The organism is Radiobacillus sp. PE A8.2 (assembly GCF_045635475.1).
Lineage (GTDB): Bacteria > Bacillota > Bacilli > Bacillales > Amphibacillaceae > JBJGXI01.
Map to the genome: position 1 here is coordinate 1 of NZ_JBJGXI010000039.1, position 52,262 is coordinate 52,262.

General features: G+C 38.6%; 54 protein-coding genes and 12 tRNA genes. 55 read left to right on the forward strand and 11 right to left on the reverse strand.

Annotated elements, in window-relative coordinates; all coding sequences use genetic code 11:
* The 14 genes from ACI6MV_RS18105 to ACI6MV_RS18170 all read left to right on the forward strand — a co-directional run.
* Positions 1-261: RNA polymerase sigma factor (locus ACI6MV_RS18105; RefSeq protein ID WP_407271742.1), on the forward strand; the 261-nt coding region annotated here is incomplete at its 5' end.
* Positions 254-1,546: a DUF4179 domain-containing protein gene (locus ACI6MV_RS18110; RefSeq protein WP_407271743.1), complete on the forward strand. Its 1,293-nt coding sequence runs from the start codon at positions 254-256 to the stop codon at positions 1,544-1,546. The genes ACI6MV_RS18105 and ACI6MV_RS18110, both read left to right, overlap by 8 nt.
* A 347-nt stretch (positions 1,547-1,893) precedes the next feature.
* Positions 1,894-5,130 (forward strand): AfsR/SARP family transcriptional regulator, encoded by a 3,237-nt coding sequence (locus ACI6MV_RS18115; protein WP_407271744.1) that lies wholly within the window; start codon positions 1,894-1,896, stop codon positions 5,128-5,130.
* A gap of 286 nt (positions 5,131-5,416) precedes the next feature.
* Positions 5,417-6,706 carry a substrate-binding domain-containing protein gene (locus ACI6MV_RS18120; RefSeq protein ID WP_407271745.1) on the forward strand — a complete coding sequence of 430 codons (1,290 nt, stop codon included), beginning with the start codon at positions 5,417-5,419 and terminating at the stop codon, positions 6,704-6,706.
* 97 nt (positions 6,707-6,803) lie between these two features.
* Entirely contained in the window at positions 6,804-7,571 is a 768-nt protein-coding gene (locus ACI6MV_RS18125; RefSeq protein ID WP_407271746.1) for an ABC transporter ATP-binding protein, read from the forward strand.
* Entirely contained in the window at positions 7,555-8,262 is a 708-nt protein-coding gene (locus ACI6MV_RS18130) for an ABC transporter ATP-binding protein (RefSeq protein WP_407271747.1), read from the forward strand. Before ACI6MV_RS18125 ends, ACI6MV_RS18130 begins: the two co-directional genes overlap by 17 nt.
* A gap of 11 nt (positions 8,263-8,273) precedes the next feature.
* Positions 8,274-9,137, forward strand: a complete 864-nt coding sequence (locus ACI6MV_RS18135; protein WP_407271748.1) for a branched-chain amino acid ABC transporter permease — start codon at positions 8,274-8,276, stop codon at positions 9,135-9,137.
* 4 nt (positions 9,138-9,141) lie between these two features.
* Positions 9,142-10,152 (forward strand): branched-chain amino acid ABC transporter permease, encoded by a 1,011-nt coding sequence (locus ACI6MV_RS18140; protein ID WP_407271749.1) that lies wholly within the window; start codon positions 9,142-9,144, stop codon positions 10,150-10,152.
* A 12-nt stretch (positions 10,153-10,164) separates the two neighbouring features.
* Complete coding sequence (locus ACI6MV_RS18145) at positions 10,165-10,344, forward strand: hypothetical protein (protein WP_407271750.1); 180 nt, start codon at positions 10,165-10,167, stop codon at positions 10,342-10,344.
* 14 nt (positions 10,345-10,358) lie between these two features.
* The gene (locus ACI6MV_RS18150; RefSeq protein ID WP_407271751.1) at positions 10,359-11,363 is read left to right on the forward strand and encodes a 3-oxoacyl-ACP synthase; all 1,005 of its coding nucleotides are present in this window, start codon (positions 10,359-10,361) and stop codon (positions 11,361-11,363) included.
* A gap of 18 nt (positions 11,364-11,381) precedes the next feature.
* Positions 11,382-12,290 (forward strand): intracellular short-chain-length polyhydroxyalkanoate depolymerase, encoded by a 909-nt coding sequence (gene phaZ / locus ACI6MV_RS18155; RefSeq protein WP_407271752.1) that lies wholly within the window; start codon positions 11,382-11,384, stop codon positions 12,288-12,290.
* The gene (gene fabG, locus ACI6MV_RS18160; protein ID WP_407271753.1) at positions 12,287-13,030 is read left to right on the forward strand and encodes a 3-oxoacyl-ACP reductase FabG; all 744 of its coding nucleotides are present in this window, start codon (positions 12,287-12,289) and stop codon (positions 13,028-13,030) included. The genes phaZ and fabG overlap by 4 nt, the downstream gene beginning before the upstream one ends.
* A gap of 12 nt (positions 13,031-13,042) precedes the next feature.
* Entirely contained in the window at positions 13,043-14,215 is a 1,173-nt protein-coding gene (locus ACI6MV_RS18165) for a thiolase family protein (RefSeq protein WP_407271754.1), read from the forward strand.
* A gap of 37 nt (positions 14,216-14,252) precedes the next feature.
* A complete protein-coding gene (locus tag ACI6MV_RS18170) occupies positions 14,253-15,770 on the forward strand; it encodes an acyl-CoA synthetase (RefSeq protein WP_407271755.1) in 1,518 nt (505 codons plus the stop codon).
* A gap of 192 nt (positions 15,771-15,962) precedes the next feature.
* On the opposite strand, the gene ACI6MV_RS18175 is transcribed toward ACI6MV_RS18170, so the two are convergent.
* From ACI6MV_RS18175 to ACI6MV_RS18185, 3 genes are all read right to left on the reverse strand, one after another.
* On the reverse strand, positions 15,963-16,418 hold the full coding sequence (locus ACI6MV_RS18175; protein WP_407271756.1) for a DUF3278 domain-containing protein: 456 nt from the start codon (positions 16,416-16,418) through the stop codon (positions 15,963-15,965).
* A complete protein-coding gene (locus tag ACI6MV_RS18180; protein ID WP_407271757.1) occupies positions 16,418-16,615 on the reverse strand; it encodes a helix-turn-helix transcriptional regulator in 198 nt (65 codons plus the stop codon). The genes ACI6MV_RS18175 and ACI6MV_RS18180 overlap by 1 nt, the downstream gene beginning before the upstream one ends.
* 391 nt (positions 16,616-17,006) lie before the next feature.
* The gene (locus tag ACI6MV_RS18185; protein WP_407271758.1) at positions 17,007-17,363 is read right to left on the reverse strand and encodes a hypothetical protein; all 357 of its coding nucleotides are present in this window, start codon (positions 17,361-17,363) and stop codon (positions 17,007-17,009) included.
* Positions 17,364-17,660: 297 nt separating this feature from the next.
* Between ACI6MV_RS18185 and ACI6MV_RS18190 the strand changes: the two genes are divergently transcribed.
* The 3 genes from ACI6MV_RS18190 to ACI6MV_RS18200 are packed head-to-tail and all read left to right on the forward strand — an operon-like array spanning position 17,661 to position 20,171.
* On the forward strand, positions 17,661-18,032 hold the full coding sequence (locus tag ACI6MV_RS18190) for a cupredoxin domain-containing protein (protein ID WP_407271759.1): 372 nt from the start codon (positions 17,661-17,663) through the stop codon (positions 18,030-18,032).
* A 31-nt stretch (positions 18,033-18,063) separates the two neighbouring features.
* On the forward strand, positions 18,064-18,753 hold the full coding sequence (locus tag ACI6MV_RS18195; protein WP_407271760.1) for an ABC transporter ATP-binding protein: 690 nt from the start codon (positions 18,064-18,066) through the stop codon (positions 18,751-18,753).
* A complete protein-coding gene (locus ACI6MV_RS18200) occupies positions 18,753-20,171 on the forward strand; it encodes a hypothetical protein (protein WP_407271761.1) in 1,419 nt (472 codons plus the stop codon). Before ACI6MV_RS18195 ends, ACI6MV_RS18200 begins: the two co-directional genes overlap by 1 nt.
* Before the next feature lie 512 nt (positions 20,172-20,683).
* On the opposite strand, the gene ACI6MV_RS18205 is transcribed toward ACI6MV_RS18200, so the two are convergent.
* Positions 20,684-21,307 carry a class I SAM-dependent methyltransferase gene (locus ACI6MV_RS18205; protein ID WP_407271762.1) on the reverse strand — a complete coding sequence of 208 codons (624 nt, stop codon included), beginning with the start codon at positions 21,305-21,307 and terminating at the stop codon, positions 20,684-20,686.
* 138 nt (positions 21,308-21,445) lie between these two features.
* Here ACI6MV_RS18205 and ACI6MV_RS18210 point away from each other — a divergent pair, with 138 nt between their 5' ends.
* From ACI6MV_RS18210 to abc-f, 3 genes are all read left to right on the forward strand, one after another.
* Positions 21,446-21,919 (forward strand): MarR family winged helix-turn-helix transcriptional regulator, encoded by a 474-nt coding sequence (locus tag ACI6MV_RS18210; RefSeq protein WP_407271763.1) that lies wholly within the window; start codon positions 21,446-21,448, stop codon positions 21,917-21,919.
* 47 nt (positions 21,920-21,966) lie between these two features.
* Entirely contained in the window at positions 21,967-22,077 is a 111-nt protein-coding gene (locus ACI6MV_RS18215) for an RAxF-45 family protein (RefSeq protein ID WP_407271764.1), read from the forward strand.
* Between the two features lie 179 nt (positions 22,078-22,256).
* Positions 22,257-24,098, forward strand: coding sequence for a ribosomal protection-like ABC-F family protein (gene abc-f / locus ACI6MV_RS18220; protein WP_407271765.1), 1,842 nt, complete (start codon positions 22,257-22,259; stop codon positions 24,096-24,098).
* A gap of 150 nt (positions 24,099-24,248) precedes the next feature.
* Here the strand turns inward: abc-f and ACI6MV_RS18225 are convergent, their stop codons facing one another.
* Both ACI6MV_RS18225 and ACI6MV_RS18230 read right to left on the reverse strand, forming a co-directional pair.
* A complete protein-coding gene (locus ACI6MV_RS18225) occupies positions 24,249-24,458 on the reverse strand; it encodes a hypothetical protein (RefSeq protein ID WP_407271766.1) in 210 nt (69 codons plus the stop codon).
* A 156-nt stretch (positions 24,459-24,614) separates the two neighbouring features.
* On the reverse strand, positions 24,615-25,088 hold the full coding sequence (locus tag ACI6MV_RS18230; protein ID WP_407271793.1) for a GNAT family N-acetyltransferase: 474 nt from the start codon (positions 25,086-25,088) through the stop codon (positions 24,615-24,617).
* Positions 25,089-25,321: 233 nt separating this feature from the next.
* Between ACI6MV_RS18230 and ACI6MV_RS18235 the strand changes: the two genes are divergently transcribed.
* From ACI6MV_RS18235 to ACI6MV_RS18245, 3 genes are all read left to right on the forward strand, one after another.
* Complete coding sequence (locus ACI6MV_RS18235) at positions 25,322-25,582, forward strand: glutaredoxin family protein (RefSeq protein WP_407271767.1); 261 nt, start codon at positions 25,322-25,324, stop codon at positions 25,580-25,582.
* Positions 25,583-25,701: 119 nt separating this feature from the next.
* The gene (locus ACI6MV_RS18240; protein WP_407271768.1) at positions 25,702-26,094 is read left to right on the forward strand and encodes a YppG family protein; all 393 of its coding nucleotides are present in this window, start codon (positions 25,702-25,704) and stop codon (positions 26,092-26,094) included.
* Positions 26,095-26,329: 235 nt separating this feature from the next.
* Positions 26,330-27,031, forward strand: coding sequence for an alpha/beta hydrolase (locus tag ACI6MV_RS18245; RefSeq protein ID WP_407271769.1), 702 nt, complete (start codon positions 26,330-26,332; stop codon positions 27,029-27,031).
* A 41-nt stretch (positions 27,032-27,072) separates the two neighbouring features.
* On the opposite strand, the gene ACI6MV_RS18250 is transcribed toward ACI6MV_RS18245, so the two are convergent.
* Together ACI6MV_RS18250 and ACI6MV_RS18255 are read right to left on the reverse strand one after the other, a co-directional pair.
* On the reverse strand, positions 27,073-27,945 hold the full coding sequence (locus ACI6MV_RS18250; protein ID WP_407271770.1) for a DegV family protein: 873 nt from the start codon (positions 27,943-27,945) through the stop codon (positions 27,073-27,075).
* A 67-nt stretch (positions 27,946-28,012) separates the two neighbouring features.
* Entirely contained in the window at positions 28,013-28,918 is a 906-nt protein-coding gene (locus ACI6MV_RS18255) for a DMT family transporter (protein ID WP_407271771.1), read from the reverse strand.
* Between the two features lie 318 nt (positions 28,919-29,236).
* Here ACI6MV_RS18255 and cshA point away from each other — a divergent pair, with 318 nt between their 5' ends.
* Positions 29,237-30,715 carry a degradosome RNA helicase CshA gene (cshA, locus tag ACI6MV_RS18260; protein ID WP_407271772.1) on the forward strand — a complete coding sequence of 493 codons (1,479 nt, stop codon included), beginning with the start codon at positions 29,237-29,239 and terminating at the stop codon, positions 30,713-30,715.
* A gap of 516 nt (positions 30,716-31,231) precedes the next feature.
* Here the strand turns inward: cshA and ACI6MV_RS18265 are convergent.
* Positions 31,232-32,293 carry a YkvI family membrane protein gene (locus tag ACI6MV_RS18265; RefSeq protein ID WP_407271773.1) on the reverse strand — a complete coding sequence of 354 codons (1,062 nt, stop codon included), beginning with the start codon at positions 32,291-32,293 and terminating at the stop codon, positions 31,232-31,234.
* 219 nt (positions 32,294-32,512) lie between these two features.
* Here ACI6MV_RS18265 and ACI6MV_RS18270 point away from each other — a divergent pair, with 219 nt between their 5' ends.
* The 3 genes from ACI6MV_RS18270 to ACI6MV_RS18280 all read left to right on the forward strand — a co-directional run bounded on the left by ACI6MV_RS18270 (position 32,513) and on the right by ACI6MV_RS18280 (position 35,684).
* Complete coding sequence (locus ACI6MV_RS18270; protein ID WP_407271794.1) at positions 32,513-32,992, forward strand: PH domain-containing protein; 480 nt, start codon at positions 32,513-32,515, stop codon at positions 32,990-32,992.
* Positions 32,985-34,439 (forward strand): PH domain-containing protein, encoded by a 1,455-nt coding sequence (locus ACI6MV_RS18275; protein WP_407271774.1) that lies wholly within the window; start codon positions 32,985-32,987, stop codon positions 34,437-34,439. The genes ACI6MV_RS18270 and ACI6MV_RS18275 overlap by 8 nt, the downstream gene beginning before the upstream one ends.
* Before the next feature lie 342 nt (positions 34,440-34,781).
* Complete coding sequence (locus ACI6MV_RS18280; protein ID WP_407271775.1) at positions 34,782-35,684, forward strand: ROK family protein; 903 nt, start codon at positions 34,782-34,784, stop codon at positions 35,682-35,684.
* Positions 35,685-35,763: 79 nt separating this feature from the next.
* On the opposite strand, the gene ACI6MV_RS18285 is transcribed toward ACI6MV_RS18280, so the two are convergent.
* Positions 35,764-36,537, reverse strand: coding sequence for a rhomboid family intramembrane serine protease (locus ACI6MV_RS18285; RefSeq protein ID WP_407271776.1), 774 nt, complete (start codon positions 36,535-36,537; stop codon positions 35,764-35,766).
* Between the two features lie 140 nt (positions 36,538-36,677).
* Here ACI6MV_RS18285 and acpS point away from each other — a divergent pair, with 140 nt between their 5' ends.
* From acpS to ACI6MV_RS18360, 15 genes are all read left to right on the forward strand, one after another.
* Positions 36,678-37,040, forward strand: coding sequence for a holo-ACP synthase (acpS, locus tag ACI6MV_RS18290; protein ID WP_407271795.1), 363 nt, complete (start codon positions 36,678-36,680; stop codon positions 37,038-37,040).
* Between the two features lie 80 nt (positions 37,041-37,120).
* The gene (locus ACI6MV_RS18295; RefSeq protein ID WP_407271777.1) at positions 37,121-38,638 is read left to right on the forward strand and encodes an NAD(P)H-hydrate dehydratase; all 1,518 of its coding nucleotides are present in this window, start codon (positions 37,121-37,123) and stop codon (positions 38,636-38,638) included.
* Between the two features lie 52 nt (positions 38,639-38,690).
* Positions 38,691-39,707: a LolA family protein gene (locus ACI6MV_RS18300; RefSeq protein ID WP_407271778.1), complete on the forward strand. Its 1,017-nt coding sequence runs from the start codon at positions 38,691-38,693 to the stop codon at positions 39,705-39,707.
* Positions 39,708-39,867: 160 nt separating this feature from the next.
* Complete coding sequence (gene alr / locus ACI6MV_RS18305; protein WP_407271779.1) at positions 39,868-40,989, forward strand: alanine racemase; 1,122 nt, start codon at positions 39,868-39,870, stop codon at positions 40,987-40,989.
* Positions 40,990-41,163: 174 nt separating this feature from the next.
* Complete coding sequence (locus ACI6MV_RS18310) at positions 41,164-41,445, forward strand: antitoxin (RefSeq protein WP_407271780.1); 282 nt, start codon at positions 41,164-41,166, stop codon at positions 41,443-41,445.
* A 4-nt stretch (positions 41,446-41,449) separates the two neighbouring features.
* Positions 41,450-41,800 (forward strand): type II toxin-antitoxin system PemK/MazF family toxin, encoded by a 351-nt coding sequence (locus tag ACI6MV_RS18315; RefSeq protein WP_407271781.1) that lies wholly within the window; start codon positions 41,450-41,452, stop codon positions 41,798-41,800.
* A 463-nt stretch (positions 41,801-42,263) separates the two neighbouring features.
* On the forward strand, positions 42,264-43,133 hold the full coding sequence (locus ACI6MV_RS18320; protein ID WP_407271782.1) for an RsbT co-antagonist protein RsbRA: 870 nt from the start codon (positions 42,264-42,266) through the stop codon (positions 43,131-43,133).
* Between the two features lie 5 nt (positions 43,134-43,138).
* The gene (locus tag ACI6MV_RS18325; protein ID WP_407271783.1) at positions 43,139-43,495 is read left to right on the forward strand and encodes an STAS domain-containing protein; all 357 of its coding nucleotides are present in this window, start codon (positions 43,139-43,141) and stop codon (positions 43,493-43,495) included.
* A gap of 2 nt (positions 43,496-43,497) precedes the next feature.
* On the forward strand, positions 43,498-43,905 hold the full coding sequence (locus ACI6MV_RS18330; RefSeq protein WP_407271784.1) for an anti-sigma regulatory factor: 408 nt from the start codon (positions 43,498-43,500) through the stop codon (positions 43,903-43,905).
* A gap of 171 nt (positions 43,906-44,076) precedes the next feature.
* Complete coding sequence (locus tag ACI6MV_RS18335; protein ID WP_407271785.1) at positions 44,077-45,081, forward strand: PP2C family protein-serine/threonine phosphatase; 1,005 nt, start codon at positions 44,077-44,079, stop codon at positions 45,079-45,081.
* A gap of 60 nt (positions 45,082-45,141) precedes the next feature.
* The gene (locus ACI6MV_RS18340) at positions 45,142-45,471 is read left to right on the forward strand and encodes an STAS domain-containing protein (RefSeq protein WP_407271786.1); all 330 of its coding nucleotides are present in this window, start codon (positions 45,142-45,144) and stop codon (positions 45,469-45,471) included.
* Position 45,472: 1 nt separating this feature from the next.
* The gene (gene rsbW, locus ACI6MV_RS18345; protein WP_407271787.1) at positions 45,473-45,949 is read left to right on the forward strand and encodes an anti-sigma B factor RsbW; all 477 of its coding nucleotides are present in this window, start codon (positions 45,473-45,475) and stop codon (positions 45,947-45,949) included.
* Positions 45,921-46,712: an RNA polymerase sigma factor SigB gene (gene sigB, locus ACI6MV_RS18350; RefSeq protein WP_407271788.1), complete on the forward strand. Its 792-nt coding sequence runs from the start codon at positions 45,921-45,923 to the stop codon at positions 46,710-46,712. The genes rsbW and sigB overlap by 29 nt, the downstream gene beginning before the upstream one ends.
* A complete protein-coding gene (locus tag ACI6MV_RS18355) occupies positions 46,712-47,302 on the forward strand; it encodes a PP2C family serine/threonine-protein phosphatase (RefSeq protein WP_407271789.1) in 591 nt (196 codons plus the stop codon). The genes sigB and ACI6MV_RS18355 overlap by 1 nt, the downstream gene beginning before the upstream one ends.
* Before the next feature lie 146 nt (positions 47,303-47,448).
* A complete protein-coding gene (locus ACI6MV_RS18360; RefSeq protein ID WP_407271790.1) occupies positions 47,449-49,614 on the forward strand; it encodes a Tex family protein in 2,166 nt (721 codons plus the stop codon).
* Between the two features lie 166 nt (positions 49,615-49,780).
* On the opposite strand, the gene cmpA is transcribed toward ACI6MV_RS18360, so the two are convergent.
* A complete protein-coding gene (cmpA, locus tag ACI6MV_RS18365; protein ID WP_407271791.1) occupies positions 49,781-49,891 on the reverse strand; it encodes a cortex morphogenetic protein CmpA in 111 nt (36 codons plus the stop codon).
* A gap of 98 nt (positions 49,892-49,989) precedes the next feature.
* Here cmpA and ACI6MV_RS18370 point away from each other — a divergent pair, with 98 nt between their 5' ends.
* From ACI6MV_RS18370 to ACI6MV_RS18430, 13 genes are all read left to right on the forward strand, one after another.
* Positions 49,990-50,436 (forward strand): SprT family protein, encoded by a 447-nt coding sequence (locus ACI6MV_RS18370; RefSeq protein WP_407271792.1) that lies wholly within the window; start codon positions 49,990-49,992, stop codon positions 50,434-50,436.
* Positions 50,437-50,722: 286 nt separating this feature from the next.
* Positions 50,723-50,797: transfer RNA gene (locus ACI6MV_RS18375), tRNA-Asn, on the forward strand.
* 2 nt (positions 50,798-50,799) lie between these two features.
* A tRNA-Ser gene (locus ACI6MV_RS18380) sits at positions 50,800-50,890 on the forward strand.
* Between the two features lie 10 nt (positions 50,891-50,900).
* Positions 50,901-50,972: transfer RNA gene (locus tag ACI6MV_RS18385), tRNA-Glu, on the forward strand.
* Between the two features lie 145 nt (positions 50,973-51,117).
* A tRNA-Asp gene (locus tag ACI6MV_RS18390) sits at positions 51,118-51,194 on the forward strand.
* Between the two features lie 7 nt (positions 51,195-51,201).
* A tRNA-Gln gene (locus tag ACI6MV_RS18395) sits at positions 51,202-51,276 on the forward strand.
* Positions 51,277-51,324: 48 nt separating this feature from the next.
* Positions 51,325-51,397, forward strand: a tRNA-Lys gene (locus ACI6MV_RS18400).
* A gap of 158 nt (positions 51,398-51,555) precedes the next feature.
* A tRNA-Leu gene (locus ACI6MV_RS18405) sits at positions 51,556-51,637 on the forward strand.
* A gap of 62 nt (positions 51,638-51,699) precedes the next feature.
* A tRNA-Leu gene (locus tag ACI6MV_RS18410) sits at positions 51,700-51,786 on the forward strand.
* 69 nt (positions 51,787-51,855) lie between these two features.
* Positions 51,856-51,932, forward strand: a tRNA-Arg gene (locus tag ACI6MV_RS18415).
* Position 51,933: 1 nt separating this feature from the next.
* Positions 51,934-52,010 (forward strand) — tRNA-Pro (locus ACI6MV_RS18420).
* A gap of 28 nt (positions 52,011-52,038) precedes the next feature.
* A tRNA-Gly gene (locus ACI6MV_RS18425) sits at positions 52,039-52,112 on the forward strand.
* A gap of 7 nt (positions 52,113-52,119) precedes the next feature.
* Positions 52,120-52,196: transfer RNA gene (locus tag ACI6MV_RS18430), tRNA-Ile, on the forward strand.
* The last annotated feature ends 66 nt before the right edge of the window (positions 52,197-52,262 follow it).

Genomic DNA, 52,262 nt, shown 5'->3' on the forward strand with positions numbered 1-52,262 from the left:
GAGCGATTCATCCCACATCTGAAGAAGTGGGATGAATCGCTCTTAAGTTTTGTAATAAGTGAGCAACAAATCGACCTTAATCAACTATTAGCGAAATTAAATAAACAACAAGCGGAGACGATCCGTTTACGATATTTTCATGATTTGGATTATCAAACGATCGCGGAGGTTACTAATGTATCGCTGGGCACAGTGAAATCACGAATTCATCAAGGTCTAAATAAGCTGAATGAATTATATGGAGGTGAATATCATGAGTAACGTTGAACGCTTGCTAGAAGAAGAAAAAAATCGTATTGATCAAAATAATGCACCACCCGAATTGGAATCTAAATTGCGCAACGCCTTAGCGATGAAAAAAGCACCTCGAAAAAACAGAAAATCAATTTGGATTGCAGTTGCTTCGATTGTAATTGCCTGTGTATTTGTAAGCTACAATTATAGTGCCTTCGCTTATTACGGTAAAAAGATCTTCGGTTTTGACGACATTATGACAGGGACACTAAGTGATTTAAATGAAGCAGGCATGGGTCAAGTGTTAGAAGATGCAAATTATACATTTGAAAACGGAACGAGTCTGACGTTGAATGGCGTAATGTCAGATGAGAATAAAATAATTGTCTTTTATACAATGACAGCAGCTGATGGCCTCGATGAAGATACTTTTACAGATATCAGCTTTCCTCACCTTACGGGCTTTTTATTGTGGGGAAGTTCGGGAAGTGGTCATGCCCGGTTCAACGAGGAGCGTACTGAATTAAAAGGGGAATGGACGTATGATTCTGTACCTAACGCATTTGCCAAGCATCTTACTTTAGAGTTTGCTATGCATCACAAGGACGGAACAATCGAGAATGGGGAGATTACATTTGAATATGATGCAGCACAAGCGATGCAAACAAAAGTTAAACAAACGTTTGATCAACGATTTGAAGTTGATCACGGAACAATTAGCATTAAATCGATCACTGCTTCCCCGATGTCCACAGTCATTAAAGGACGGACTAATGTAGATAGTATTGACCGTGTTCAACAAGCCTTCGATGAGATTCGTCTGATTGCCAATGGTGAACAAGTTCGACGTGTAGGAGGATCAATTAGTTCCAATCTCACCGGTGGATCGACCTTTGAATTAGAATTTGATGCACTGCCATATCAATTAAATACAATGGAGCTTAAATTGGATAAATTCGTTGGGTATGAATATGTGAACGCAACTATCGCTCTTAATGATGAAGACAATAGGATTGCTGGAGAACCTTTAGAGATTAAACAAGTTGCTGTTGAGGACGGACAAACGAAAATTACTATTGCAACTGAAGAAACGGTGTTACTAGATAATGTTTCTATTGGTGATGAGCAAACGAAAACAGCTTTAACTACGACTGTTGGTCAAACACTAGAAAAAACGAGCACAGATGTGATACTTAAGGAGCGTACACTATTATTTGACACCATTGATCCAGCCAAAAACATGTATGTTGGCGGCTTCTATTATATGAAAAATTACGATTTGACGATGAAGCTAATCTCTGAAGAAAACTAACCTAATCATACCCACATTTCAGTTGTAAAAGAAATGTGGGTATTTAATCTTTAAATAAGAAAGTGATTTTTGTTTCATTATCCGCTATAATGGAAGCGCTAACAATATTGCGCGTGATTATTGGTTTCGAATATTTCTATTTGAAGCTATGGAGTCAGAAGTCAACATAAGCCTAAACGGTAGCTGCATATATATAGTTAAGTAGTCAATTTCACCATACTGATTTTTAACTATCCATATCCATAAAGTTGGATTAAACCGTCTCCCAACTATAATACGGATGCAGACAGAGAGCTGTATAAGGTAATTAAGTAATTGGACTGTGGATACAATGAAGGAGAGAGAATATGGAACAAATACCAGTTATACAAAGCCAAATTATTCCTCCATCAGTAAAGGAGCTTCATTTAAGACGTGCATCTTTACATAAAAAATTAGCTGCTATTTCTCGTTATCCATTAACGATTGTACATGCCGGCGCAGGCTATGGAAAAACGACAGCACTAACGTTATTTGTCCATGATATTTGTCCCACCGCATGTTGGTATACTGTTTCTCCTAACGATGATACACTAGCACAGTTTTTAACTAAAATAGTTTATGCGATTCGTAGAGAATGTCCGACGTTTGGAAAAGGATTACTATCGGAATTATCGCCAATGCCTAATAAAGAAAAAAGAAGTGTACTCGTTTCTTTATTTATTAACGATCTCATCAAACAGGAACAAGATATCATGCTAGTACTAGACGAGTTTCATCATATACAATCAGCCGATATAGATTCTTGGCTGACACATGTACTAGAGTATATCCCTGAAAACTTTCGCCTCATTTTATCATGTAGAACTAAACCAAAATGGAGTTTGTTAACTTCTTTCAAGGTTAAAGGTGAGCTAAATATTATAGGACAAGAGAGTCTAGTGTTGTCTAAAGATGATATGGAGCACCTGCTTGTAGATATGATGGAATTTCCAATTGAAACTGACCAATTAGAAGCTCTCTATCGTTTGACTGAAGGTTGGCCAATTGCATTTGGAATGCTGGCAGATCATATGTATCAAGGTTCTGAAGTTGCTACTATCTTAGAAAATCGTCATGATAATCTTCAGGAATTATATGACTTTGTCAAATTAGAGATATTCTCTAAGCAATCAGTAGATGTCCAACAATTTTTATTGCAAACGAGTATAGTAGATAGGTTGTCTCCGATGATTTGTAATGCACTGCTTGGAATGGACGATGCAGAAGCAAAACTAGACGATCTATTTAATCAAAATATGTTTATTGAAAAATTAGCAGACAATTATTATCGATACCATACTCTTTTTCATGAATTTCTCGTAGAGCAGTTAAGATCTTCAGACCTGGCAAGATTCTATTCGTTACACGGACGTGCTGCCAAGCTTTATGAACAGCAAGATGTAGAGAAGGCAGTGTATCACTATGCCAAGCTTAATCAATATGAGCCGGTGGCGAGAATAATTAGTGATTATGGTAGCTCAATGCTCAAATCTGGAAAGCTACAAGCACTGTCGAAATATGTATCGCTTTTACCCGCGACTTTAAAAGACCAATATACAATTTTATGGTTTTATGAAGGAGAGGTGAATCGCTTCCGCTCTGCTTACGATGAAGCGGAACATTGTTATAACCGTGCGATTCGAATTGGGGAACAGAAGGATGATACGTATCTTACAAGTCTGGCGTTAGAAGGCGTTGCACGTATATACTTAGATACGATTCAGCCTGATCGAGCAGAGTGGGTGTTGCAGCGTGCCATCCATCTAAAAGAAAACACGAATACGTCGAAGCAAGAAGAAGCAGGATTATATCAATTACTAGCAGAAAATCTATTAAACAATGGTCAAGCTGGTCGAGCCGAAAAATGGTATAAACGGGCCGAAGCACTTCATTTACCTGTAGAAGATGGAAATTTACAAGCAAGGATTTATTTGCGTACAGGAAGGTTAGAAAAATCAAGAGATGTATTGTTGCGACGTAAAAATAGTCAAACACACGACAATACAAAGCATTTAGCGGAGGCGCATCGGGAAACAGATATCTTACTTGCGCTTATAGAAGTGATTCGTGGAAACGCTGAGGAAAGTAAAGCATATGCACAAACAGGTATTAACTTAGGAATGAATATGGAATCTCCTTTCGTGGAGGCATGTGGTTGGATGAGAATGGGGCACGCGGTTCAACTTATCGACCGCTACGAATCGATTTTAGCAGAGAAGTGCTACCACACGGCCTTAAGTATTATGGAAAAAATACACGTATCAAGAGGTAAGGCAGAACCTTACATGGGTTTATGTCTTTTATATGGAGCGAACCGTCAGTATGAAAAGGCAATAGAAGCAGGTCAAAAAGGGTTATATGAAACAGAAAAAGTAAAGGATCTATGGCTTTCTTCTCTTATCCAATTATGTATGGCGATTGCATCTATTTATAACGAAAAATATGATCTTGCAATTGAAACCTTACTTCAAGTGAAAAAGCAATTAGAGCAATGCGGAGATAGGTATAGCAGGATGGTAACTGCATTTTGGTTAGCTTACGTCGCTTATGAAACGGATGATGAATCTACTTTTGAGAAGGAGATGCGGGATTGTATAAAAGAAATACAAGCCGGTAATTATGAGTTCTTCCTCAAGCAACGAACGATATTCGGTCCACAAGATTTACAAAATTTTGCACCTATGCTACTGAAAGCACAAAACATTAATATACATCGTCCGTTTGTGACAAAGATTATTTCTGAGTTGGAACTAGAAAATGTCGAAAATCATCCAGGTTATACGTTAAAAATACAAACGCTCGGAAGACTCAGATTATGGCTAGGCAATCAAATTATTGAAGAAGGAAACTGGCAGCGAGAGAAAGCGAAAGAACTTTTCGAATTCTTTATTACTAACCGAAACAAAATGATTCTAAAGGAAGAAATATATCAAGAATTATGGCCGGATCAAGACGTGACAGCTGCAAATCAAAGCTTTAAGGTAGCATTAAATGCTTTGTTAAAAACGTTGGAGCCGAATAGAAAAGCCCGCAGTGAATCATTTTTTATTAGGCGAAGTGGAAGTCTGTATGGTATAAACGATTCCTCTGCCTATCAACTAGATACGATTACGTTTGAAGAATGGATCATGGAAGGGTTGCAAGAGCAGGAGCCCTCCCAAGCGAAGGAGCTGCTTGAAAGAGGCTTGCTATTGTATAAAGGAAATTACTTACCAAATAGAAGATTTGATAACTGGTGTATTAATGAGCGGGAGCGATTACACGTTATTTATCTTCGCGCCGCAGAAAAAATGGCTCAAGTATCCGTACGACTATATGAGTTCGACAATTGCATTCATTGGTGTCACAAAATATTAAGGGAAGATGATACGTGGGAAGAAGCTTACCGGTTGCTTATGTACAGTTATTATCAAAAAAACAATCGTCCGCAGTCGATCAAATGGTATCGAAAGTGTAAAGAAGTGTTAAATAAAGAGTTAGGTGTAAAGCCTATGGGTCCAACGAATGATATGTACCATATGATTGTCGATTCCGATGATGATTATAATCGATTTAAAGCCTGAGAATCCTTGCTTATACAACAGCAAGGATTTTTTTAATGTCCCTAATCCCCTTGATATACGCATCTACTGTGCAAGATTTCTATTTTTGTAACTCCATTGTAACTCCCATCTTTTACTATATGTGCAAGCAATACTTCACCTGAGTCAATTTCATAATTACCTTACACAGCTATTTGCATTCGCATATCGTTCGAGGACGGTTTAATCCGACTATACGTGGATGCGAATTGCTAAGAATCAGTATTATGAATTTGACTTACCTAATAAAACAAAGGGGGAAAATCAATTGTTAAAGCGAATTTTAAGTTTGTTATTTTTAGTTTTTGTTTTATTGTTAACGGCAGCTTGTGGGGAAGATGGGGAGACTGCTAATCCAGGAGAAGATTCAAACGATAACACCGAACAGCAAGACAATGAGCCAGCAGACAATGCAAACAATAACACAGATACAGAAACGGAAGAACCAGCAGAACCGATTAAAATTGGTGTTTTAGCTTCATTATCAGGTGCATTGGAAGCTTATGGATTACAAACGAAACAAGGCTTTGAGATCGGGCTTGATTATGCAACGGACGGTACACGAGAAGTTGCAGGTAGAAAAATTGAAATCATTTATGAAGATACAGAAACAGATCCGAAAGTTGCAAGACAAAAAGCGTTACAGTTATTAGAAGATGAACAAGTTGATTTCTTGGTAGGATCGTCTAGTTCTGGTGATACGTTAGCGGTGACACCGCTAGCAGAAGAATATGAAACCGTTATGGTTGTAGAACCAGCTGTTGCAGATAGTATTACGGGCTCAGAATTTAACGAGTACATTTTCAGAACTTCACGTAACTCTTCACAGGATGCAGTGGCAGCGGCCGCAGCTATTGCAGGAGATGGTGTGAAAATTGCCACATTAGGACAGGAAAGCTCTTTTGGACGTGACGGTATAGCGGCGTTTGTTAAAGCGGCTGAGGATTTAGGTGCTGAAATTGTTCACGAAGAATATGCAGATCCTGCAGCAACAGACTTCACAGCCAACATTCAAAAAATTATTAATGCAGACCCTGATTATGTATTTGTAACATGGGCAGGTGCAAACTCACCTTGGAATCAAATTGCTGACATGAAACTACAAGAGCAAGGAATAAAAATCTCTACTGGTGCACCGGATATTGCTGCATTATCAACAATGATGCCATTAGTAGGTATGGAAGGTTTTACCGTTTACTATCATGATTTACCTGACAATGAAGTGAATGACTATTTAGTAGAAGAGCACAAAAAACGTTTTGATGGAGCTGTTCCTGACTTGTTTGCTCCAGGTGGAATGAGTGCAGCAATAGCGATTGTCGAGGCACTTACAAAAACAGAAGGTAACGCTGATGCTACTACGTTAATTGACACAATGGAAGGAATGAGCTTCGAAACACCAAAAGGTACGATGACATTCCGTCCTGAAGATCACCAAGCGTTGCAATCATTGTATGCGATTACATTGAAAGAGGTTGAGGGTGTTGATTATCCTGTGCCAGTGTTAAACAGAGTCTTAACACCAGAGGAGACAGAACCACCAATTCAAAATCAGTAAATGACTACATGGGACCCATGCCCTAACCAACTGGTGTGGGTTCCATTGTCATATAAGAATAATAGTCCAATTTATTAAGAACAAGAGGTGATGAACGATGGCAATGTTTTTGGAGACAGAAGATTTAACAATTAATTTTGGTGGGCATACAGCCGTAGACCATGTATCGGTTTCTTTCCTAGAAAAAAAATTCACTTCGGTGATTGGACCGAACGGAGCAGGAAAAACGACTTTATTCAACTTGTTAAGTGGTCAGTTATCCCCAACGAATGGTCGTATCGTATATAAAGGCCAAGACATTTCGAAGCTTTCTCCTACGGAACGAGTTAGACGCGGAATTGGTCGCTCTTTTCAAATTACAAACGTATTTCCAAACTTGACTGTGTTAGAGAATGTCCGACTAGCAGTACAGTCACAAGCCAAAGTGCGCTATCAGATGTTTGCCCATTTTAAGCATTATAAGCAATTTGAAGAAAAGGCGATGGAGCTATTAAAAGTCGTATTGCTAGATAGTAAGCATGAAATGATTGCTAGTAATCTTGCTCACGGTGAAAAACGAAAACTTGAAATTGCGATGTTACTAGCTTTAGATACAGAAGTGCTGCTTCTCGATGAACCAACAGCAGGAATGTCGATTGAAGAAGTGCCTGCGATTCTAGATGTAATCAAGCGAATTAAAGAAGAAGAAAATCGCACGATCGTGTTAATTGAGCACAAGATGGATATGATTTTGGACCTGTCTGATGAAGTGATGGTCTTGTTCCACGGGCAATTGCTCGCGAAAGGAACGCCAGAGGACATCATGAATAATGAACAGGTGCAATCGGCTTATCTAGGGGGATCATACAATGACGAGTCTGCTTAAATTAGATAAAGTACAAACCCATATTGAACAGTTTCATATTTTACATGATATTTCCTTTGACGTACCAAAAGGAGAAGTAACTGTTCTTCTCGGTAGAAACGGTGCCGGAAAAACAACGACATTACGAACGATTATGGGGCTGAATCCTGCGACGAAAGGCTCGGTTACATTTCACGATAATGAAATAAGTGCGTGGAAGCCGTACAAGATTGCCCAAAGTGGTATCGGTTATGTACCGGAAGAACAAGGTATTTTTGGTGGTCTTTCGGTCGGAGAAAATATGCGAGTTGCGATGATGAAAGAGGATGAATCAACGACCAATCGAATGGAATGGGTGTTAGATCTTTTTCCTGATTTAAAGAAATTTTGGAAGAAGCCTGGAGGACAATTGAGTGGTGGTCAAAAGCAAATGCTTGCCATTGCACGCGCGTATGTCAATAATAACGAACTTCTCTTAATTGATGAACCAAGTAAGGGGCTTGCTCCAATTATTGTGGAAAAAGTGATGGAGTCCATCCAGCAAATGAAAGAAAAAACAACGATTGTACTCGTAGAACAGAATTTTATGATGGCAAGTAAAATTGGTGATCGCTTCTATATCATTGATGAGGGGCAGACGGTTTATGATGGTGAAATGAAGCGGTTAAAAGAAGATAAAGCATTAATGAAAAAATATCTTGGTATTGCATAGGGGGTGGCAACATGGATTTAATCGTTAGTTTAACGATAAACGGTTTGGCGACAGGTATGCTGATATTTTTAGTAGCAGCAGGTCTTACGATTATTTTTGGCTTAATGGATGTGTTGAACTTTGCACACGGTGGTCTGTTTGTCTGGGGAGCATTTAGTGGTGTGTGGGCGTACAATCTTACCGGCAATTTTTGGTTGGGAATTGTTGCGGCGATCGTAACCGGGTTAATTTTAGGGGCAATAACGGAATATTTAATTATTCGTCCGGTTTATGGCAATCATGTGCAACAAATCTTAATTACATTAGGCTTAATGCTCGTGTTATCTGAGTTAATAAAAGTTGTTTTTGGTCCAGAACAAAGGGCTGCGAATCCGCCTAGTATGCTTGAAGGTAGTTTTATGGTAGGTGACGTTATCTTTATTAAGTATCGATTGTTTTTGATCGTCGTAGGATTTCTCGTCTATGCAATTACCTTCTTCATCTTAAAGTATACAAAAATTGGCCTAATTGTTCGTGCCGGTGTAATGAATAAGGAAATGGTACAAACACTGGGAATTAATATTCGTTTCGTATTTATGCTTGTTTTTATGGTTGGTGCAGCGATGGCCGCTTTCGGTGGCATGTTAATGGCTCCATACTCTGGTGTAATCTATGCCGAAATGGGTTTGGAATTTGGGATTCTCGCCTTCATCGTCGTCGTGATCGGCGGTATGGGAAGTTTTTCAGGTTCGCTCATGGCTGCCATATTAGTTGGGCTCGCACAAGCATACATGGCATATTACGTCCCAGCACTTTCATTGGCTGTAAATATGTTGTTAATGACAGCTGTACTGATTTTTAGACCGCAGGGATTATTTAAGGCAAAGGGGGCGTGATTACATGCAACGCATACGATTAGAAACAAGTACATGGATATATTTAGCTGCAGCAGTCCTATTATGTATTTTGCCTTTTATATTTACCGGTAGAAGTATTCAGTTTTTGATTATGCAAATTTTCATTTTTGGTATTTTTGCGATGAGTTATGATCTACTACTCGGCTACACAGGTATTGTTTCGTTCGGTCATACGATGTTTTTTGGTATAGGTGCTTATTCAGTTGCCGTTATGATGGACCGTTATGAGCCGACAATTTTTTATCTGATAATCGGAGTGGTCGTAGCGGTTATCATCGCAGCGATTGTAAGTTTTATTGTTGGCATTCTTACCCTCCGGCTCAAAAGCCACTTTTATGCGATGCTCACACTAGCATTGGCAGGTCTGTTTTTAGTTGCTGCAGAAAAGTGGCGCGGATTAACTGGGGGAACGGAAGGATTTACGTTACAAATTCCAGAGTTTTTAAAAGAGCGGGTTAACCTTTATCTGCTTTGTCTAGTTACATTAGTCTTGCTATTCTTCGGTCTTCGTAGGTTTACGAACTCACCGCTAGGAAGGGTGTTAATGGCAATCCGTGAAAATGAGGGACGTACAGAATCACTAGGGTATCACGTACTTCATTACCGCGTCATTGTCAGTGTTGTATCAGGTGTTGTTGCTAGTATTGCAGGTGCACTTTATATCTTATCGCTCCGGTTCATTGATACGAGTGTATTTGCTACTGATGTAACGTTAGATGCATTGCTGATGACGATTATTGGTGGGGTAGGCACATTAATTGGACCAATCATTGGAGCGGCACTTATTGAGTTCGCCCATCACTTTTTATCAGATCTAGCGGAAGTGCACTGGATATTTGAACGTTGGATTATATTATTTGGCTCGATCTATATTTTGGTTGTTATCTTTTTTCCAAAAGGAATTGTCGGTTCCTTGCACATGTTCTTCACAAAAAAGCGTACTAAAAAACAGAAGCAAGATTCTAAAGATACAAGTAAGCGGATGGCTGGCTGAAGGGGTATGTAAATGAATCAACCAATAACGTCATTTATAGTGCGGTTTCACAAAGTTGAGTCAAACGACGATTTAGAAAATAACTACCGAATCAAGATCACACATGTACAACGTGATCGTGAAATTAGTTTTGATACGTTTGAAGAGGCTATGAAGTATATGAAACAAGAAGTGGATGATACAGACGATTAGCTAGGGGGGATATCATGCAGGTTGGTATTCGAAGTACAGGGTTGTACATTCCAGATAATAAAATGACAGCTGCTGATTTAGCAGAACAAACAGGCTTGCCACAAGAGGTTATACAGCAAAAGTTAGGAATCAAACAAAAGCCTATTCCTAGTGAGTCAGACCACACAGCTGAAATGGGGATCAAGGCAGCAAAGCAGGCGATTGCTAAAGCGAACATAGATCCCGGTGCGATTGATTTAGTAATCTACATTGGCGAAGAGCATAAGGAGTATCCTTTGTGGACCGCGGCCATTAAAACACAAAAAGAAGTTGGGGCAGTGCATGCATGGGCATTCGATGCCGCACTTCGATGTGGTACGACAATAATGGCAATAAAAATCGCAAAGGATATGATGCTCGCTGATGATCATATACAGACGGTTTTACTCGCTGGCGGATATCGTAACGTAGATTTTATCAATTACCAAAACCCCCGCACTCGTTTTATGTATAACTTAGGAGCTGGCGGTGGCGCAATAATTTTAGAAAAAAATTACAACAAGAATATCGTGTTACAAAGTCATCTAATTACTGATGGATCTTTTTCCGAAGATGTTGTCGTAACAACGGGTGGAACGAAAAATCCGATTAGCGCGGAAAACCTAGAAGCGGGACTATATCAATTGGACGTATTAGATCCAGAAGGAATGAAACAACGCTTAGAGCAAAAGTCAATGGTTAACTTTCTCACATGTATCAGGGAAGCATTAGCGAAAAGTGGTTATGCACAAGAAGATATCGATTATGTAGCAATGCTGCATATGAAACGATCTGCACACCATTACGTGCTCCAAGAGCTGGGGTTAACTGAGGAGCATTCTATTTATCTAGAAGACTATGGACATATCGGACAAATTGATCAAATCTTATCGCTGCAGCTAGCAGAAGAACAAGGCAAGCTAAAAAAAGGTGATCTCGTTGTATTAGTCAGCGCGGGTATTGGCTATGCCTGGGGGGCAAATGTGATTCGCTGGGGCTAGAAAAGGAGGAATACAATCGTGAATATCACGTGGAAAAAGGTAGAGCTTCCTAATGGGGAAACGATGGGCTATCAAGAACGAGATGGTGGAGAAGACATAGTCATTCTCATTCATGGAAATATGACATCCTCTGTTCATTGGGATCTTGTACTAGAAAACATGGATGAGCGGTTCAAGTTATATGCAGTAGATTTAAGAGGGTTTGGTACCTCCACCTATCATCAGAAAATTACTGCAATAAAGGACTTTTCTAATGATGTAAAGGCTTTTGTGGACACCTTAGAAATAAGCGATTTTTCCTTAGTAGGGTGGTCTTTAGGTGGAGCGGTTTGTCAGCAATTTTGTGCGGATTATCCAGATCTCTGCAAGAAGTTAGTGCTACTAGCTTCTGGGTCTACGAAGGGGTTTCCGTTCTTTGGAACAGATGAAAAAGGACTTCCAGATACAACTAAACGTCTACAAACGATAGAGGAAGTAAGGCATGATAAAGGTAAGACAGCTGTCGTCCAAGGAGCATATGACCAAGGGAATCGTGAAGTTTTGAAGATGATTTGGGATTTATCTATTTATACAAATAAGAAACCAGAAGCAGATCGATATGAAAAATACGTAGATGATATGATGACGCAGCGAAATTTGGCGGAAACGTATCAAGCATTAAACATATTTAATATTAGCGGCCAATCAAATGGGCTGACCGATGGAAATAATCAAGTTCGGAATATAAATTTGCCTGTTCTGATTTTAAGAGGTGAAAATGATTTGGTCGTATCAAAACAAATGACCGATGAAATCATCGAGGATTTTGAGGGGAAAGCGGAATTTGTCGAATTAAAAAATTGTGGTCACTCCCCACTGGTAGATGATCTTGCAACATTATTGTCACATATGGAACGGTTTCTCACACGAAAGGAGTCTCATGCATGAAACGACTACAAGATAAAGTAGCGATTATTACTGGTGCTGTTAACGGAATCGGCTATGAAGCAGCCAAGACTTTTGCTAGGGAAGGTGCGAGGGTTGTGCTTGCTGATTTTGATCAGGAATCTGGTGAAACTAGCCAAGCGCAATTAGCTGGCATGGGCTACAATACGATGTTCTGTCAGGTTGATGTGTCTAGTCGAGAAAGTGTTGATCAGATGACGCGTAACGTGCTTGATAACTTTGGTCAAATTGACATTCTCATAAATAATGCTGGAATTACAAGAGACGCGATGCTTCGGAAAATGACAGCAGAGCAATTTCAGCAAGTAATTAATGTGAATCTAACGGGTGTATTCAACTGCACGCAATCGGTAATAGAGCAGATGATCGCACAAGGAAAAGGTAAGATTGTTAACACTTCCTCCGTAACTGGAGTCTATGGCAATATTGGCCAAACAAATTATGCAGCCGCCAAAGCTGGCGTCATTGGGATGACGAAAACGTGGGCAAAGGAATTAGGAAGAAAAGGTATTAACGTTAATGCGGTTGTACCTGGATTCACAGAAACCAATATGGTAGCGAATATGCCAGCGGAAATTATTGAAAAAATGAAAGCACAAGTACCTTTGGGGCGTCTAGGAAAGCCAGCAGATATTGCCAATGCTTATCTATTCTTATCCTCAGACGAATCAGATTATATTAGCGGACACGTACTTCACGTTGATGGCGCTATTATCATGTAAGGAGGATTCCATATGAGAGACGTAGTCATTGTAGCGGCAAAACGGACACCAGTCGGCGTGTTTGGTGGAGCGTTTAAGGACTTGCTGCCAACAGATTTAATCGTACCAGTCATCCAAGATGTATTAACAGATAGTAAATTAAACAACACAGAAGTTAATGAAGTGATACTAGGACATTGTATTCAACGAACGGATCAACCGAATACAGCGAGAACAGCAGCACTACTTGCAGGATTAAGTGATACGACAACAGGTTATACCGTGCAAAGGCAATGTGCCTCTGGAATGCAGGCGATCATATCGGGTGCGTTGCAGGTACAGGCAGGGCTGTCTGATATTGTTGTTGCCGGTGGTGTTGAAAATATGAGCTCGAGCCCTTATATAGTAAACGATCATCGTTTTGGAAAGAGGTTACAGCATTCACAAATAAGAGATAGTGTCTGGGAAATTCTCGAAGACCCCATCCATCACATGATGATGGGTGAAACAGCGGAAAACTTAGCTGAACTCCATGGTATTTCTCGTCAACAACAAGATGAACTAGCTTTGTTAAGCCATGAAAGAGCACTTCAGGCAATGGAGACAGGCAAATTCGATTCACAGATTACTCCAATTACCGTGAAAACAAGAAAACAAGAAACCCTAGTGACGAAAGACGAAAATCCAAGACCAGGTTTAACGATGGCAAAATTAGCAAAGTTAAAACCAGCATTCAGAGAAAATGGAACGGTAACAGCGGCTAATTCATCAAGTTTAAATGATGGAGCAGCGGCAGTCGTGCTAATGACTGCAAAAGAAGCGGAACGAAGAGGTTTACAACCGCTTGCCAAAATATCGGGTTACGCTATTGCTGGTGTTGATCCAAAAGTAATGGGGCGTGGGCCAGTACCGACAATTCAACAAGGACTCGTGGGTGTTAATTGGAGTCTTGAAGATGCAGATGTCATAGAAATCAACGAGGCATTTGCAGCTCAGTATTTAGCGGTGGAAAAGGAACTTGGTCTAAATCGGGATATCACAAATGTAAATGGTAGTGGTATTAGTCTTGGCCATCCGGTTGGATGTACTGGAGCTAGAATTACGGTATCACTAATCCATGAATTAGTGCGCCAAGATAAGCACCGTGGTATAGCCTCCCTCTGTGTCGGTGGTGGCATGGGTGCTGCCTTGTTTTTAGAAAGATAAATTAGCATATCACTAACAGATAAAGGGGGATAGAATTATGGTGAGTTATGATGTAGATTGGTTGAAAAGTAGATCAATATTGTTTCCCGAAAAACGTGCAGTCATTGATGCCGTTACTGATGAATCATGGACATTTAAAGAGATTGATCATCGTGCAGATGTTTTAGCACATGTTTTTCTTGCAAATGGAATCCAGAAAGGTGACCGTGTTGCTTTACTTTCAAAAAATCATATAAGCTATTTTGACTTTTTGTTCGCTTGTGTCAAAATTGGAGCGGTATTTGTTCCATTAAATTGGCGTTTAACTTCAAGTGAACTGGATTATATCATTGGCGATGCAGCTCCTAAAATAATAGGCATACAATCTAATTTTAATAGTGAATTAAATCGATTGAAAAATAGAAATCATGTTATTGAAATTGATTCAAATAGTTATATAACGAATTTACCTATAGCTTACGATGATCTGAAACCTGATCAAACTATTTCAGAATCTGATCCATTAGCTATCATTTATACAGGTGGAACAACAGGGGATCCCAAAGGGGCAGTACTAACGCATCGCTCTATTCTGTGGAATAGTATGAATACGATTGTAAGCTGGAATCTTACAAACGAGGATACAACATTAACCTGTTTGCCAATGTTTCATACAGGGGGATTAAATTCATTAACATTGCCGGTAATAATGGCAGGTGGAACAGTAATTTTGTCACCAGGGTTTCAACCAGAGCAAGCTGTGGTAGATTTAATTCGTTTTGATTGTACGATTGTACTCTTTGTCCCAACAATGTATCATTTGTTAATTAAAACTGAGGAATTTAAGCAAGCAAACTTCCCGCAAATGAAGGTGTTTCTATCTGGTGGTGCACCCTGTCCGCTTAGAATTTATGAGGCTTTTCAGGGCAAAGGACTAGCATTTAAAGAGGGGTATGGGTTAACCGAGGCAGGACCAAATAACTTTTATATCGACCCTGAAGATGCGGTTAAGCATAGAGGGTCTGTAGGTAAGCCAATGATTCTCAATGATATAAAAATACAAGCTGAACATGGATCGGAAGCAGCCGCCAATGAAGTTGGAGAACTGCTCGTCCGTGGAAATCACGTATTTGAATTCTACTGGAACAAACAAGAAGCGACAAAAGCGGCGATTATTAATGGTTGGCTTCATACAGGTGATTTAGCGAAAAAGGATTCAGACGGATATGTGTATATAGTCGGGAGGAAGAAGGATATGATTCTTTCTGGTGGTGAAAATGTATATCCATTAGAAATTGAAAACTGGTTAGAATCACACGAAGCAATAGACGAAATAGCCGTTATTGGGGTATCAGATGATAAATGGGGAGAAAAGGTTATTGCTTTTGTTACTACCCACCAGCCGGAAATAGTTACAGATCAAGCATTAACCAATTATTGCAAACAGAAGTTAGCGGCATATAAAATACCCAAACAGTTCCACATTGTCGATGAATTGCCAAAAACACATGTAGGGAAAATAAATAAAAGTATGCTAAAATCACAGATTGAAAATACAAAAAGCGAGTTAAGTTAATAGTAATGCCATTGTGTAGGGAAGTGGATATAGGTACAGTTTCAAAAATTTCAGCATCGAATTGCAAAGCAATTTGGTGCTATTTCTTTGAGGGATAAGGAAAACAAATGAATTAACGTTTTACATTAGATTTATAGGATAATTGCGTTAATCCCTGCATGGATCAACGCAATTAATTTTATCAACTTCTGATTATAACAATTCCTTATTTCTTATATAGGAACGCTTTAAAGAAATGTAGCTAGGTATAAAAAAAGTTAAGCAAATACTTGATAATAATCCTATAGCTCCAATCCATTCGTTTGGATTGCTCGGTATACCTTCAAAAATCAAATAAAACAGCATATACATAACAACAAAACTACAGGTTCTAGTAAAAATGCTTTTTATCTCTTTCTTATAAGAATGTTCTGTTGTAATTTCTGTATATTCAATTCCAGATATTATATATCTTCCTGCAACATAAAAAAGGAAGATAGCAATGGATAGCAATAGAGCAATTTCTCCACTTATAATAAAAAACTTCGTACAGATTAGCATTATAACAAGGGAAAGCAGAAGGATGACCGCCCCTTCGGAGAAAAAATACAGCATTCTTCTTTCCTTATATTCATCAGTTGGTAATAAAAAAGATATCCAAGATTTCATTACAACTCCACCTCCCAAAATAATTCGTCCAACGTTCTATTAAGTGCTATTGCTATTGCAACACAAAGTTGAAGGCTAGGGTTATATTCTCCTTTTTCAATCAGTCCTATTGTCTGTCTAGTAACTCCTACTCTTTTAGCTAATTGTTGTTGTGTTATTGACAATTTTATTCGTGTAATTTTCACATTGTTTTTCATGAATTCACCTACGATTTGCAATATATATATAACATATGCAACTTATATATTACATTGTGTATAAAAAAAGTCAACTGTATTGTTACCGACGTCTAAAAAACTGCCAATGACTATTACTTAACCTTTCGGCGCAATAGCAAAAGAAGCGACAACTTCTTAGTATTTATCTACAAAAAGTACCTGTTCAAAAAGTTCCGTATTTAGCACCGAGATGATTGGATCAAGCTAGAAAAAAAGATAGGAGCGTAGACAGAACCTGCGTGAGGACAGGATTTTTCGGTTGAATCCAATATTCGATGTCGATAGGCTACTTGAGTAATCATTGTGATTAATTGGGGCTTTTTGAACAACTTCATAAAGGGTGCCATATAGTTTAAGAAGATTTGCTTGTTCATAACTCACTTCTAGTTTCTATGCTTCGGGCAAACATCGCAATGATCCCTATTGTAACCCCGAAAATAATGTACAAAGCTAAAACGGGAAGTATTCCTTCGATTGTCATCGTGTTATTTAAAATGATAACAGTAAGCATAAATAAAGTGATGAAAGTAAAGAACAAGCCTAATCTCGTGCTATTTCTACGAAAAGCTAATATTGCATCCACTAACGAATTTGCTGTTACTAATCCCAAAATTAATTGTACGAACGGAAGTAAAAGGAATTCATGATTTTGTGTAATTAAAGCATAGCTTGAAAAAAGTGTTGCGATAACTCCAACAATAATAGAGAATGTTTTTTTGTTAAACATAGAAATCTCCCCTTATTTTCAGTTATTTGCTTATTACACCGTTATACGTCTGAACCATTAAAAATGTTTCAACCTTGCAAGAATCATGCCCACAGACTTTTCTAAGGTGACCTACTAGGAAGAATACCATTCTCCTAGAATTCCATTTGATCCGTTAAGATAGAATATATTAGTTTTCAATATAATCAGAGCCAATTCACACTTACCATAAGAAACTATTTGTTTTATAGTTGTTTAAAAACGATCGTCCTTTATAATTAAAATAGATCTTTTTAAAAGAAGGGGAGCAATATTACGATGAGAAAAATACCATTAACTATACTTGCGATATGCATTACTATCTTTTTAGCTGCTTGTGGTCAAGAACAAGGTGGCGGAAATGCTAGTCAAAATGAAGTGGATGAAAATGCGACATTACTAGAAATTCATGCTACTAACTTTGAATTTGATCAAGCGGAGTATGTGGTTAAAGCAGGTGAACCGGTAACGATTCAATTAAGTAGTGATGAGGGCATGCACGGCATTAACATTCAAGGACTGGATGTCAATATTGACGGAAATGGATCGAAGACGATTACACCGAGTGAACCAGGAGAGTATACAATTTTTTGTAGTATTCTTTGTGGTACAGGCCATGGAAATATGATTTCAAAACTTATAGTGCAGTAATATTCTCTGTAGTTAGGGGTGCTATAGAAAAATGACTAGACTGACGATCGAAAATTTAACAGTTGCAATTAGAGATACCGTATTACTAGATAATATAAACATCGAGATTTTACCGGGAAAAGTAACAGCTCTCGTCGGTCATAATGGAGCAGGGAAATCGACGTTGATGAAGACAATACTTGGCTGGCAGGATAAGAAGGCTGGTGAAGTATTTATAAATGGTATATCACAGGAAAAGGATTTTTTGTTATTCAAGCAACAGCTTTCTTATATTCCTGAGGAACCGTTATTAATCTCTGAGTTAACAACCATGCAGCACTTTCAGCTTTATGCCAAAAGCTATCAGCTTGACCAGCAAGCATTTTTAGAAAAAGCCAAATATTATACAAATGCACTAGAAATTGACGATAAGCTTGATGAATATCCAGAATCATTGTCAAAGGGTATGCGGCAGAAGGTTCAAATGATTTGTTCGCTATTACCAGATGTACCTTTGCTTTTAATTGACGAACCGTTTATGGGGCTAGATATATACGCCTCAGAATTATTGGAGAAGATCATAGCTGAAAAGGCGAGTAATGGAACAACGATTCTAATTACTACCCATCAGCTCGAGCGTTTGGCTAATTTAGCAGATGATTATATTATGCTACAGCAAGGTAAGATTACCGAGCAAGGATCGATAAGTGAATTCAGGCAACTGAAAAGGAGATTTGACTGATGGACAAAACTCCTTCTGCAATCAGCGCTTTTCTCGATATAAAGCGAAATAGAACCAAGAAAAAACAAAAGCTTTATAAGCTTGCCTTCGATGTTAGCATCGACATCACCACCTCCATCTATTCAGTGGCATTTTTAATCATGTGTGGCTTTCTTATTTACGGTATGATGATCGAATACCGGCATGTGTTTTTGGAAATCGAACAATTTATAGCTAGCCAATATACATTGTTGTTGTTTATTTTAGTCATGAGATCACTAGTTTCATCGTTTACTAGACCGGGTGTCTTATTTTCCAGTGCAGAATTGCAGCTAAGTCTCCTGCCGTATTCTATGAAAAGGCTTTGGATGTACTGTGCATATGAAAAGTGGATAAAAAGTATCCTTACGTGGACAGTTTTTGCGACAATCCTAACGATTATTACACCGTTTCACGCAAGTACCTTGTTTCCGGTAGCGATAGTAATGATCGTTATCCAAATCCTGACGACGACGCTACAGTGGAAGCTTTTTCAAGTTAATACGCTGAATAAGTTTATTGTTATATTTTCTGTCGGTTTTTTATACGGATTAACGAGATTAGTATATGCCTTCATGTCCCTAAACAACTGGTATCTAGTGGTGACAGTATTAATTCCTTTAGTTATTGTCAACATGCTATTAATCAAACGTTTGTTTAAAAAAATCGATTGGATGAAAGTAGTCCAAACAAATGATTTAGTAATATGGAATATATGGTTTGTCAATCAGATGTCTAAAGTAGAAATAAAGCCTCCAAAGAGGCAAGGACTATTACAAGCAATCGTTCATCGGACAAGGAGTAAGAAGCCTTTTACATATAATTTATCAACTATGTATGCCCGTCTATGGAGACGTCACTTTGCCCAGGAAAAAGAGCAATTAATAAAAGTATTTGGCGGTATTATTATTCTGTTAGCAGTCCTAAGTTTCAAAGGTCCATGGATGTTTGGAATTGCAATAACACTCAGTATTTTTCTGTTTGCAAATATAGGTAGTTTCTTCTTTAGTAGTATGTTTATCGATCGATTGGTCAGCAGTATGCCGTGGGATATGGAGATTTGGAAGCAATCATTTCTGCGCTGGGCATATGGAGGTGGCGGCGTAGTATTACTGCTTTTGTCAATTCTACTATTAGCTCGAACCGGGATAAGTCTATGGATCCCAGTTCAATTGCTAAGTTATTTAGCGATAGCTTCGTATTATTTAAAGCACCAGATGCGTGAAAAAGCTTATGTAATTAGTAGAGTTGAATACGTAAACAAATTGGTGGAGAGTACTCTTATCATAGGGATGTTTATACTAACTGCAATTAGTATTGTGTATCCATATGTAAGTTTCATAACTATTGCATGTTATTTTGTATTAACACGTGGAAAGTTATGGCCTGCAATGCTTTAGTAGGCGATAACTTATTTCTTAAGCTCTTTTCGATTTTAAACTTCATAATTGAATGAAAATCTGACGTAGTGCTAGTGATTTCCGCACCAGGCTGTCGCTTTCTGTGAAGAACGCCGGGTGCCAGCAATAAAATAGCAAATCAAGATGCTATAAACTTTTAGTGGCCAGAGGGGACCTTATTTCGCGTAATATACCAGTTTTTTATGATTTGACGGCCATCAGAGCCCTTATTTACTCAAAATGGCATACTATAGCAAGGTTTTATTCAAATAAGCGTACCGGTGGCCGCACAATTCTTAAAATGTCCATCCTGTCACAAATAAGGTCCAAGGTGGCCGTTAAGAAGCAACTCATTTCGCCCACCATGCGTGATTTTCACTGAGCTCAGCTCTTCAGCACCGAGGAAAGCAAAGTGTAGTGACGGGAGCGGTGCACATGTAAGATGTGAGCACATATGCACTACGTCGGGGGCTAGCTATTTTCCGCAATAACAACAACCATCTAGATAACAATCATTTCTTACATACTGCAATGCCTAGCGGATATTGTATATCTCTTCCGAGCGGTTCAATTAACACCCCTTTTTGAAAATAAAATTGCTTCTCGGTGTAAGGTTCAAATAGTGCCTGAAATTCCTCAGGTTTTAATTGATGTATATGAAAAGGTGATCCACACTCGACACCTCTTCCTTCTCCAAACGGAGTTGATACAATCAGTTTGCCGCCAGGCTTTAGTAACCGGTAGTAGTTATCTAGTAATGCTTGCTCCTCTTCGATATGTTCAAGTGTCTCAAAACTTGTAATGCAATCAAACTGTCCAAACTGATCAACTAGTGAAATATCTGTTGCATTTGCTATATGGAAGTTTGATTGTGGGTGATAATAGGTTGCTTTAGCATAAGTGATGATCTCTGGATCAATATCAATACCAACGACTTCGTAAATAACATCTTTCTTTTCTTTCGCAATCATATGCGTACCATACCCAGCGCCGCACGATAAGTCCAATACACGCCCTTCATTAATATAATATAAGGCAAATTGATAACGAGCAATATGCTCCAATAATAGTTTGTTCATCGGTTTCATCTTTGCAGGAATAACACGTTCTCCAGTATCCTCAATCAATAATGACACCGCTTTCCTTAGTGTTGTGTTAATCTAATTATGACACAGATAGAGTATGCTGCCAAAATTTGTTACGTATTCTCGTCATGGAAATAGATAAATGAATATGATACGTTTATAAGAAGTTAGAGTAGAGAAGGGGATTGTATGGATAAGAAACATCTATATCGTGAAAAAAAACAAGATCCATCCCTTAAATTATTTGTAGTCTTGTCGAAGGCTTATCGGTCAATTTCCGATCAAGTCGCTGCAGATATAAGAAAACGAGGGCTGAACACGACAGAATTTGGCGTTTTAGAATTATTATATCATCAAGGTGAACAACCTTTGCAAAAAATAGGAGATAAGATCTTACTCGCAAGCGGGAGTATTACGTACGTCGTTGATAAATTAGAGCAAAAGGGTTATGTATCACGTAAGCAATCTGATAGTGATCGTCGTATAACGTATGCTTCTATTACACAGGAAGGATCTAGACTGTTAGAAGAAATATTCCCGGGACACTGGGAGCAAATTGAATCGATAACAGCAGGATTAAGTGAGGAAGAAAAACATGAAACCATTGATATGCTGAAAAAATTAGGCACTTATGCAGACAGATTATCATTGGAAAATAAATAAATTAAAGGTATAATGAAATAAATACATTTAAGAAGGAGGGAATTTAGATGCTACACACAAACGCACGTGCTATTGATACTGAGTTGTTGTATATTCACCGTGCGATTTTTCATGAATTTGTTGATAACGGGATACGTATGCCCTTTTTTAACAACTAAATGAATGGAAAATGTGTAGGATCTTCTTTCCCATAGACTAATAAATTCTTGGATCCACGCAATAGGTGTGGATTTTTTTAATCCAGATTATTTGCGTTGGATCAATATGAGAGTCAGGGGCAGTTGCCTCTGGCTTTTTTGTTTACAAAAATACATGCTTTATATAGGGAGTAATTAACATGTTGGTGACATTGAAAGATATTAAAAAAATTATTGGTGGAAATATATTATTTAGTGAACTTAATTTTGAAATAAAACCCGGTGAAAAAATTGGGATGGTTGGCCGTAATGGTGAGGGTAAATCAACCATATTTAAGATAATTACCAGGTTAGAAGAGTTTGAACAAGGCGAATTGTTTATAAAAAAAGATACGAAAATTGGCTATTTAGAACAAATACCGTTATTTAATCAAGGGACGGTTTGGGAGTTTCTTGAGGCTAGTTTCGATAAACTAAATCAATTGAAACAACAGATGGTGGAGTTAGAAAAGCAGATGCAAGATACTAATAAAATTGATAAGGTATTAGCTAGTTATGGGGAAGTGCAAGCCATGTTTGCAAGCCAAGGTGGTTATGAAATGGAAGCAAATATAAAGCGAATTGCAGCTGGATTAAATATAGATGTATTACTAGATCAGTCATTCGACCATTTAAGTGGAGGGGAAAAGACGAAGGCCGGTCTTGCTAGAATATTATTACAGGAACCGGATTTACTATTACTTGATGAGCCGACGAACCACTTGGATTTATCGGCAATACAGTGGTTGGAAAATTTCTTAGCTCAATACGCTGGCGCGGTTTGTATCATTTCGCATGACAGGTATTTCCTAGATCATACAATAAAGAAAGTTGCTGACTTAGAATGTGGTGAAGTTACCTATTATCAAGGTAACTATAGCTCTTATGTTGAACAAAAGGAAACGAAGCTTTTGCAGGAGTTTGCCGCCTATCAAGAACAACAGAAAAAAATCAAAAAAATTAAGGAAGCAATTAAACGGTTAAGGCAATGGGCGAATGAAGCTAACCCACCGAATGAAAAGTTGTTCAAGCGTGCAAAAAGTATGGAACGAGCATTGGAGCGAATGGAAAAGCTCGACAAGCCTGTCTTGGATCCAAAGAAAATGAATTTGGATTTCAATCCGGAAAACCGGAGTGGTGAAGATGTTATTAAGTGTAAGGCTCTTTATAAGGACTTTGACAATAAACAAGTATTAAAAGGAATAGATCTGCATTTACGTTACCAGGAGCGCTTAGCGATTGTCGGTGATAATGGCAGTGGGAAATCAACATTAATCAAGCTGATACTCGGCAAGGAAAGTGCGACAGCAGGTGAAGTGCTGCTTGGTTCGCAAATAAAAATAGGTTATCTTCCGCAACATCCTCTACAGGACGTAGATCCAAAAGTAAGCGTAATTGACTATTTCCGAGAAGAGGTTCGTGCCACTGAAGGTCAAGCGCGACATTTGTTAGCACAGTTTATGTTTTATGGTTATTCGGTATTTCAAAAGATTAGTCAGCTTAGTGGTGGCGAAAGAATGAGAGTCCAACTGGCCATCTTTATGCATCAAGGTGTGAATGTACTCGTCTTAGATGAGCCAACCAATCATTTGGATATCGACTCGCAAGAAGTGTTAGAAGAAGCAATTGCAAACTTCGAGGGGACGGTTATTGGTATTTCTCATGACCGCTACTTTTTAAATCAATGCTTCACAGACACGGCATATTTAGTCGATGGAAGCCTAAAACGTTATCCGGGCACCTATCAGGAAACCTGTTCTAATTGGGAACAACTAAAACAACAAGTACAAGAGAAGCAGCAAAAACAGGCACCAAAAAAAGCAAAAGAAATCAAGAAGACGACATCAATCGATTATGAAGTAGAAATTAGCAGATTAGAAGCTAAGGTAGCTGATTTAGAGAAGAAAAATCCATCAAATGACAAGATAATGCAATTTCGACAAAAGATTGATCACTATTACAATGTTTGGCTTGAAAAAGAAGAGAAGAAAATCGACGAATAGTGATGTTTATCACTGAACCTTTGACAGGATTATATTATGATAAGGGTGAGATTAGGATGTCTTTTATTATATCTAGTGAATACGAATGAAAGAGAAAAGGTCGTATTCTAGAAAATTTTAACTCGCAGGTCAAAATTAGGAACAAGACGCTTACCATTGGTAAGCGTCTTGTTTTTTAGATGAATAATAACAACATTCGGGATGACTAGTACCAGCGCTCCTAGTCAATAGTGAGAATTCCCTTAGGCCCGGCGCAATTACGAGCTGTTGCGGTGCAATTGGTATGCGGTTTGGTGCAATAGTCTGCCGTTGTGATGCAATTATTCGTTCATATGGTGCAATTACGATTAGGTGGTTCATTTGGGCAACCGCCCTCGGCTTTGGTGAATAGGCACTACGCAAACAAGAGGTTTTCTTGCTCTGAGTTCCATTCCGTACTTGCTAAATGGGGCGGCACACTTCTTTTAAAAACGACATCGTATATCAAAACAGCGTATATTTCCCGGGGAATATCTTTTATTCGACAGTAATCCAAAATCTTTTGATTACGTTGCCATCTTCTTCTATGCAATCAAGATCTGGGATGCCACCATTATTGCAAATGGTTTTCTCTGAACCTGTGTTCCATGCGTCGCAGACGACGAGTGCACGGTCAATATGTAATTTCTTCGCTTCTTGTAATGCCAATTGTAAAAGCTTTGTAGCATAACCCTTTCTTCTTTCAGAGGGACGGATGCCATACCCAATATGACCACCGCTATTCATTAACAATTCTGTTAATTGGTGTCGTATACTGACTGCACCAAGCACACGATTTTCATGGTTAACTAGCCAAAAGGCAGAGTCTGGCACCCAACCTTCCGGAAGACCTTCTCCAACGCTAGCAGTTGCCAAATCCTGTACCATAGCAGGGAAATTACTTGGATCTTTCTTTATAAACCATGGAATCATATCTTCTCCAGAGTCAGCCCATTCACGATGAAATGACATATATTGTTGTTGTAACTTAACAGTCGGTTTAACCAAGTATAAAGAATTATCCAATTGTTTTTCCTCCTTGATGCGCGCAAATTTTACCAATTTTATCATAAAAATTGCTGCAGGAACATAACAAATATATTGCATTCAATTTCTAGCAAAATAAAAAGGAGTTTAAAGATTAGTAAGCAGGGAAAAGAAAATATGTCTAAGGCGCGTAGAGAAATACTCAAGGAGGAACATCAATGGAGAATCAAGACATCGTTGTTTATATAAGTAATGATTGTAGCCAATGTGACGAATTGGTTTCTCAATTGGATGAATGGGGGGTAAAATATCAGCAAAAAAATACTACTGAAAACGCCAATTTCTTGAAGGATTTACAAAAACAAAAAATTTATGCGACACCTGCTGTATTCATTGGTAATCAAAAAATACTAGGCTTTCAAAAGAACAAACTAAAACAAGAATTAGGAATCCGAAATCATTATTCATATGGCAACTAATTACCACAACTATATGCTCCAGTAACAAAAAACCCTAATTCTGAAATTGAAAGTATTAACCATATTTCCTATAGTGCATAAAGTAGTAGTAAAGGAAATATGGAAAGAGGTGTGTGCATATGCCACAAAGAAGAGCGTCATACTTTCAATCACCATACCATCAAAACCCTAATCAATACGCACCGCAAAACTTTCAGCAACAGCCATTTCAACAGCCATTTTATTCCGAGCAAGCTTCTCAAGCACAACCAACGCAGGTCGGTGCGACGCCTTATGATCATTTTGCAAAGCCGCAACAGCCTGCCCAATGGAATAACTATTTCCAACCAAACGGACAGCAGAGTATGGGCTGGAATCAGAAACCAAATGGAATAATGAATTATTTCCAAGACAAAGAGGGTCAGCTGGACGTCGATAAGATGCTTGGAACAGTAGGACAGATGGCAAATACGGTGCAACAAGTATCACCATTATTAAAAGGTTTAGGTTCTTTCATGAAAGGTTTTAAATAGGCAATATTAGCAGGAGGGAATTCCTGTCGTCAAAAAGCGACAGGAATTTTCTTGGTTTTTGCTTGTTATGAAAATTAATCGATTCATAATACTGACCTTAACTATTCACACCAAAAAATAGTTGGGCAAAGTCGTCAGAGAATTATATGCATGCAAACTGCTTTGTAAACAATTATTAAATTGACGCAATTGGTAATGATAAGCTTGATAATGTATGAACGGAGGAGGGTAATTTATGATAGGTTGTCTTTGTCTACATGGATTTACTGGTGGGCCATATGAATTATCCCCTATGACTGATTATTTTAGAAAGAGAACGGATTGGCAAGTTGTAGCCCCTTCACTACCAGGTCATGGAAACGAACTTACTCTAGAAAGAACAACATATAAAAATTGGATAGAAGTCGCGGAGAATGCTTTGAAGAAATTAATAGAGCAATGCGATAAAATATATATCATTGGTTTTTCAATGGGTGGAATGATTGCGTCCTACCTGGCTGCTAGGTACAACGTTAATAAACTAGTACTTTTGTCAACAGCTAGAAAATATCTGAATGTTAGACAGCTAACTGTAGATATGCTTCGATTTGGTAAGGAAGCACTTGCTGGCGAGTTAGCAGAAGATAAGGTGTTTCAAAGGTATAATGCTAAAAAAGGAAAAATACCGATAAGGGCATTAGTGGAGTTCCAGCGATGTGTTCGATTCACAAAGCCTTTTTTGAAGCAGCTAGAATGTCCCGTACTTATCGCGCAAGGATTGCAAGACGGAATTGTGCCATATAAGTCTGCATATGCCTTGAAACAAGAGATACCAGTAGATTCAGAAGTAATCTTTTTTCATGATTCAAAGCATCACATTTGTTTTTCAGATGAGCGAGACGCGCTTATTCAATCTGTTTATTCCTTTTTAACACGTGATCAAGATATAGAAAAGTAAGTGGAAGTAAAACAGCTGAACCAATGGCTCAGCTGTTCATGTTAGTTAGAGTTCAATTTATCTTTGAAAAAAGCAATAACAAGGCCACCTTCACCAGCATGTGTGGAGATTGCAGGGCCCATTTCAGCTAAAGTAGTCTCCTTAAATGGATATACATTTTTAATTTCTTGCAATACGTGATTCGCCCAATCCTCTGCATTGCAGTGAGTCATGGCGAGCATTTTGTCTTCGACGTTCTTCGTGTACGATCCGATTTGGTCAATGAACCTACGAATTGATTTCTTTTCACCTCGGACTTTTTCGGTAACCTCAATTGTGCCTTCTTCGCTTGCACGCATCAATAACCTAATGTTAAGCGTTTTGACAATTGCTCCTTTAACCCGGTCAAGTCTGCCGCCACGTACTAGATTTTCTACCGTTTTTAAAACGAATAAGGTAATCGTACTTTCAACTTTTTCATACAGATGAGTAACTAACTCTTCATAATGATAGCCTTCGTTAGTTTTTTTAATTGCCTCGTCTAAAAGCAAAATCATCCCGCTAGATGCAGTTTTTGTATTAATAACTTCAATCTTTCTTTCAGGTTCTTCATCGAGAAGCATTTTTTTACCTAGTAGAGCGTGATTATAAGTGCTGCTAATCCCGTCTGAAATCGCCAACAAAATTATTGGAACTTCCGAGTCGATGCACTTAAATGCCTCATAAAATTCATTTGGACCTGGAGCAGACGAAAGTGGAAAGTCATCAGAGTCTTTAATTTTTTGGTTGAATGTCGCTGTATCAATAGTTACTCCGCTTTTATATTGCTCGTTACCGAAGTGGACGTACAGGGGAACAACTTCGATATCATAAGTCTCTTGCATTGTTTTTGGAATGTCCGCACTGCTATCGGTCATTAGTTTTATCTTCTTCATGATTTCTCCCCTTTTTTCTATAAAGTTTTCCTTATTATAACATGGGTGAAAGTTGTCCTAGTTAAATTCATTCCTTTTTAGAAAAGGTCATTTTTAGTTTTTTACTTGTACTAATTATAAATAGAACTAGGCCAAAGATAACAATCATTCCGCCAAGCCATTGTGTCCAGGTGATTTTTTCTCCTAGTATGTAATAAGCAAGGATAGAAGCCCCGATGGGTTCAAACAATATACTCATTGATATGACGGAAGTGCTAAGCCATCTTAAAGCCCAATTAAACAAAGTGTGCCCGAGAAATGTAGGGATAATAGCTAATGCTAAAAAGATCCACCAGTCTTGTGCAGGATATCCCGAGAAAGAATAACCAAGCACGAGGTTATAAATAAAGAGTGTAAACGTACTAATCCCATAAACGATAAATGTGTACGTCATTAAAGATAAACGTTTACGAGCATTCTGACCAAATAAGAAATAGGCAGTGATCATTATAGCACCTAACAGCGCGAGAATATCACCGAATAAAGCCATGCCACCAATCTGGAAATCACCCCAACCAATGATAATACTTCCGGTAATCGCAATAATCATACTTATAATTGCACCTGCAGCAAATCGTTCTCTGAAAAATATATAGGTGCCAATGAACCCAAAGATCGGTTGGAGTGTTACTAACACAACAGAACTGGCAACGGATGTATAATTTAAGGATTCAAACCAGAGAATAAAGTGGAAAGCTAGAAATATCCCTGCGAATATAGATAGAACCCAGTCATGTCTGGAAATAAGTTTGAACTCGCTACGGTATTTGATAAGAACAAAAGGGGCCATAATGGCGAAGGCAAAAAGCAACCGATAATTCGCAATAATAGATGCTGGAGTTGCATCAGCCAATTTGACCAGTACAGCAGCAGTTGAAACGGAAATTACTCCTACGATTAGGGCAATGGATGGATGGAAAGGCGGTCGATTCACGAGACGTCTCCTTCTTAGCAACAGTTTTTTTCTATTCTAACACTCAGATGTTTGAAAATCATTTCTAATACAGGTAGAATTAAACTAAAGAGTATGATATTATACAATAATCCATTGAACGCTTTGCTCGTAGGCCTCTTCCGTGTGTGGAGGAAGGCTTTTTTCACGTTAAAATGTAAGGTTTTTTAACATAAATTTAGGTTATCTTATATAGAGAGAGGCTTTAAAAAGACTGTGGTGGGGAATTGTGTATAAACACACTGTACTCTTTAACGTGCAACCGCGTATGAGAATTTTTTAAAGGAGTAGGTATAAAAAGTGACAACATTTAGTGAATTAGGTATTTCAAAACCGATTATGAAGGCCTTGGAAAACATGGGCTTTGAGGAAGCTACGCCAATACAGGAACAAACAATCCCTTTAGGGTTGGCTCAGAAAGACGTTATTGGTCAGGCGCAAACAGGTACAGGTAAAACAGCTGCCTTTGGTATTCCGATGATTGAAAAGATTGATAAGAACGTGAGGAAGGTCCAAGGACTTGTTGTAGCGCCTACAAGAGAACTGGCTATCCAAGTATCAGAAGAGATTCACCGTATTGGTAAATATACCGGTGTTAAAACATTACCAGTATATGGTGGTCAACATATGGAGCGACAAATTCGTGCGCTTAAAGATGGTCCTCATATTGTAGTGGCAACGCCAGGTAGATTACTGGATCATATTAGAAGAAAAACAATTAACATTAGTAACGTCCATACAGCGGTGCTAGACGAAGCAGACGAAATGCTTAACATGGGTTTTATCGAGGATATTCGTGATATCTTAAAATCGATTCCTGAGCAAAGACAAACATTATTGTTTTCAGCGACGATGCCTAAGGAAATTAGAGATATCGCAGCTACACTGATGAAGAACCCAGAAGAAGTAAAAATAAAATCAAAAGAATTAACGGTGACGAATATCGAGCAATTCTTCGTTGAAGTACATGAAAAGCAAAAATTTGATACGTTAACGAATTTGTTAGACATTCATGCACCAGAGCTTGCGATTATTTTTGGTCGTACGAAAAAACGTGTAGATGAAGTGACAGAAGGTCTTCATGCTCGCGGATTTAAAGCAGAAGGAATTCACGGTGATCTAACACAAGGTAAGCGTATGTCAGTGCTTAATAAATTTAAAAGCGGACGTATTGAAATTTTGGTCGCTACCGATGTAGCTGCACGTGGGTTGGACATTTCTGGCGTGACACACGTATACAATTTCGATATTCCACAAGATCCTGAAAGCTATGTACACCGTATTGGTCGTACAGGTAGAGCTGGTAAACTGGGCGAAGCAATCTCATTCATAACGCCAAGAGAACTGCCTCACCTTAACTTAATTGAAAAAGTAACAAAAGGTAAAATTAAACGACTGCAGGCACCGTCTATGGACGAGGCTAAACGTGGACAACAGCAACTGACGGTAGAAAAACTTGTAGCTGCGATTGAAAAGAATGATCTAAAAGACTATCGTGAAACAGCTGCAGAATTGTTAGATCAACATGATTCTGTTACCATCGTTTCAGCTGCGTTAAAAATGTTAACGAAAGAACGACGCAATGCACCTGTAACACTTTCTTCCGTTCAGCCTGTGAGTGTAAAATCGGGATATAAGGGTAAAGATAAAGGCGGCGGCAAGTTCAGAAACGATAAGCGCAATTTCTCCCGTGGTGGTAAAGGTAAACCGTCACGCAACCGTAAATTTCAAAATAAGCGCGGATCAAATCAGTCGAGCAACAGACAACAAAACATCTAAATAATTTAAGGAAAGGTGTCACATTGTTGTGGCACTTTTTTTGTTGTTTATAAAGGCTGTTTGCTGTTGTTATTGTGGCGGATAATAGCTAAACGCCGTCGTAGTGTAAAACAGGCGCTGTGGAAAAATACGCCCTTTCCGGCGGGGAACGCTCTACTCCTCCTCAATCGCAAAGAGCGCTCTCTGCGGGGTCTTCAGACTGTTCCTTTCCCGCTGGAGTGGCGTATTTTTCCACAGCTTTGGATAGTTTTCTATAACACACGTTTTATGAAGCGTAGTCCCTACACTTTGACTCCTGCGGGACTAGTGGCATAAGTGAGACCCCGCAGCGCGATAGCGCGAGGAGGCTCACTAGCCCCCCGCGGAAAGCAAAGTGTAGGGACGGAGCGGTGCACATCTAAGATCGTGAGCACCTACCTACTACGACGCATTTTACTTCAATTATGAAGTTTGAAAAGTAACTCGTAATGAGCATTAATAAAAAGGGATCCACCTAGGTGGATCCCTTTTCCATGTCTAAGTTAGTGATTCACGCTTAAAAACCCAAGCATAAATAATGCCGATAAGGAGTAGCATGCCCCCATAACCTACCGCTGGATATAAATACTCTACCATCGCAGAGAAACCGATTTGACTGACGGCAAAAGCGAGCAATGTCGAAATGATAACGACTGTCTTTTTCTTCTTTATAAAGTTCAGTCTTGAACCGAATCCGAAAAGATTACCAACTGCAGTTGTATAGACTTCTGCAAATAAGACAACAGCAAAAATCAGTTGGATAACCGGAGAGATTTGTTCAGCGATCGTAATCATTGGAACCTCTACCTGTGAAGATTCAATAATACTCGTTAAGATACTAAAATTAATTGCTAGTACACCAATGCCGAGCCCTAATCCTCCTAACAAAGCACCCCAAAATAAGGAGCGATGACTTTTTGCTTGTGCACCTAAAGGGCCGAGAATTGCGATCGCGATAACAAGGTTATAGGAAGCGTAGTTTATTGCAGATATAAACCAGTTAGGTGCAGCACCTTCTAGTTCATTGGCAATTTGGATTTCTTCTTGTGTTATCGGGTTACCAATTAAGCTATATATCGTTATAAATAATACGGATGCAAGCAATACAGGAACCACGTAACTAATCGCATTAATAACACCTGATATGCCTGTTAACACGGTGAGTAAAGTAATAACTGCCATCACAATCGTTCCAAATAGGGGAGGTATCCCAAACTGTTGTTCAGTTATTGCGCCAGCACCGGCAATCATTGCGGCTAAGGCACCGAACAGAAAAACAGTGATAATGATATCAATGATCGTTCCAATAATTTTCCCGTTTGTGAAATGAACGATTTGTACATGTGATTGTGCTTGAAGTTTACTTCCCAACAACAAGATCGAATAGCCAAAAAAGAAAAAAAGGATTGTAGCCAATACAATTCCCCAAATGCCACCGATTCCAAAAGTAGTGAAAAACTGAAATACTTCCTGACCTGATGCAAACCCTGCTCCAACAATCGTACCAATGTATGTTGCCGCTATTTTAAATGTATTCACCCCTTTGACAGGTGTACGCATTTAATACCCTCCTTTTATTGGTATGATTGCCACCTAAGATGTATTTATGTATCGGAAAGATTCTATTGGTCATAAAGTAAATTTTTGTAATAAATGTTGGGTTTGTCATACGTCTATTTCACTAACCATGTTATAGTAAAATTATTGAATCGATTTATTGGTAAAAGTGTATAATTACAAAGTGATTTTTAACCAAAAACAAAAAGGTTGGTGTTTATTCTGAGACAAGCGCCAGAAAATTTTATTGAAAAAGATGCAATTAAAGCATGGAGAATCACGGCACTTATTCCATTTAGTATCATATGGATTGTTTTTATCGTACTTACAGTTCTGGCAGCTAAATTTTCATTTTCGCTCTGGATTGTATTAGTTGCATGGGCTGTGTTAGCAATTGTTACTTACTTTTGCATTATTTTAATTCCTGCAGTTCGATGGAAAAGGTGGAGATACCAAGTATTTGATCAAGAAATCTATATTCAGCATGGTATTATCATCGTGACACGAACAATCGTCCCAATGATTCGTGTACAGCATGTCGATACACAACAGGGACCGATATTGAAACGCTTTGACCTAGCTACAGTTACGATATCTACTGCAGCTACCACGCATGAAATTCCTGCAGTAAATGAGGGGCAAGCATCTCACTTACGTGACCGTATTTCAGAGTTGGCAAGGGTGGATGAAGATGATGTCTGAACCAAAAAGAATGCACCCAGGTGCAATGATTTTGAGCTTCTTCAAAGTTATTAGGGAAATTATCATACCGGCAGGTGTTGGATTTTTTGCTAGTTTTAATAATGTGGATTTTTTTGGTGTGTGGTTCCAGGTTTTATATATCGCAGTAATTGCTATTGGAACAATCCTATTTAGTTTCTTAACATGGTATCGCTTTACATACAAAATAGACGATGATCAAATTAAAATTGAATCAGGAATCATCATTCGAAAAGAGCGCTTTATTTCTAAAAATCGGATCCAATCGATTGATTTAACTGAGGGAATCGTCCACCGTATATTCGGATTGGTGAAAGTGGAAGTTCAAACCGCTGGTAGTAGCACTTCTGCTGAAGCAGGTTTAAAAGCAGTTAAAAGAGCAGAAGGCGAAGCGATTAGAGAACAGCTGAAAAATAAAAGTAAAATAGATGAAGTAGAGAATGAATTAGAAGAACCAAGCGAAATAAACGATGAACATGTCGAGCAAGGGCCTGTTAGAAAGCTCTCCTTTATATACCTATTTATTGCCGCAACTACTTCTGGTGGGATTGGTGTGTTTTTGTCCTTGTTTGCATTATTCGGTTCGCAAATCACACAATTTATACCGGAAGAATTTGTTGAGGGTGTTTACGATTGGGCGATTCATTTAAGTATTATTATCATTGTCGTATTAGCAATTTTAATAGCAATTGTATTATGGCTCATGGCGATCGCGGGAACTTTTTTAAAATACAGTTTCTTTACTATCAAGAGAAATAATGATGAATTGTTTATTGCTAGAGGTCTGTTAGAAAGAAAACAACTGACCATTCCTTTAAAGAGAATTCAAGCTGTGCGCATCGAAGAAAATCCATTAAGACAACCATTTGGTTTTGCTACTATCGCAGTTGAAATTGCTGGTGGGTCTTCAGAGCAAGGGGAAGGATTTTCTACCGTGTTGTTTCCGTTAATAAAGAAAACGGAAATCGAGGCGTTTTTATCTGATTTTCTTCCTAGCTTTGAACTTACAAAAAAGTGGAAGCCACTTCCGACCCGGTCAATGAGAAGATATTTAATCCGAGCTGTCGCACCTGTGCTTATTGTTCTCACGCCAGTTAGTTATTTCTTCTTTAGTTATGCGTGGATTGCACTAATCTTTATTTTAGCTGCAGGTCTTCTAGGATGGCATCGTTATCGAGATGCGGGGTATACGGTTACAAATAATCAGTTAGCAATCAGAACACGAACCATTAGTCGGGTATCTGTGTTTGCAAATAGAAAAAGAGTGCAAGCATTCGCAACCTCTGCCCATTGGTTTCAAGCGAGGAAGCAATTATGTACGCTCGCTTTTTCTGTTGCCTCGCACAGTTCTGGGAAAAAGTTTAAAATCAAGGATATCGACCAGACTGATGCAGATACAATTGCAAATTGGTATTCGTTCGAAAAATGATTTTGAATTTGCAAGTGCGATGATAAAAAATATGGCCATACCATCGTGTTTTTTGCGGTTGTATGGCCATATTTGAGCAAGTTTATAAAAAAATATTATAAAGTGTAACGGTTCACAAGAAGAATAATGTATAATAAAGTAAATGACTGAACAATCTCAGGATCATCTTAAACGGATGAATGAAAAGTCTATAAATCGGATTGTTAATTTATTATCTGTCAATTCCATAATACTAAATAGCTATGCAAGGTAATTATGAAATTGACTATTCTAATTTTCAACTTGTAAGCGTTTAATAATCAACTTGGAATAGCATAAGTTTTTGTACTGGAGGTAGAATTGATGAAGAAATATATAGCTTTTGATGTTGGTGGAACGAATGTGAAGCATGGGTTGCTCGATGAACAAGGGGCGATTCTCACAAAAGATAAGTATCCGACACAAAGAGAACATTTGGATAAGTTCCTAATTGATATGGTCGCTGTTATTCGAAGTTATCAGGAAAGTAACGACGATGTGGAAGGTATCGCGATTAGTTTACCCGGAGCTATCAATACAGAAACCGGTTTCGCTTATTTTGGAGGGGCGATAACTGCTTTAGATCGTCAGAATATAACGCAGTTACTTGCAGTACACACATCACTACCAATAGAGGTTGAAAATGATGGAAATTGTGTTGCTTTAGCAGAAAAGTTTAACGGAAATGCAACAGAATGTAGCAATTTCATTTGTTTTACTATTGGAACGGGCATTGGCGGAGGAATTTATGTAAATAACCAAATTGTTCACGGGCATAACTTTAGAGGTGGAGAATTTGGGTTCATGGTCACGCGGGGAAGTGAAGAAGATCGCCAGTCTATGCATGACAATGCTGCTACCGGTAGCCTTATCAAAATATATAAAGCATTTAAAGGTATTCCCGAATCGGAGCGAGTTGAAGGTATCGTGATTTTTGAAGAAGCGGAAACGAATGAACAGGTCAAAGAAATTGTTGAAACTTGGCTGCAAAGTATCAGTTTTGGAATTTATAATTTGGCAGTAGCATTAAATCCAGAGAAAATACTCATCGGTGGAGCAGTTAGTAGTAGAGATGATTTATTAGAGGGCATAAATAAATATCTAGTAAAGTTACCTCAATGGCATTTATTGAAAGTTCCGTTAGAGACATGCAAGCATCATAATGATGCAGGTTTGTTAGGTGCGTTTAACAACTTTTTGACGAAAAGCAATAAAATTTCACAATAAAAAAACATCCCCAGATAATTATTTTTTCTGGGGATGCTGATTTTTAAATTTTCTTTCACGCGCTCATTAAGCTTTTTATTTAAAAGAAGCTTTGAAGCAATCTGCCAAATATGCCGATTAGCACAAGTCCCCCAATAATAATCCAAAGGACAGGTTTACCCCAGCTGTTCATCCTTCTTTTTTTCTGCCAGCGATTCGGGTTAAAGTTTACTGATCCCTCGCGTGGTGCTCTTCGGTTACGCCATGGTGAAAATGCTTTGGACCCGATAAGCATGATTGGTCCAAGTACTAAGCCTGCAATAAAGCCAAACAAATGACCTTCCACATGGATTCCTGGCTGAAGAAATGTCATAATTAAACCTATAACAATAATTACTGTCACGATTTGAGCATTTGCTTTGTCAATTAAATCTTTACGCATAAATACCATGTAAGCATAAACACCAAATAATCCGTATACAGCACCAGATGCACCGTAATGCGCTTGTATGGAAAGCGGGTCTAAAAAGAAGGGAACTAGGTTGCCTACTATGCCTGTTAATAAATACGTTAAAATAAATTTGAATTTACCTAGCATTTGTTCTAATGCTGGCCCGAATAATACGAGTGAAAAAGAATTAAATAAAACATGCATAACACCATATGGATCGTGAATGAATATCGGTGTGACTATGCGCCAATACTGACCTGCTGACACTGCATAATTTACTCCTGTTCCTAACTGGAGAATTTCATTACCAAATGGTAATCCGAGAAATGTAATTAACCATATAACTAATTGTAATGCAATAATCGACGTTACTATTGGATAGAATCGAATAAATTCACGGAAGCTTTCGGTTCGAATAAACATAGTTGAGCTCCTTTATCAAAAAATTTTACATATATATCATACTGCACGAAGTTAGCAATGCACAAACATTTACAACAATGAAATTAACGCAGTTTCGCTATAATCTAATACATAATGTAATTAAAGAGGGTAGGATGAATGTGATTAAAGGAATTGGTATTGATATTATAGAGTTAGATAGAGTGAAAAATAGTTTGGAGCGAAATAATCGTCTAGTTGAAAGAGTTCTGACCGAAAAGGAAATTGTTGAATTCAATCAGATTTCATCAGAAACTAGAAAGATTGAATTTTTTGCTGGTAGGTTTTCCGTAAAAGAAGCTTATGCAAAGGCTAACGGAACTGGAATTGGAAAATTAAGTTTTAAGGATATCGAAGTAAGCAAAAATCAGCTGGGTGCACCTCAGATAACTGTTAGAAATCAAGGGGACGAGCGCATTTTTGTATCTATATCACATAGTAATAATTATGTGGTAACGCAAGTGATTATAGAAGATTTTCGATAGAAATATAGTAGCTTGTCAGGCTAGTCTGCATAATCATATTGTTTGTCTCATATATTTTAGTGCGGGTAGGAGGGAATAAAGTGCACATCGTTATCGCAAAAGAAATGTACGAAATAGACCGTTTTGCAATCGAAGAAGTTAAGATGGATGGAAAGCTGCTAATGGAGAACGCAGGGAGGGCAATTGCCGGCCGTATCGCATCCATGATCGACAATAGCCAAGTAGTTCTTGTCCTAGTTGGAAGTGGGAATAATGGCGGGGATGGTTTCGTTATTGCAAGAACACTTCTGAAGTATGGGTATACAGTAACTGTATTACAACTAGTAGTGGACGAGAAAATTACGGGTGATGCTGGTTACCACAAGCAACTTTTTGTGCGATCAGGTGGACGTATTGATGCATTGAGGTCAGCTGATGTAATCGGTGAATTACTGAAACAGGCAGATGTAATCGTTGATGCTATGTTAGGGATCGGTATTAAAGGTCCATTAAGACCACCGTTCGATTCCGTTGTCAAAGCAATCAATACTTCCAATCTGTATACCATATCAGTAGATATACCTAGCGGTGTACCTGCAGATGAAGTGTCAGCTGCTTTTATTGGTACGAAGGCTGATTACACGTTTGTTTTAGAAGCACCTAAGATGAGTGCCTTCTTGCAAGCTACTGCTGCTTACTATGGGAAGTGGGAAGTTGTTGATATAGGATTGCCCATCCAAGCCTTTGATAGCTACCAAAAACGTCAAGTGTGGGGACAAGAAGAATTTTTATCAACCCTTCCACAAAGAGAGCAATTTTCTTATAAGGGTAGTCACGGTAAAGGGCTTGTTATAGGTGGATCGATGCGTATGCCTGGTTCTGTAGCATTAACTACTATGGCTGCACTGCGGGCAGGAGCTGGTCTTATCACAGTTGGTACGGTTGCAGAAACGATTCCTACCATTGCTTCACAATGTGCGGAAGCAATGTATCTACCGTTAACTGGCCGGAATGGAGAAATTATAGACGGTAGCATCCAAACTTCGGCATATGATGCAATTGTAATCGGTATGGGAATGGGCAGAGAAAAAGCTACTGGACAATTTGTGCGAAAGCTCGTTTCTGAAGCGCAAATACCTGTAATTATCGATGCTGATGGTATCTTTCATATCAAACAGGAGATGCAGGTATTGTCTAATAGGAAAAGTGCAACTGTGTTAACCCCGCACGTGGGTGAAATGTCATTGTTAACAGGTATTCCAGTTTCTGATATATTAGCAAAGCCTTTTACAATCTCCAAAAACTTTGCCAGCACCTACCAAGTTTATCTTGTCTTAAAGGGCCCATTTACAATTATCACGGATCCCTGGGGAAGACAAACGGTTTCAACTAGCGGTAACCCTGGTTTAGCAAAAGGGGGAAGTGGAGACGTGCTTTCTGGAATTCTTCTTGCAATGATCATGCAGGATGAGTCATTGTCCATCGCCTTATCCAATGGATGTTACCTTCACGGAGACGCTGCTGATCGAACTGTTTCCACTAAGCATTCGGAGCAAGATCTAGTAGCGACAGATGTTATTGAAGGCTTAGCTTCTGTCTTTCGTACATTTCATAAATAAAAGGTGTGCCTGTTCCCTTTGTCCTTTGAATCGAGACAAAGGAGTTGTGAGCATGTTGAAGAAATTAAGCATAGGGATAATGGTAACCCTATTAATTTTAGTATTAGCTGCGTGTGGTCAAAAATCGAAAGAAGATGTTGTCAATAAATTAGAGCAGACGCTGGAGGATATGAGCGGTTATCAAGCACAAGCAAGCATGAGTTTGAAAACTGGAGAAGAAAGTCAAAAATACAATATCGATATTGCACATAAGAAAAAAGATTATTATCGTGTAATGTTAAAAAATGATCAAGATAAAGAGGGTAGTCAGATTATTCTTAAGAACGATGATGGTGTGTTTGTATTAACGCCTGCTTTAAATAAGAGCTTTAAATTCCAAAGCGATTGGCCTAATAATAGCAGTCAACCATACTTGTATCAATCGCTTGTGAAAGACGTATTGAGTGATGCAGAAGCTACTTTCAAAGCTACCGAAAATCATTTTGTATTCGAAACTAAGACAAATTATCAAAACAACAACAATTTACCATACCAAGAAATTTATTTTAATAAGAAAACATTTACACCAGTCATGGTGAAAGTGTTAGATAAAGATAAAAATATACTTGTTGAAGTGGAGTTCTCCTCCTTTGAGTTAAATCCGGAGCTAGCGGAAGACACATTTGAGATTGAAAAAAATATGACTAGCAGTCTACTTGGTGTTCCGGCTATGGCAGAAGCTACGGATGTTGAGTTTGAGATTCTCTATCCGGCCACTAATCTAGGGGCGGAGTTAGCAGAATCTAAAGAAGTAGAGACAACAAATGGGAAGCGCGTTATTTTAACTTATGAAGGTGCTAAGAACTTCACCTTAGTACAAGAACAAGTGACTGCTTATCCGGCAAGTACAACATCTCCAGAGATGATCGAAGGTGAGCCAGTGAGTTTAGGTTTTACAATGGCGGCATTATCTAGCAACTCATTAGAATGGAACCATAACGGGGTTAATTACTATTTAGCAACGGAGGAATTAACAAGAGAAGAAATGATTGAAGTTGCAACTTCTATCTCTCAAACAGCAGTCAAATAATTATTGTTGCAAGCAGGCTCGAGCAGTAGGGTCTGCTTTTATTTTTTTGTTTTCCATTAACAATCCCTTCCATCACTTTCCGCTAACAATTACCGTTTGACATCTATCCGCTCAGAGTAAATAATGATAAAAACAGATTTTCCTTTTAGGAGAGGTCGAAGTGACAGAGAAAACATTTTATCGAGATTCCTGGGCAAATATTCATTTGAATCATATAGCGTTTAATATACAGCAACTAAAGCAACGCCTCTCCCCCGATACGAATATATATGCTGTGGTTAAGGCGAATGCCTATGGCCATGGCGACATTGAGGTTGCGAAGACAGCCTTAGAAGCTGGTGCTCCCCGCTTAGCAGTCGCTATTCTTGATGAGGCAATTCGGTTAAGAGATGCAGGCATTACTGTTCCTATTCTGGTGATGGGCTGGATCCGACCTGAAGATGTTTGGATTGCAGCTGAGCGTGATATAACCGTTACGTTTTTCCAAAAGCAGTGGCTAGAACAAGTGAAGAAAATGGATTTTTCAAAACCACTCACACTGCATATGAAGTGGGATACAGGAATGGGTCGAATCGGCATTCGTGAGGAAGCAGAATTAATAGAAGTACTGCATAACTTAAATGATGATCGGTTTAAGCTTGAAGGTATTTTCACCCACTTTGCGACAGCGGATGAAGCAGAAATAGCTTACTACAAGGAACAGCAAACCCGGTTTAATCAGTTATTTGCTTGCTTTCAAGCACACTGGACTAAACCTGTTATTCTTCATACCGGTAATAGTGCAGCGAGTATGCGGTTTCCGGAAGAAATGAAACACTTTGTGAGATTTGGTATTTCTATGTACGGTTTATACCCTTCAAAAGTAGCAAAAGCTGAAGAACCGATTAAATTAAAACCTGCGATGTCACTACACAGTAGACTAATACACGTTAAAAAGGTGCCGGCTCAAACGGCTATCAGTTATGGAGCAACCTATAAGACTGATAAAGAAGAATGGATAGGTACCGTACCGCTTGGGTATGCCGATGGGATCATCCGAAAACTGCAAGGGATGGACGTATTAGTGAATGGCCAAAGAATGCCGATTGTCGGGAGAGTTTGCATGGACCAATTTATGGTAAAACTAGATCAGTCCTATCCGATAGGCACGTTAGTTACTATAATTGGCAGTCAATCAGGAAACGCGATTGAGATGGATGAAATAGCTGATTATCTAGATACAATTTCGTATGAAGTTGCTTGCACAATTAGCGCAAGGGTCCCAAGATTATACCGAGAATAGCAGGGTTTTCTGATTTTTACAACCATGTTTGGCATGAAAAACCTATTTTTGGTATACAATGAGGAAGAATAAATTTACATCTAAAAATTTGTATATTGGCTTTGCAAAGCCTAATAGACAATGATATGATTATAAATGGACAATAGATCGGGCTTGTAGATTTGGTGGAGGTGTATGGTTGTGTCAGAGAGCTTGCAAGAAGTTATTGTAAAGTTGCCAAAAAACCTACTAAATGAGGTGAACGGTTTGATGAAACATGAAAACAGTGATCTGAGCGACTTTATTTGTCAAGCAACAAAATCGTATTTGCGTGATAAAAAAAAGCGTCACATTCGTGAATCCATGCAAAGAGGCTATATGGAAATGGCAAAAATAAATCTCAACATTGCTTCAGAGGCTTTCCAGGCTGAAGAGGAGGCGGAACACACCCTAGAGCGATTAGTGAGTGGGGTGTAATAATTTGATTGTAAAACGAGGCGAGGTTTATTTCGCCGATCTTTCCCCTGTCGTTGGATCGGAGCAGGGGGGCGTTCGTCCAGTATTGGTTTTGCAAAATGATATTGGTAATCGGTTTAGTCCAACAGTTATTGTTGCAGCGATTACCGCTCAGATTCAAAAGGCCAAATTACCTACCCATGTAGAAATAGATGCCAAAAAGTATGGTTTTGAGCGTGACTCTGTTATTTTATTGGAGCAAATTCGAACAATTGATAAGCAACGTTTAACTGATAAGATTACTCAATTAGATCAAGAGATGATGGAAAATATCAATAGTGCTTTGGAAATCAGTCTTGGTTTAACGGATTTTTAACTAAATTTCCTATATTATAAGGTTGTTTCTGGTGCCCTTGTCATTAAATAGACAAGGGTTTTTTAGTTTTTGCTTTTTCTTTTTCCGTAGATTACGTGTTTTAGCTAAACTCCGTCGTAGTGTAAAACAGGCGCTGTGGAAAAATACGCCCTTCCCTGCGGGGAACGCTCTACTCCTCCTCAATCGCAAAGTGCGCTCTCTGCGGGGGCTTCAGACTGTTCCTTTCCCACTGGAGTGGCGTATTTTTCCACAGCTTAGGGTAGTTTTCTGTTACACAGCTTTTATGAAGTGTAGGGACGGAGCGGTGCACATCTAAGTTCGTGAGCACCTACTACTACGTCGCATTTTACTTCTATTGTGACTCATAAATTTCCGTCACTTCAGTGACAAAATTCCTGATTATTTGCACGATTTAAGGAAACGTGTAAAAATAGGTTTATGATAATTTCATAGGGGGAGAGAAATGGACAAGAAGTTGAAGAAAATAGTGATTGAGAATAGTGATGAAATTATAAAAAACTGGCTAGAAAAGGTATCAAAAAATCGCCAGAATAAGTATACATCTTCCATTAGTGATGAAGTTTTTGAAAATACGAGCCGTGAATTTGTTAATGTTATTTTCACTATGGTTGAAAAAGAAGGAAGTATGGTCGAGTTAGATGATTTTTCTGAAAGCTTAATCAATATGGGGTGGCCACTAAGTTATATTACTGACGGAATTCAAGTGTTCCGCAGAGTGACGATCGATTTTATCGTAAATCAATTTCAGCAAGTAGACACTGAACGTGTAACCAACATACTTGATATGGTTGATGAATGGATCGATCCAATTATTAACCAGTTAGTAAGTGAATATTCCGGTAGCTGGGAGCAAGTTGTTTCTTTGCAACGGGTCGCTTTACAAGAATTATCTGCGCCACTAATACCAGTAATGGAGAACATCACAATCATGCCGTTGATCGGAACGATTGATACGGAACGGGCAAAATTGATTATGGAAAATTTATTAGATGGTGTGATTAAGCATAATGCAGAAGTTGTGTTAATCGACATTACTGGTGTACCTGTCGTGGATACGATGGTGGCTCACCATATTATACAGGCAGCTGAAGCTGTAAGATTAATTGGTTCTACGTGTATCTTAGTAGGAATCCGTCCAGAAATTGCACAGACGATCGTTAATTTGGGGATTGATTTAAGTAAATTCCCAACGAAAAGTTCCTTACGTAAGGGATTCCAAACGGCATTAGAATTAACTAATCGCAAAATTCTTACACCTAATGATACAGAGCAGAGCATTGAGAAAATGTTACATTCTTTGGATAGGGAGTGAAACTGATGAGGATACCAATTTTAAAGCTACACAACTACCTTCTTATATCTATCCAAATAGAGTTGGATGACAAATCTGCTATCCAGTTCCAAGAGGATTTACTAAACAAAATACATCAGAGCGGTGCAACCGGGGTTGTTATTGATCTCACATCGGTCGACATTATTGATTCTTTTATCGCAAAAGTATTAGGTGATGTCGTTTCTATGTCAGATTTAATGGGGGCAAAAGTTGTATTAACAGGTATTCAACCAGCAGTTGCAATAACGTTAATGGATTTAGGGATTCATTTGCGAGATGTTCCAACTGCACTTAACTTGGAACAAGGCTTAATTCGATTGCAACAGGAATTGGAGGAATGAGCGTGAAAAAGGACATCCATTCCTGTATTAGTATTAAAAAAGAATTGGACATTGTTGGTGCAAGACAAATTGGCAGGGACCATGCGAAACGGCTCGGATTTGGAACGGTAGATCAGGCGCGGATTGCAACAGCAATTTCTGAACTTGCAAGAAACATTTATTTGTACGCAAAAGTAGGAGAAATTTGTTATGAAATTATTGATGAAAAAAGCAACACAGGTCTTCGTGTTATTGCTACTGATAATGGACCAGGGATTCGGAGTATTAGCCAAGTGATGGAAGATGGTTATTCCACATCTGGTGGTTTGGGTGCGGGTCTGCCTGGTGTGAAACGACTAATGGATCAATTTGATATTGTTTCTGAAGTAGGAAAAGGTACTGAAATTCGGACGATCAAATGGTTACGTTAATAGAGTAATAAGTAATTAACTAACGTTTTCGTCATTATTAAATTCCTCGTGTAGTAGTTAATATTGTTACCATTTACAAAAAAATATATCGTAGTAAGATCCAAGTATAACGGCAGCGACTGCATTTGGTGTGGCAGATTGCTGTCATTCTTTTGGAGGGGGAAACACCCTGTGGCTATTATAAATCTCGACAATTATTTGCAGTTATTAAAACAGTATGTAGATACACAAGATGAAAAAGTATTATATCAAGCGGAACAGTTTAGTAAACATTCAATGCAGCATAATATTTCTCCAGAAGAAATCATCGACGTACACATAAAAGCATTGAAGCAACTATATCCTCAACTTCCAAAGGAGATTGATTATTCACTAGATTTTCTATTGGAGGCTATGATTTCTTATGGACTTGCATATCAAGAGTTTACATCACTAAGGGAGAGCCAATCGGAAATCAAATCAGAAATTTCTGTTGCTGCAGATATGCAACAAACCCTTTTGTCTACTGTAAAGCCCGCAATAAAAGGGCTGGAAATAGGTGCAATTAGTGTACCTGCTAACCAAATGAATGGGGATTACTATCATTTTGTTGAAGGTACCGAGGGTGTGTTAGGTGTTGCTATAGCCGATGTAATTGGAAAAGGTATTCCTGCAGCATTATCGATGTCAATGATCAAGTATTCGATGGATAGTTATCCGGAAGATCAGCGCATCCCAAGCATCATCTTAGAAAATTTAAACCGTGTTGTAGAGAGAAATGTAGACCCAAGCATGTTTATTACTATGTTTTACGCATTGTATAATCCGAATACCGAAAGGCTAATATATGCATCAGCAGGACATGAGCCTGGCTTTTATTACAATGCAGCAGAGAACCAATTTGAAGAAATTAAAGCGAAGGGTATTGTATTAGGAGTTTCCAAGGACGCAAAATATGAACAATATGAGCGAGTTGTTGAAGCGGGCGATGTTATTATTTTGCTTACAGACGGCGTAACGGAATGCAGAATTGGTGATCGGTTTATTGAACGAGAAGAAGTTTTGGAAGTGATTGAACAATATATCCATTTACCGGCACAGCAAGCGGTAAAACAAGTATTTAAGCACTTTGAAAGGCTACAGGATTTCCAGTTGAGAGACGATTTTACATTGATTATGCTTCGTAGAGATGTTTAGAAGTTAACATAATCGGGTAAAAACTATTAGACGCAAAAAAGATGGGGGTAAGGACGGCAAATGAATTTAAATATAAATGTTGTAGAACAGGAAAACACTGCTGTCGTACATTTGGCTGGAGAAATAGATGCCTATACGGCTCCGGAATTGAAGGAGACCCTGTTATTGATAACGAAGAAAAGAATACCGTTGATAGAAGTGGATATGGAGCAAGTATCCTATTTAGATAGTACTGGCCTAGGGGTAATAATTAGTGCCCTCAAGGCAACGAAAGAATATGATGGAGAAATAAAATTAACAAACTTACAAAGTAAGGTGATGCGATTGTTTGAAATTACTAGTTTAGACAGCGTCATAACAATTGAATCAAAAGTACGAGGTGGCAATTAAAATGAGACCTTTCGATTTTGTTGAATTAAAAGTCCCGGCTAAGCCGGAATACGTTGGAGTTGTGCGGTTAAGTGTCTCAGGAATAGCAAACCGAATGGGTTTTGATTATGACGATATTGAGGACCTTAAGGTAGCTATATCAGAGGCAATGACCAATGCTGTCACGCACGCATACAAAGCTGATGAAGATGGGGAAGTGACAATTGGATTCGGCGTATATCCAGATCGATTGGAGGTAATGGTTGCTGATCGAGGTGGTAGCTTTGATCTAGAAGAAATCAAGGACGGAATTGGTCCATATCACCAATCAGAGTCTATTGAGAAATTAAGAGAAGGTGGTTTCGGTCTATTTCTAATTGACGCGCTCATGGATAAAGTGGAAATTAAAAATGATTATGGGGTTATCGTATTAATGACAAAGTTTGTACATGAGAATGAGGTGGGATTCGATGACAACCAAATCTCAACCACACAATAGGCGTGAGGATGAGGTTTACCAATGGATACAATATCTGCAGGAAAATCCTCAAGATAAAGAAGTACAAGAAAAAATAGTACTAGCCTACCGAGATCTCGTTGAGTCAATTGCTAGAAAATACTCGAAAAACAGTATGATTCACGAAGATCTATCGCAAGTGGGTATGCTTGGATTATTAGCTGCGATGAGAAGGTATGATCCTACTTTTGGTAAGTCATTTGAATCGTTTGCAATCCCAACAATCATTGGTGAAATCAAGCGATTTATCCGAGATAAGACATGGAGTGTTCATGTCCCGAGAAGGATTAAAGAATTAGGTCCTAAGATCAAGCGAGCGATTGAAGAATTAACGACTCAACAGCAAAAATCCCCATCAGTAGCAGATATTGCTGCACATCTTGAAGTCTCGGAGGAAGAAGTGCTCGAGACAATGGAAATGGGCAAGAGCTATAAAGCCTTATCTGTAGATCGAAAAATAGAGGCTGATTCTGATGGAAGTACCGTTTCTATTTTAGATCTTATCGGTAATCCAGATGGAGGATTTGAGAATACAGATCAACGGATGTTGCTTGAGAAGATATTACCGATTTTAAATGAACGAGAACAAGAAATTTTGAAATATACGTATTTTGATAACAAGAGCCAAAAGGAAACTGGTGAGCTCCTAGGCATTTCTCAGATGCATGTATCGCGATTGCAAAGACGGGCATTAAGAAAACTAAGAGAAGCATTGCAATCAGAAAACGCGGAGGGTAGTTTGTAATGTCATTAGGTAAGCATATGGACGTTTCTGTCTATCAGAAAGCTAAAAAAGGAAACTATTATTGTGGTGATAGTTACTTTTATAACGAAACTGAAACAGAGTTTGTGTGTGCTTTAGCGGATGGGTTAGGTAGTGGAGAATTTGCTAAAGAATCGTCGGATATTGTTATGCAAATTATTAAGGATCATAGTGAGGTTAGCGTTAATGAATTGGTGAGAATATGCAATAAACAACTAATTGGTAAGCGTGGCGTTGTACTTGGATTGCTTAAAATAAATTTCGAAGAAGAATTATATACATTTTCTTCTATAGGGAATATTGGGATTATGACAATTTCAAGTAAATGTGAAAAGAAACGTAATATTCCAAATGCAGGTTACCTTGGTGGCTTTCACAAGGATTTTAAAGTAGTCGGTGCAAAATTGGATCCTAATATGACGTTTGTAATGTTTTCCGATGGTGTAGAACCAAAACAGCTATCTGCTAAATATTTTTTAGAACACAATGTTTCTACTATTACCGAAGCTTTTTCTAACGGAGAAATGACGTACGATGATGATACGACATTAATTGTAATGAAATACACGTAAAAATACTTTTTTGCTCTTATCTAAGATGGATAGGAGTTTTTTATTGTCTTCTAACTTTTTACTTTGAAACGTATGTGCAGCGATATATTATTAGGAATGTCTATCTCTGTTTGGTAAAATAGAGTGTGTTATAAGGAGGAAGAAAATTGAGCGAAATTCAAAACCAAGAGCTAATACAGTGGGTTGCAAGTCAAACAAGTGTAGCCATCAATAGCGTAAAGCAAGTGATCACCTTGTTAGAGAAAGGAAATACCGTCCCTTTTATAGCGCGATATCGTAAGGAACAGACAGGTGGTCTTGATGAAGTACAAATTAAAACAATCGAAGACAAGTTCAACTACGCCCTTCATTTAGCGGAGCGGAAAGAGGAAGTAATTCGATTAATTGAAGAGCAAGGAAAATTAACACCTGAATTAAAGCAAGACATAGAGAAAGCGACACAATTACAAAAAGTAGAAGACTTATACCGTCCTTATAAACAAAAACGGAGGACGAAAGCAACTGTTGCCAAGGAAAAAGGGCTAGAACCTTTAGCGGAAATGATCTGGATGCAAGAGATTCAAGATGTAAACAAAGAAGCGGAAGCATTCCTGTCAGAGGAATTTGAACTAGCAACTATTGAAGATGTTATTGCCGGTGCAAATGATATTATTGCAGAATGGATTTCTGATGATCCAAAATTTCGTGATTACATAAGAGAAAAAACATTTAAGGCAGCAACGATTCAATCGGAAGTAAAGGATAAAGAAAAGGACGAAAAAGGTGTCTTTGAAATGTACTATAGTTACGAAGAACCGGTTCGTTCTATAGTAGCTCACCGTGTTTTAGCACTCAATCGTGGCGAGAAAGAAGGTATTATCAAGGTGGCCGTGCTACCGCCAACGGAAGAACTTACTGGATATTTAACAAAACAGGTGATCCGTGCTAATGCATCACAGCAGGTAAGGGCTTTGTTACAAGCGGCGATTGATGACAGTTATAAACGATTAATCCAGCCTTCGATTGAAAGAGAAATTAGAAATAGACTATCAGAAACGGCAGAAACACAAGCAATCCAAGTGTTTTCCACTAACTTAAAAAACCTGTTGTTACAACCGCCGTTAAAAGGTAAGACAGTTTTAGGATTAGACCCAGCTTACCGTACAGGCTGTAAGCTAGCGGTTATTGATGAAACAGGCAAAGTGCATGCAATAAATGTTATATACCCAACCCCTCCCAAAAGTGACAAAAAGGGAGCAGAAGCAGTTTTGTTGCAATATATGAAGGATTATCCAATTGAATTAATAGCAATTGGGAACGGGACAGCATCTAGAGAATCGGAGCAATTCATTGCAGATATGATTCACGAGCATAATTTAAATGTTGCTTATATCATCGTTAATGAAGCTGGTGCAAGTGTATATTCGGCGTCACCATTAGCGAGAGAAGAATTCCCGGATTTCCAAGTTGAGCAAAGAAGTGCTGTCTCTATCGCAAGACGTGTCCAAGACCCGCTTGCTGAGCTAGTGAAAATTGATCCGAAATCTATAGGTGTTGGTCAATACCAGCATGATGTGACTCAAAAAAGTTTAAGTGAATCATTAACATTCGTTGTAGAAACAGCCGTTAACCAAGTAGGTGTAAATGTTAATACCGCATCATCATCCCTACTTCAATACGTTTCAGGCCTTAGCAAAACGGTTGCTAATAATATTGTAAAACAAAGAGACGAACTAGGGAAATTCATTAATAGAAGCCAGTTGAAGAAGATACCACGTCTAGGAAGTAAGACTTATGAGCAAAGTGTTGGTTTCTTAAGAGTGCTTGATGGGAAAGAACCACTTGATCGTACACCTATTCACCCGGAAAGTTATGAACCGACCAAAGCATTGTTAGCAATGCTTGACTGCTCAACTGATGACTTAGGGACGGATAAGTTGCAGCAAAAATTAAAAACAATCGACCTAAAACAGACTGCTCTGCAATTAGAAATTGGGGAGCCGACGTTAGACGATATTATGAAGGCGCTCATTAGTCCGGAAAGAGATCCCCGGGATGATTTGCCAAAACCATTATTAAAACAAAACGTACTTACCATGGAAGATTTAAAAGCAGGCATGGAACTTCAGGGAACAGTGCGAAATGTAGTTGATTTTGGTGTGTTCGTAGATATTGGGGTAAAACAAGATGGGTTAGTTCATATATCAAAAATGTCCAATTCATTTGTAAAACACCCTATGGACGTTGCATCAGTAGGTGACATAGTAACGGTGTGGGTAGAAAATGTAGATGTAGACAAGCAACGCATCGCTTTATCCATGATTCAAGCCTAATAACAGAAGAATACCGGCGAGATCCCCCGGTATTCTTCTGTTTTAAATTATCGTAGTCAATATCATATACTTAGTTTTAACCATTTTCATCCACATACAGTTGGATTAAATAACCCCAAGCTATATGTGGATGAAAACAGCTGTGTATGATCATTATGAAAGTGACTCAACTAATTTTATTCCGATAAAAAAACCAACATTGATTCAGAACTTTTATTTGGTATAGATCCTTTGCAAGGTAGGCTTCTGTCATTTGCTTTTTAAACCAATTAGGCATCTGTGTCCGTCCTCCTCGACAAATTATCAAAGAACTAAGTAGCTGCCACAATTAAAGTTATTATATGATATGCACATAAGGAGAAAGGTGTGATTAAAATGCCTAAAATGACACAAACTCAACTGGAGGAATTAGTTAACGATATATCAATTTCATATTTCTCGAAGCCCTTCACAGATGACGTTAGTTTTAATAGTCGTCTAAGAACTACAGGTGGAAGGTATATTCCATCTAAAAGAAAGATTGAATTGAACCCAAAATATTTAGATGAATTGGAGGAAGAGTTTCATGGTATTATAAAACACGAGTTATGTCATTATCATCTACATATTGAGGGGAAAGGCTACCAACATCGTGATCCAGAGTTCAGAGCGTTATTAAAACAAACAAATTCACCTCGGCACTGCCAACCGTTACCGTCAATGAATAGAAAAGTAAAATACGTATACCACTGTACAGCGTGTGGACAGGTTTACCATCGAATGAGATCTATGAAAACAAGTAAGTATCGGTGCGGGAAATGTGGAGGGAAGATATCTGGTTAAATTCGGTAACGTTTATCCCATTGACGAACATGCATATTCCGTGTTAAATTATATAAGCCCTTGAGAAATAAAAGGCAAAATACACTTGACCAACACACAGGTGTAGCAGTAAACTGTTAAATAGAAAATAACGTCGAAATGTGTGCTAAAACATCATTTATAACTTTTTCAAAAAAACGTTTGACAAGTATTAATAAATGTTATATTATATTCTACGTCGCTGTTAATTGTTATTAGGCTTTTGGACAAGTGCTAAAAGCACAACAGTAACTACAATAAATATTATTCCACAGTAGCTCAGTGGTAGAGCAATCGGCTGTTAACCGATCGGTCGTAGGTTCGAGTCCTACCTGTGGAGCCAATGGAGAAGTACTCAAGTGGCTGAAGAGGCGCCCCTGCTAAGGGTGTAGGTCGTGTAAGCGGCGCGAGGGTTCAAATCCCTCCTTCTCCGCCATTCTTTTCATGGCCCGTTGGTCAAGTGGTTAAGACACCGCCCTTTCACGGCGGTATCACGGGTTCGAATCCCGTACGGGTCACTTTCTTTGCTTTTTTAAATGAATATCTTAGCTTAATGAAGGTAAGAACATAGTTGAGTGAAAGAAATTCGCTTCACAATATAATGAGAAATATTTTCGCTTTACGAAAAAAATGAAAGATATTTTTGTTTCACAAAAAATCTCTGGTCCGGTAGTTCAGTTGGTTAGAATGCCTGCCTGTCACGCAGGAGGTCGCGGGTTCGAGTCCCGTCCGGACCGCCATATTTGTTGGGCTATCGCCAAGCGGTAAGGCAACGGCTTTTGGTGCCGTCATTCCTAGGTTCGAATCCTAGTAGCCCAGCCATTTTTTTTGCTTTAAAATAGCTTCTAGAAAACTTCATTATATTATTATGAGCCATTAGCTCAGCCGGTAGAGCATCTGACTTTTAATCAGAGGGTCGGAGGTTCGAATCCTCCATGGCTCATCAAAGAAGCTATGGCTGTTATTCATCTGCAATTCCCCTTCCTTTTTAAGGTTATGGGATCATAGGTTAACCTACGGCATTCGAATCCTCCATAGATTACATTTACGCATGGACAGTTGAATGACGATATGATAACCGATAATTGTGAAATATCTTTAGCGGGTGTGGCGGAATTGGCAGACGCGCTAGACTTAGGATCTAGTGTCTTATGACGTGGGGGTTCAAGTCCCTCCACCCGCATCAAAGTTCTTTTGCTGAGCATCGCGAAGTGAAAAAACTTTCTATTGCTTTAAGGTAATAATGCGGTCGTGGCGGAATGGCAGACGCGCTAGGTTGAGGGCCTAGTGGGAGGTAATCCCGTGGAGGTTCAAGTCCTCTCGACCGCACCAAAAAAGATTGAAAAATACGTTGACATAAATGACGGTAATGTGATATATTAAAATATGTCGCTTCGCTGAGCGCCCGTAGCTCAATTGGATAGAGCGTTTGACTACGGATCAAGAGGTTAGGGGTTCGACTCCTCTCGGGCGCGCCATCGGGAAGTAGCTCAGCTTGGTAGAGCACTTGGTTTGGGACCAAGGGGTCGCAGGTTCGAATCCTGTCTTCCCGACCATCGATCATTTTATTAAATAATAGATAATGCGGGTGTAGTTTAGTGGTAAAACCTCAGCCTTCCAAGCTGATGTCGAGGGTTCGATTCCCTTCACCCGCTCCATTTTAAGGGGCCTGTAGCTCAGCTGGTTAGAGCGCACGCCTGATAAGCGTGAGGTCGGTGGTTCGAGTCCACTCAGGCCCACCATTTGATCCTTGAAAACTGAACAGAACAATCAAGTGTGTTATGAAAATGATTTGCAAGTTTTCTTGT

Coding starts and splice junctions, on each gene's coding strand:
- ACI6MV_RS18110 (WP_407271743.1), top strand. CDS start 254: ATGAGTAACGTTGAACGCTTGCTAGAAGAAGAAAAAAATCGTATTGAT.
- ACI6MV_RS18115 (WP_407271744.1), top strand. CDS start 1,894: ATGGAACAAATACCAGTTATACAAAGCCAAATTATTCCTCCATCAGTA.
- ACI6MV_RS18125 (WP_407271746.1), top strand. CDS start 6,804: ATGGCAATGTTTTTGGAGACAGAAGATTTAACAATTAATTTTGGTGGG.
- ACI6MV_RS18130 (WP_407271747.1), top strand. CDS start 7,555: ATGACGAGTCTGCTTAAATTAGATAAAGTACAAACCCATATTGAACAG.
- ACI6MV_RS18135 (WP_407271748.1), top strand. CDS start 8,274: ATGGATTTAATCGTTAGTTTAACGATAAACGGTTTGGCGACAGGTATG.
- ACI6MV_RS18140 (WP_407271749.1), top strand. CDS start 9,142: ATGCAACGCATACGATTAGAAACAAGTACATGGATATATTTAGCTGCA.
- ACI6MV_RS18145 (WP_407271750.1), top strand. CDS start 10,165: ATGAATCAACCAATAACGTCATTTATAGTGCGGTTTCACAAAGTTGAG.
- ACI6MV_RS18150 (WP_407271751.1), top strand. CDS start 10,359: ATGCAGGTTGGTATTCGAAGTACAGGGTTGTACATTCCAGATAATAAA.
- fabG (WP_407271753.1), top strand. CDS start 12,287: ATGAAACGACTACAAGATAAAGTAGCGATTATTACTGGTGCTGTTAAC.
- ACI6MV_RS18165 (WP_407271754.1), top strand. CDS start 13,043: ATGAGAGACGTAGTCATTGTAGCGGCAAAACGGACACCAGTCGGCGTG.
- ACI6MV_RS18170 (WP_407271755.1), top strand. CDS start 14,253: ATGGTGAGTTATGATGTAGATTGGTTGAAAAGTAGATCAATATTGTTT.
- ACI6MV_RS18175 (WP_407271756.1), bottom strand. CDS start 16,418: ATGAAATCTTGGATATCTTTTTTATTACCAACTGATGAATATAAGGAA.
- ACI6MV_RS18180 (WP_407271757.1), bottom strand. CDS start 16,615: ATGAAAAACAATGTGAAAATTACACGAATAAAATTGTCAATAACACAA.
- ACI6MV_RS18185 (WP_407271758.1), bottom strand. CDS start 17,363: ATGTTTAACAAAAAAACATTCTCTATTATTGTTGGAGTTATCGCAACA.
- ACI6MV_RS18190 (WP_407271759.1), top strand. CDS start 17,661: ATGAGAAAAATACCATTAACTATACTTGCGATATGCATTACTATCTTT.
- ACI6MV_RS18195 (WP_407271760.1), top strand. CDS start 18,064: ATGACTAGACTGACGATCGAAAATTTAACAGTTGCAATTAGAGATACC.
- ACI6MV_RS18200 (WP_407271761.1), top strand. CDS start 18,753: ATGGACAAAACTCCTTCTGCAATCAGCGCTTTTCTCGATATAAAGCGA.
- ACI6MV_RS18210 (WP_407271763.1), top strand. CDS start 21,446: ATGGATAAGAAACATCTATATCGTGAAAAAAAACAAGATCCATCCCTT.
- ACI6MV_RS18215 (WP_407271764.1), top strand. CDS start 21,967: ATGCTACACACAAACGCACGTGCTATTGATACTGAGTTGTTGTATATT.
- abc-f (WP_407271765.1), top strand. CDS start 22,257: ATGTTGGTGACATTGAAAGATATTAAAAAAATTATTGGTGGAAATATA.
- ACI6MV_RS18225 (WP_407271766.1), bottom strand. CDS start 24,458: ATGAACCACCTAATCGTAATTGCACCATATGAACGAATAATTGCATCA.
- ACI6MV_RS18230 (WP_407271793.1), bottom strand. CDS start 25,088: ATGTCATTTCATCGTGAATGGGCTGACTCTGGAGAAGATATGATTCCA.
- ACI6MV_RS18235 (WP_407271767.1), top strand. CDS start 25,322: ATGGAGAATCAAGACATCGTTGTTTATATAAGTAATGATTGTAGCCAA.
- ACI6MV_RS18240 (WP_407271768.1), top strand. CDS start 25,702: ATGCCACAAAGAAGAGCGTCATACTTTCAATCACCATACCATCAAAAC.
- ACI6MV_RS18245 (WP_407271769.1), top strand. CDS start 26,330: ATGATAGGTTGTCTTTGTCTACATGGATTTACTGGTGGGCCATATGAA.
- ACI6MV_RS18250 (WP_407271770.1), bottom strand. CDS start 27,945: ATGAAGAAGATAAAACTAATGACCGATAGCAGTGCGGACATTCCAAAA.
- ACI6MV_RS18265 (WP_407271773.1), bottom strand. CDS start 32,293: ATGCGTACACCTGTCAAAGGGGTGAATACATTTAAAATAGCGGCAACA.
- ACI6MV_RS18275 (WP_407271774.1), top strand. CDS start 32,985: ATGTCTGAACCAAAAAGAATGCACCCAGGTGCAATGATTTTGAGCTTC.
- ACI6MV_RS18280 (WP_407271775.1), top strand. CDS start 34,782: ATGAAGAAATATATAGCTTTTGATGTTGGTGGAACGAATGTGAAGCAT.
- ACI6MV_RS18285 (WP_407271776.1), bottom strand. CDS start 36,537: ATGTTTATTCGAACCGAAAGCTTCCGTGAATTTATTCGATTCTATCCA.
- ACI6MV_RS18300 (WP_407271778.1), top strand. CDS start 38,691: ATGTTGAAGAAATTAAGCATAGGGATAATGGTAACCCTATTAATTTTA.
- ACI6MV_RS18310 (WP_407271780.1), top strand. CDS start 41,164: ATGGTTGTGTCAGAGAGCTTGCAAGAAGTTATTGTAAAGTTGCCAAAA.
- ACI6MV_RS18320 (WP_407271782.1), top strand. CDS start 42,264: ATGGACAAGAAGTTGAAGAAAATAGTGATTGAGAATAGTGATGAAATT.
- ACI6MV_RS18325 (WP_407271783.1), top strand. CDS start 43,139: ATGAGGATACCAATTTTAAAGCTACACAACTACCTTCTTATATCTATC.
- ACI6MV_RS18340 (WP_407271786.1), top strand. CDS start 45,142: ATGAATTTAAATATAAATGTTGTAGAACAGGAAAACACTGCTGTCGTA.
- rsbW (WP_407271787.1), top strand. CDS start 45,473: ATGAGACCTTTCGATTTTGTTGAATTAAAAGTCCCGGCTAAGCCGGAA.
- sigB (WP_407271788.1), top strand. CDS start 45,921: ATGACAACCAAATCTCAACCACACAATAGGCGTGAGGATGAGGTTTAC.
- ACI6MV_RS18355 (WP_407271789.1), top strand. CDS start 46,712: ATGTCATTAGGTAAGCATATGGACGTTTCTGTCTATCAGAAAGCTAAA.
- cmpA (WP_407271791.1), bottom strand. CDS start 49,891: ATGCCTAATTGGTTTAAAAAGCAAATGACAGAAGCCTACCTTGCAAAG.
- ACI6MV_RS18370 (WP_407271792.1), top strand. CDS start 49,990: ATGCCTAAAATGACACAAACTCAACTGGAGGAATTAGTTAACGATATA.